The organism is Bosea vestrisii, assembly GCF_030144325.1.
GTDB lineage: Bacteria > Pseudomonadota > Alphaproteobacteria > Rhizobiales > Beijerinckiaceae > Allobosea > Allobosea vestrisii_A.
This window is the reverse complement of record NZ_CP126307.1, coordinates 3651665-3705598: the sequence shown is the minus strand read 5'-3', so window position 1 is coordinate 3705598 and position 53934 is coordinate 3651665. Positions and strand designations below refer to the sequence as shown.

The following is a 53934-nucleotide window of genomic DNA, read 5'->3' as shown; positions in this document are numbered from 1 at the left end:
GGTTGACGTAGAATCCGTCCTTCAGCTCCTCGGCGGCGCGAGCGGCGATCTGTTCACGGGTCCAGGCCATGTGCTGATCTCTTTCTCAAACCGTTTCGCGCTTGCGCACGGTGCGCTGCTCGATGCGCTTTGCCGGATTGGCGACGTGCACGATGCGCTTCACGAAGATGCCGGGCGTATGGATCTGGTCGGGGTCGATCTCGCCGGCGGGGACGAGATGCTCGACCTGGGCGACGGTGAGGCGCGAGGCCGAGGCCATCATCGGATTGAAGTTCCGCGCCGTCTTCCGGTAGACGAGGTTGCCCTCGGTATCGCCCTTCCAGGCGTGGACAATCGAGATGTCAGCGAAGAGGCCGCGCTCCATGATGTAGCGCTCGCCGTCGAATTGGCGCTCCTCCTTGCCCTCGGCGATTAGCGTGCCGACGCCGGTCTTGGTGAAGAAGGCCGGGATGCCGGCGCCGCCGGCGCGGATACGCTCGGCCAGGGTGCCCTGCGGGTTGAATTCGAGCTCGAGCTGGCCGGAAAGGTACTGCTCGGCGAAGAGCTTGTTCTCGCCGACATAGGAACTGATCATCTTACGGATCTGGCGTGTCTCGAGCAGGACGCCGAGGCCGGCGCCGTCGACGCCGGCATTGTTCGAGATGAAGGTCAGGTCCCTGGCGCCGGATTCGCGGATCGCCTCGATCAGCGTATCGGGAATGCCGCAGAGGCCGAAACCGCCGGCCATGATGGTCATGCCGTCCTTGACGGCGCCGGCGAGTGCCGCCTTGGCGTCGGGATAAACCTTCTTCATCGGGATGCCTTCATCGCTGGGTGGGGAGGCTCGAAAACAACTAGCCGAGCGCGTGGTGCGGTTGCAACATGCAGCGCTGACGCGCCCCTCGTGTGATCATGCGCCGCCAAGAGCCTCCCGGGCGGCACATGACAGCCCGGCCCGGCCGATGCTACCAAACTGCGCGTCCCGCCTTCCGGAGCCAAGCCCTTGCCCGCCTCCCGCTCCATCCTGCTGATCATTGGCGGCGGCATCGCCGCCTATAAGTGCCTGGAGTTGATCCGGCGCCTGAAGGATCACGGCATCGCCTGCCGCTGCATCCTGACCAGAGCGGGCGAGCAGTTCGTCACGCCGCTCGCGGTCTCCTCACTCGCCGGCGAAAAATGCTTCACCGACCTGTTCTCGCTAACCGACGAGGCCGATATCGGCCATATCGCGCTGTCGCGCTCGACCGACCTCTTGGTCGTCGCGCCCGCAACCGCCGATCTGCTCGCCAAGATGGCGAACGGCCATGCCGATGACCTTGCCTCCACCGCGCTCCTCGCCACCGATAAGCGCATCCTGGTCGCCCCGGCGATGAATCCGCGGATGTGGGAGCACCCGGCGACGCGGCGCAACATGGCGACACTGCAGAAGGATGGCGTCCTCGTGGTCGGGCCGAATTCCGGCGCCATGGCCGAGCGTGGCGAGAGCGGGCCCGGCCGCATGGCCGAGCCGCACGAGCTGCTGGCGGCGATCGAACTGGCGCTCGCTGGCGATACCCGCCATCCGCCCTCGATCGGCTTCCTCGGCCGTTTGCCGGGTGGCGCGCCTGCGGGCCCGAAGCCGCTGGCGGGCAAGCGCGTGCTTGTCACCTCCGGGCCGACGCATGAGCCGATCGACCCGGTGCGCTACATCGCCAACCGCTCCTCAGGGAAGCAGGGCCATGCCATCGCGGCAGCGGCGGCAGCAGCTGGTGCGGAGGTGACGCTGATCTCCGGCCCGGTGACCATTGCCGATCCCGCCGGGGTCACCACCGTGCATGTCGAGAGCGCCCGCGACATGCTGGCGGCTACGGAAGCGGCGCTGCCGGCGGATCTTGCGATCTTCGCCGCCGCCGTCGCCGACTGGCGTACCGCCGACTCCGCCGGCCAGAAGATGAAGAAGGACGGCAGCAAGCCGCCGAGCCTCGCTCTGGTCGAGAATCCCGACATCCTCGCCACCATCGCAGCGCGCGAAATCGACCGTCCTGCTCTCGTCGTCGGCTTCGCGGCCGAGACGCAGAACGTCGTCGATTATGCCCGCGCCAAGCTGGCCAGGAAGGGCTGCGACCTGATCGTCGCCAATGATGTCGGCGGCACCGGCGTGATGGGCGGCGACGCCAACACCGTCCATTTGGTCAGCGCCGACAGCGTCGAGACCTGGCCGACGCTGCCCAAGGCTGAAGTCGCGACGCGCCTCGTCGCCCATTTCGCCGACCTTCTGACGAAAAAGGGCTGAACCCGATGGCGACGCTCCACATAAGGCGCCTGCCGCACGCGCATGACCTGCCGTTACCAGCCTACGAGACCGCCGGCGCCGCCGGGCTCGATCTGCGCGCCGCCCTGCCCGACGGGCCGCTTCGGCTGGAGCCGGGCACGCGCCTGCTTGTGCCGACCGGGCTCGTGCTCGAATTGCCAGCAGGAACCGAAGGCCAGGTCAGGCCCCGCTCGGGTCTGGCCCTGCGCCATGGCGTCACCCTGCTCAACACGCCGGGGACGATCGACGCGGACTATCGCGGCGAGGTCAAGGTCATCCTGATCAATCACGGCCAGGAAGCCTTCATCGTCGCGCATGGCGACCGCATCGCCCAGCTCGTCATCGCTGCCGTACTTCAGGCCGAGATCGTCGAGGTCGAGGAGCTAAGCGAAACCACGCGCGGCAGGGGGGCTTCGGCTCGACCGGGGTGAACGACACCGCGCCACGACAGGCGGCCGGAGCCAAGGCATGATCCAGCTCTCGCGCCGCAGCCTGCTCGCCGTCACCGCCGTGGTCGATATCGCCCTGCATGCCCGCCCCACCCCGGTCGCGGCCAAGGCGCTCGCAGCCCGGCACGAATTGCCGCCGCGCCATCTCGAGACCGTCCTGCAGGCGCTGGTCCGGGTCGGGATCCTCAAGGGCGTGCGCGGCCCGCGCGGCGGCTACGAGCTCGCCAGGGAACGCCGCCGCATCACCGCCGGCGAGATCGTGCGCGCCGCGATGCAGGCCAATGCCGACGAAACCCTGCCGCCGCTGCCGCGTTCCGCCCTGGTGGACGCCGTGGTCGACCCGATGATGCAGCAGGCCATGGATGCCTGGCTCGCCAAGCTAGACGCGATCAGCGTCGCCGACCTCTGCCGCGAGGCCGAGGAGCGCTCTGCGACCGGAAAACCTCCGGTCGACACGGATTTCACGATTTGATCTGTTAAATTACTCATTCCTCGACAGATTCTGTGATTTGATGCTAGCGTGAGCTCCAGTTCACAAGCCTAGATCAGTAAGGGAGGCCGCCATGGCCGATGCAGCGCAGAAGCCCGCCCATGTCCCCGGCCGCGGCCGCGTCTACGATTCGATCACCGACACGATCGGCGACACCCCGCTGGTACGCCTGAACCGCCTGCCGGCCGAGCGCGGCGTTCAGGCGACGATCCTGGCCAAGCTCGAATTCTTCAACCCGATCTCCAGCGTCAAGGACCGCATCGGCGTCTCGATGATCGACGCGCTCGAAGCCTCGGGCGCGCTCAAGCCGGGCGGTACGCTGATCGAGCCGACCTCGGGCAATACCGGCATCGCGCTCGCCTTCGTCGCCGCCGCGCGCGGCTATCGGCTGATCTTGGTCATGCCCGAGACGATGTCGCTGGAACGCCGCAAGATGCTGGCCTTCCTCGGCGCCGAGCTCGTGCTGACGCCCGGCCCTGGCGGCATGCGCGGCGCCGTCGCCAAGGCCGAGGAGCTCAAGAACGAGATTCCGGGCTCGCTCATCCCGCAGCAGTTCGAGAACCCGTCGAATCCGGCGATCCATCGCAAGACCACGGCCGAGGAGATCTGGAACGACACCAATGGCGCGGTCGACATCGTCATCTCCGGCGTCGGCACCGGCGGCACCATCACCGGCGTCGGCCAGGTGCTGAAGGCGAAGAAGTCCTCGGTGAAGATGGTGGCGGTCGAGCCGGAGGATTCGCCGGTCCTGTCGGGCGGCCAGCCCGGCCCGCACAAGATCCAGGGCATCGGCGCCGGCTTCGTGCCGGGCATCCTCGACCGGAGCGTCATCGACGAGGTCGTCACCGTCGGCAACCAGACCGCCTTCGAGACCGCCCGCGCGCTCGCCAAGGCCGAGGGCATCCCGGCCGGTATCTCCTCGGGCGCGGCGGTCGCGGCGGCGCTGGAGGTCGGCGCCCGCCCGGAGAACGCCGGCAAGACGATCGTGGTGATCATCCCCTCCTTCGCCGAGCGCTACATCTCCAGCGCGCTGTTCGAGGGTCTGTGACACCAGCGAACCTGCAGATCGTCCGGCTGAGCGAAGCCCTGCCGGACGAGCTGCCTGCCTTACAGGCCGAGGCGGCAGCCGAGGGCTACCGCTTCGTGGAAGGCATTCTGGAAGAGTGGGATGCCGGCCGCTATCTGGCCGGAGACGACCGCAACGCGCTCTTCGCGCTCTATTGCGGCGGCGCCTTGGCGGCGATCGGAGCGGTGACGCCCGATCCCTATGACCCGGCGCCCGATCTGCTGCGCATCCGCCATGTCTATGTCCGGCCGGGCGACCGGCGCGCGGGCGTCGGCCGTTCACTCGCCAGCGCGCTGATCCAGCAGGGGTTGGCGCTGGCGCCGCGCCTGTCGCTCAACGCCGCCGATGCCGGCGCCGCCGCCTTCTGGGAAGCGATGGGCTTCCAGCCGGATGCCGGTGGGACGCGCCGGACCCATCTACTGATGCGCTGAGCCTCTCAGGGCCGGAGCGTGATCCGGTTACCCCAGGGATCGACGACCGATCCGGCATCGCCACCAGCGGCCGCCATGCGCCGGCTCAGCGCGGCATGAGCTTCCGCATCGCGCGCGACCAACTCGAAGCTCGACAAGCCCGCCTCATTGTCCCGGCGAGGGCCGGCGCCGCGGCTGTGCCAGGTATTAGCGGCGATGTGGTGGTGATAGCCGCCGGTCGCCATGAAGCTCGCGCCGGGATAATGCACCGTCACCTCGAAGCCGAGCGCATCGCGATAGAAGCCCTCGGCCTGCGCGACGTCACCGACGCGCAGATGGACATGGCCCATCACGGTACCTTCAGGCATGCCGGAATAGGCGCGCCCGTCTGCATCCCGCAGGAGCGCGTCAAGATCGAGCCGCTCGGTCGCCATCTTGAGCCGGCCGCCGTCGAGACGCGGCCATTCGGGACGGCTGCGGTCGCGATAGATCTCGATGCCGTTGCCCTCGGGGTCGGAGAGATAGAGCGCCTCGCTGACGAGGTGGTTCGAGGCACCTTCGAGCGGCACGGATGTCTGCGCGGCATGCTGCAGCCAGTTGCCGAGATCGCGGCGCGAGGGCAGCAGGATCGCCATATGGAACAGCCCTGCGGCCGAAGACGGATGCTGCGCGCCGGCTTCGAGCTTCACAAGCGGCTCACCGCCGGCGCCGAGCATGGCGCGCTCTGCGTCCTGCTCGATGACCGAAAGCCCGATCGCATCGCGATAGAAGGCCGTCAGCCCGGCAAGGTCGCGTACACGCAGGCTCACCGCGCCGATATGGACGGGAGCGTCGAGCGCCTCGTTCCGGATAGGGTGGGCCAAAGCCTCAGTGGCTGCGGACATGGGACTGCTCCAAACTTGCGGGCGGCAACGCCGCCTAAGAGCAAGATGGGGCTTTCAGCCGCGCTTGTCGTCCCCTCGCCGGGCAAATCCGATATTGCGCTGCCGCAATCTAACCGAGCCGGCGCTGCGAAGAGAGAAGCGACGAAGCAATGACGGCCAAGCCGTCAGGCGCGCTCCGCCAGCGCCCGCGCGATCGCGGCGCGGAATTCGGGGATGCCGAGCCCCTTCTCACTGGAGGTCAGCAGCACCTCGGGGAAGGCGGCCGGACGGCGCTTGATCTCGTCATGGGTCGCCTCGGCCATGAAAGTCTGGTCGGCCTGCTTCAGCGCATCGCCCTTGGTCAGCACGACCTGATAGCTGACGGCGGCCTTGTCGAGCGTCTCCAGCACGGCGCCGTCGACATCCTTGATGCCGTGACGGGCGTCGATCAGCACATAGACCCGCATCAGGTTGGCGCGGCCGCGCAGATAATCGTGGATCAACCGCGTCCAGGCTGCGACCTTCTCCTTGCCGACGGCGGCATAGCCATAGCCCGGCATGTCGACGATGGTCAGGCGCTCGTCATGGTCGACCTGGCGGAAGAAGTTGAGCTGCTGGGTGCGGCCCGGCGTATGCGATGTCCGCGCCAGGGCGTTGCGGCGGGTCAGCGCGTTGATCAGGCTCGACTTGCCGACATTGGAGCGGCCGGCGAAGGCGATCTCGTGGCCGACCATGGGCGGCAGGTCGTCGATCTTGGTCGAGGCCCAGACGAAGTCCCACGGCCCCTCGAACAATTTTCGGGCGGATTCGAGTTCTTCGGCGCTGAACGGCGTGGTCTGATCTGAGGTCATGGCCCCTGCCTACACGGCCGAGCGCAGCGCGTCGATGTCCGCACCGGCGATCAATGGCAGGTTGCGGGCGATCTTCTCGGGCTCCCAGTCCCACCAGCGGATCTCGAGCAGCGCCGCGACCACCTCCGGCGGGAAGCGCATCTTCACGACGCGGCCGGGATTGCCGACGACGACCGCATAAGGCGGCACGTCGCGCGCGACCTGGGCCCGCGTGCCGATGATCGCGCCGTCGCCGACCGTGACGCCCGGCATGATCACCGCCTCGCGGCCGATCCAGACATCGTTGCCGATCACCGTATCGCCGCGCAGGGCCAGGCCGTCACGGGTGAAATCAGGCACGTTCTCGAAGCCGAACATGCCGAACGGATAGGTCGAGAAGCCGCCCATCGGGTGGTTGGCGCCGTTCATGATGAACTGCGCCGCCTGGGCGATGGCGACGAACTTGCCGATGATCAACCGGTCGCCGATGAAGTCGAAATGATAGCGCACGCAGCGGGCGAGAAAATGCTCGGGACCGCGCGAGTCATCGTAATAGGAGTAGTCGCCGACTTCGACGAGCGGGTGGTCGACGACGGCCTTGAGGAAGGCCGTGCCCTTCCAGCCGGCGATCGGATGGCGGGTTTTCGGATCTGGAAGAGGCATGGCGCGGCACTAAGCACATCGCCACCATCAGGGACAAGCCGCGAAGCGGCGCAAATCCGGCAGCAAACGCAAAACGCCGGAGCCTCGAGGGGCATCCGGCGTTCAAAGTCGTTGCAGTCGGGGCTCTCGCCCCGCCACTTCACTTCTTGTTGCTGTTCGCCGGCTTGGGCGCGGTTACCGCGCCAGCCGCGGCAGGTTTCTTGCTGAACATGCCCTTGATATTGTCCCAGAGTTCGATCTTGACGCCGTGCTTCCTCATGATGAAGCCCTGCTGCGTCACCGAGAGCAGGTTGTTCCAGGTCCAGTAGATCACCAGGCCGGCCGGGAACGAGCCGAGCAGGAAGGTGAAGAACACCGGCATCCAGGTGAACATCATCTTCTGGACCGGATCCGGCGGCTCCGGGTTCATCTTCATCTGCACGAACATCGTCACGCCCATCAGGATCGGCCAGATGCCGAGATGCAGCATGGCGGGCGGCGTGAACGGCAGGGCGCCGAACAGGTTGAAGAGATTGGTCGGGTCCGGCGCGGCAAGGTCGCGGATCCAGCCATAGAACGGCGCGTGCCGCATCTCGATGGTGATGAACAGGATCTTGTAGAGCGCGAAGAAGACCGGGATCTGCACCAGCACCGGCCAGCAGCCGGCGAGCGGATTGATCTTCTGCGTCTTGTACAGCTCCATCAACGCCTGCTGCTGCTTCATCTTGTCGTCAGCATAGCGTTCGCGGATCGCCACCATCTCGGGCTGGACCGCCTTCATCTTCGCCATCGAGGCGTAGGACTTGCTGGCGAGCGGGAAGAATAGGCCCTTCAGCAGGACGGTCACGACCAGGATCGCGATGCCGAAATTGCCGACATGCTTGTAGACCCAGTCCATCACGTAAAACATCGGCTTCGTGATGAAATAGAACCAGCCCCAGTCAATCATCAGCTCGAAGCGCTTGATGCCCTGGTTCTTTTCATAGCCGTCGATCGCCGCGACTTCCTTGGCGCCAGCGAACAGACGCGATGAAGCGCTCACCGAAGCACCCGGCGCGACACTGACCGCTTCGCCGAGGAAATCGGCCTGGTAGGTGCGCACCGACCCGGTCTGCACCGAGGAGTAGCGACCTTCGTACTTCTTGCTCTGGTCCGGGATCGCGGCCGCGGCCCAGTACTTGTCGGTGATGCCGACGAAGCCACCAACGACGTCCTTCCAGGCCTTGCCATGCGTCGCCGAGCCGAGCGCCGGCTCCTTGTCGATGGTGTCGTAGGTGTATTCCTGCAGGCCCTGCTCGCCGAGCGAGCCGATCATGCCCTCGTGCAGCACGTAGTAGCCTAGCGTCGCCGGCTTGCCGACGCGTACGACCTGACCATAGGGGTAGAGCGAAACGGCATTTGCACCCTTGTTTTCGACCTCGTCGCGGATCGAGAACATCGCATTGTCGTCGACCGCGATGGTACGCTTGAAGAGCAGGCCCTGGCCGTTGTCCCAGGTCAGCGTCACCGGCTTGGCCGAGGTCAGGACCTCGCTGTCGGCGCTCCAGACCGTGGTGGCGTTCGGTAGCGGGACGGCAGCGCCCGGCCCCGCGACCCAGCCGAAATCGGAATAATAGGCGTTCGGCCCACCGGCCGGCGAGAGCAGCACGATGATCGGGCTTTTCGGGTCGACCGTCTCGCGATAAGCCTTGAGCGAGATGTCGTCGATGCGCGCGCCTGTCAGCGAGAGCGAGCCGGCGATCTTGGGCGTGTCGATCCTGAGGCGCGGGCCGGCGGCGAGCGCCGCCTCGCGGGTCGCAGCGGCCGGCGCGGCCGTGACTGGCGCCTGGCCGGGCTGCGCGGGCGCTGTACCCGGGACAGTGCCGGGAGCAGCCGGAGTGCCAGGAGGCTGGGCCGCCTGCTGGCCAGGCGCTTGCTGGCTCTGCGTCTGCTGGTTCTGCTGCGCGATCTGCTTCTGCTTCTCGGCCTGCGGCATGCCGTAGAAATATTGCCAGCCGAGCAGCACGACGACCGAGAGGGTGATCGCCAGCAGCAGGTTGCGGTTGTCTTCTTTCATGATCATCGTCTGAAAACGGTCTCGCTGGCTGCCCTGGCGGGCGTCTATGAGGCGGGGCGCGAAGGGGAGCGCCGATCGGGACGGCGCTTGCCGCCGCTCGGGCGGGCGCGGTCGAGCGCGACCGCGATATCATCGACCATGGCCCTGAACGCGGCGTTCACGGTTTCGGGTCGGGCGACGATCACAAGATCGTAGGGCTTGCCGGTCTGCTCCGCCAGAGCAAGCGCAGCGGCGGCGCGCAGGCGGCGGCGGATGCGGTTGCGCACCACGGCGTTGCCGGTCTTGCGCGAGGCGGTCAGCCCGAGGCGCAGGCCCTCCTGGGCCGGCTTGTCGAGCACCTGCGCGGTGAAGGCGGACGAACGAAAACGGCGGCCGTGCTCGGCCGCCGCGAGAAAGTCCTTGCGTTGCGTCAGACGGGCGAGGCGCATGGCGATTGGCCAGTCTTCCGGAACGGGCGCGCCAGACCCGCGCGCCTTGAGCTCATCAGGCCGACAGGCGCTTGCGGCCGTGGGCGCGACGGGCGGCAATGACCTTGCGGCCGCCCTTGGTCGCCATACGGGCGCGGTAGCCGTGGCGACGCTTACGCACCAGCTTGCTGGGTTGATAGGTTCTCTTCACGGTCCGTCTCCGGGGCCTTGATCGGCAGGGCGAGCGCAGCCTTCAGAGAAAGCCGATGCCAGCCAGGCCTGTCGTGCAAAAAAAGGGTCCGCGCCGCCCGGTAGGCAGCGCAGGTGGCGGGCTTATGGCGGATGGGACTGCCCGAGTCAATGCCGAAACGCCTGTGCCGGACCGTCGCAGCGGCGCCTTCCATCGCGGACTTGCGCTCGCGCGCCAAAGCAACGATATAGCCGGCGGGAGGTTGGCGAGGGACGTCTCACTCGCCAACCCGGTCAGGTCCGGAAGGAAGCAGCCGTAACGAGACCGAACGGGTCTTCGTCCAACCTCCTACTTCTGCGCAAATCTGTCTTCGCGCATGTGCGCGAGCCGCGCCTCCCTCATATTCCTGACGCATTCGCGCCCGCCCATGACAGAGTGGCGTTGACCGGCGCGCCGCGATTGGCGAAAGCAGGGGCATGACCGACGAGACCGTCCCCGCCGACGAGCCGGGTTTTCCCGGCATGGCTCCAGCGCCTGCCCCGGCCGCAGCGCCCGCGGGCTACCGCGTTCTGGCGCGGAAGTACCGACCCGCGCATTTCGGCGACCTGATCGGCCAGGACGCCATGGTCAGGACGTTGACCAATGCCTTCGCGGCGGGCCGCATTCCGCAGGCCTGGATGCTGACCGGCGTGCGCGGTGTCGGCAAGACCACGACGGCACGCATCCTGGCCCGCGCCCTGAACTACCAGAACGCCGACGGCAGCGGCGCCCCGACCACCGATCTCACGCAGTTCGGCGTACATTGTCAGGCGATCGTCGAGGGCCGGCACATCGACGTAATGGAGATCGACGCCGCCTCGAACAATGGCGTCGACAATGTCCGCCAGATCAACGACGCCGTGCGCTACGCCCCGACCAGCGCGCGCTACAAGGTCTACATCATCGACGAGGTCCACATGCTCTCGGGAGGCGCCTTCAACGCCTTCCTGAAGACGCTGGAGGAGCCGCCGCCGCACGCCAAGTTCATCTTCGCCACCACCGAGATCCGCAAGGTTCCGGTCACGGTGCTGTCGCGCTGCCAGCGCTTCGACCTGCGCCGCGTCGATGCGGCATTGCTGGTCGGGCATCTCGACAAGATCTGCCGGGCCGAGGGCATCGAGGCCGAGGAAGAGGCGCTCGCCGCCGTGGCGCGGGCCGCAGAGGGCTCGGTGCGCGATTCGCTCTCGATCCTCGACCAGGCCATCGCCCATGCCGGCGGCAGGATCACGCTCGACGAGGTCCGCAGCATGCTCGGTCTCTCCGACCGGGCGCGCGTCATCGACCTGTTCGAGCTCGTGATGAAGGGCGACATCGCCGCAGCGCTGACCGAGCTTCGGGCGCAGTACGACGCCGGTGCCGACCCTGCGGTCGTGCTCTCCGACCTCGCCGAATTCAGTCATCTGGTCACCCGCCTCAAACTCGTGCCGGATGCCGCCAAGGACAACAGCCTCTCCCAGGCCGAACGGGTGCGCGGCGCCGATTTCGCCCAGCGCCTGTCGATCCGCGTGCTGGCGCGAGCCTGGCAGATGCTGCTGAAGGCGATCGGCGAAGTCCGCCAGGCCGACCGGCCGGTGCTGGCGGCCGAGATGGCGCTGGTACGCCTTGCCCATGCCGCCGACCTGCCGACGCCGGACGAAGCACTCAGGATGCTCCGCGACGGCGGCGGCAGCCTGGGCGGCAACGGCTCCCCCGCTCCGCGCCCGCCCTCTGGTGGTGGTGCAACCGCGCTCGCGGCCCGCCCGGTGCTCGCCAGTGCCAATCCCATGCCTGTCGCGCAGCCGCGCGCCAGCGCCCTGCCACAGCCGCAGAACCTGGAAGATCTGGTCGCGCTCGCCTCGCGCCAGCGCGACATCACCATGAAGCTCGCACTGGAGCGCGACATCAGGCTGGTGCGCTTCGAACAGGGCCGGATCGAGTTCGCGCTGGCCGAGAGCGGCAACCGCCTTCTCGCCAATGATCTGTCGAAGCGGCTGAAGGAATGGACCGGCCAGACCTGGCTGGTCGCCGTCGTCAACGCCGAGGGAACGGCGACCTTGCGCGAGCAGGCGGCGGCCGCGCGTGACAAGCGCGAGAACGATGCGGCCAGCCACCCCGCCGTGCGCGCCGTGCTGGAACGCTTCCCGGGCGCGCGCATCGTCGATGTCCGCGACCCCCGCGAACCGGAGGCGGAGACACCGGCCACGGCAGCGGGCGGCGACGAGGATTTGCCCGAGGCCGAGCCGCTCTTCGACGACAGCGAGCCCGATTTCGAGGGCGTCGAGTTCTGGGCCGACAATTGAACACGAAGGGAGCGCCGCCATGCGCGACATGATGGGCCTGATGAAGCAGGCGCAGGACATGCAGAAGAAGATGGCCGACATGCAGGCCGAGCTCGAGACGCTCGAATTCGAGGGCTCGGCCGGCGGCGGCCTGGTCAAGGTGGTGATGACCGCCAAGAACGTGCTGAAATCGGTGAAGATCGACCCGAGCCTGATGGTACAGGGCGAAGAGGAGATCCTCGAGGATCTCGTCCTCTCCGCCAGCAACGATGCCCGCAACAAGGCCGAACGTTCGGTGCAGGAGCGAATGGCCGAGGTCACCCGCGGCCTGCCGATCCCGCCCGGCATGAAGCTGTTCTGAGCTGGCTCTAGTGTCATGCTCGGGCTTGGCCCGAGTATCCCCCACAGCCCTCTTCGTTCCGAGATGGTCGGCTCGAGGCCGGCCATGACGCCCAGAGACCCATGTCCCGCACCATTGCCGGCCCCGAGATCGAGCGCCTGATCCAGCTCCTGGCCAAGCTGCCGGGCCTTGGCCCGCGCTCGGCAAGGCGCGCTGCGCTCCATCTCGTCAAGAAGCGGGAGCAGTTGCTCGGCCCGCTGGCAGAAGCGATGGCGGTGGCGCGCGAGCGCATCGTCGTTTGCTCGACCTGCGGCAATGTCGACACCAGCGATCCCTGCGGGCTCTGCCGTGATCCGCGCCGCGACGACAGCCTGATCGTCGTCGTCGCCGATATCGCCGATCTCTGGGCGCTGGAGCGCTCGGGCGCGGTCGGCGGACGCTACCACGTGCTCGGCGGCGTGCTCTCGGCGCTCGACGGTATCCGGCCAGAAAACCTCTCGCTCGATGCGCTGGTGGCGCGGGCCTCGGATCCAGCGGTGAAGGAAGTGATCCTCGCGTTAAATGCCACGGTCGAGGGCCAGACCACAGCGCATTTCATCACCGACCTGCTGGCGCATCTTGAGGTCAAGGTGACCAAGCTCGCCCATGGCGTGCCTGTTGGCGGCGAACTCGACTATCTCGACGACGGCACGCTGGCGGCAGCGATCCGCCAACGGACGGGCTTTTAAGATCGTCTCAATCGTCCCAGGGGGAGGCGCTCTTGCAGCGGTAGCCTACGAAGCATTGCGGCGTATCGCGAGCGGGCACCCAGGCTGGATAGGTGGTCTCGTCGAACTGGCAGAAGCCTCGGTGAGCCACGAAGCGGTCATAGGTGTAGCCGCCGGTGCCAAGCACGATCGCGCCATTGGCGATGACGCTCTGGCGGTTGGCAGCGCAACTGCGCTCCAGGGATTGCGGCCGCCCCTGGGCGAACGCCGCGCCAGTGAGGCCGAGGGCGAAAAGAGTGATCAGGACCCGGGTCATCTTTCGCCTCCGCTGCGTTAAGCCTGTTCCCATTGTAACATGCCTGCGCCGCTCGCGTTCCCGCTTTGCCTTGACGCCGCCGCGGGCTTCCGCCATCGCTCACCCCGTCGTGCTCGGGCTTGTCCCGAGCATCCACGTCTTCCCCTTTTCATCCACGTCACAAGACGTGGATGGTCGGCACGAGGCCGACCATGACGAGAGAGAGCCGCTCCATGTCCCTGACCGATCTCGCCGCCACCATCGACGCCGCCTGGGAGAACCGGGCCGAGATCGGCATCAACACCAAGGGCGCGGTCCGCGATGCGGTCGGGCAGGCAATCGAGCTGCTCGATTCCGGACAAGCCCGCGTCGCCGAGAAGGTCGGCGGGGAGTGGGTCACGAATCAGTGGCTGAAGAAAGCGGTGCTGCTCTCCTTCCGCCTCGCCGACAATGAGGTGATGGCGCACGGCCCCGGCGAAGGCGTGTTCTGGGACAAGGTACCATCGAAGTTCGCCGGCTGGGGTGAGAACCGCTTCCGCGCCGCCGGCTTCCGCATCGTACCGCCAGCCGCCGCCCGCAAGGGCTCCTATCTCGGGCCGAACGTCATCCTGATGCCGTCCTTCGTGAACATCGGCGCCTATGTCGATTCCGGCACGATGGTCGACACCTGGGCGACTGTCGGCTCCTGTGCCCAGATCGGCAAGAACGTGCATTTGTCGGGCGGCGTCGGCATCGGCGGCGTGCTCGAGCCGCTGCAGGCCAACCCGACCATCATCGAGGACAACTGCTTCATCGGCGCCCGCTCCGAGGTGGTCGAGGGCGTCGTCGTTGGCGAGGGCTCGGTGCTCGCCATGGGCGTCTTCATCTCGGCGACCACCAAGATCGTCGACCGCGCCACCGGCCAGGTCCATGTCGGCAAGGTGCCGCCCTATTCGGTCGTCGTCGCCGGCTCGCTGCCGGGCAAGCCGCTGAACGACGGCACGCCCGGCCCCTCGCTCTACTGCGCTGTGATCGTCAAGACGGTCGATGCCCAGACCCGCGCCAAGACCGGCATCAACGAATTGTTGCGCGACTGAACCCAACGAGGCGGAGCCCATGAAGGCCCTCCTGAGCGCCGCTGCCCTCTCGATCTTCACCCTTTCCGCGCAGCAGGTGCGTGCCGAGCCGGTCAACCTGACGCTGAAGCTCGTCGACGAAGCCGGCAAGCCGATCACCGGCCAAGCGCTCCGGGTCGTGCTCGGTTCGGAGGCCGAGGCCAGCGCGCCGGGAGCAGGCCAAAATCTGTCGACCGACATGAGCGGTGTCGTGCGCCTGACCGCCGAGGCGACGATCGACCGCCGCAGCGTCTCCTCGACAAGCGCCTTCGCCCGTCATCCCGCAGAGCATCTTGTGATCGGCGTCGAGCTCGATCTGATCGGCCGGCGCGCGCTCTATCGCGTCAGGCTCGACCAGACCAAAGCGGGCACGGTCGGCCAGATCAACGCCTTCCTGCCCGGCGCCGGCGGCCGCTTCGACCAGCCGTTGACCTTCCACGCGGACACGCAGAGCTGGAGCCTGCCCGACGATCCGGCCGGACTGCGCCTGACTGGTATCGGCGCCGAACTCAAGGCGCACAGCATGGAAGGCTCGACCGAAACTGGTCGCAGGGTCGCGCTCACCATCGCCAAGCAGGCCTTCAAGCGGCGGTAGCTGGCGCCAGAACGGCACCAGCATCCGGGCTATGCCTGCACTTATACGCCAGGGATCGGGTTCGGCGTCGGCTCGGTCGAGGCCGGCGCCAGTTCCGGCCGCTGCGCTGCCGGCGAGGCGGCGAGCGCGTCGCGCAGCTTCTGCTCCTGCGAATGGTCGAGCGAGGTCTTCAGCACGACACCGCCGGTGCCCTTCAAGGCTTCGAGCACTTTGTCGCCGGTCATCTTCTGGATCAGCACGAAGAGCGCGGCATTGCCCGGCTGCAGATTGGTGGCGAGCTCCTTCATGAAGCCGTCATTGACGCCGTAATCGGTGAGCGCCCCGCCGAGCGCCCCGGAGGCGGCGCCGATCGCCGCGCCGAAGACCGGCATCAGGAAGATCGCGCCGATCAGCAGGCCCCAGAAGCCGCCCGAGGCGGCGCCAAGCGCGGTGGTGTTGAGCAGCTGGTTGAGCTTGATCTTGCCGCCGTCGTGCATCACCGCGATCGCGGCATCGCTGATCTGGATCAGGTATTCCTTTTGCAGGCCGATGATCTTCTGCCGCATTTCCTCGGCCTTGGCCTCAGTCGGATAGACGATGACGACGAGATCGGACATGGCGCACTCCTTTGGCATGACAGCTCAAGCTGCCGCCGCTCTGTGACGGGCTTGCGGCAAACGCGCGACGAACCGGCGCGTTCCGCTAATCGCCAGCCACCTCCTTCGCGGCGGCGAGCGCCGAGCCGCGCAGCGGCAGCTCCTGCATGCGTATCAGGAAGAGGAGCGCGAGGGCGAATCCAGCGAAGCTCGCGGCAAAGACATAACGGAACAGCCCCACCATCGTCGCCCGGTCGACAGCGCCGGCCTTGAGCGTCTCGGCCGAGAGCCCGGCGCCGCTGGCGCCCAGGCCGCCGAGCACGATCGCACCGAAGATGGCGACGATCAGCGCCCCGCCGATCTGGCGGAAGAAATTCGCCGTGCCGGTCGCCGTGCCGAGCTGGTGCATAGGCACCGCGTTCTGGATCGAGACCGTCGCGACAGGCAACAGCGTGCCGAAGCCGACACTGATAAAGGCCAGCACCAGCCCGAAGCCCCACAGCGGCATCCGGTCGCCATAGGCGATCAGCACCGCGGTGCCAGCGAGCGCGACCACGAGGCCTGCGACCGGCACGCGCTTGTAATGCGTAAGCTTGCCCAAAGCCCGGCCCGAGGACGTCGCGCCAAGGACCGTGCCACAGGTCAGCGGAATCAGGCCGAGCCCAGAATTGGCGGCGGACAGGCCCGCCACCGTCTCGAAATAGAGCGGCAGATAGATGGTCAGGCCGATGAAGGTGCCCATGCCGAAGCCGGCGGCGATGGTGCCGTTGCGGACCACCGGATTGGCGAGTACCGTGAGTGGGATCAGTGGCTCCTCCGCGCTGCGCAAGCGCCAGGCAAAACAGAGCCAAAGCAGGGCAGAGCCGGCAACGAGGCCAAGGATCGGCGCAGAGACCCACGGGTAATGCGTGCCGCCCCAGGACAGTGCCAGCAGCAGGGTCATCGTCGCGGTGGTCATCAGCAGCGCGCCGAGCACGTCAAGTTTATGCGGCCGCTCATGCCGCGGCAGGCGCTGCAAGGCCTTGTCGGTCATCCAGTAGGCGCCGAGCCCGAGCGGCAGGTTGATCCAGAAGATCACCGACCAGTGCAGTGCCTCGGATATCAGGCCTCCAAGTACCGGCCCGAGCAGCGAGGAGGTGAAGAAGACGGTGGCGAAATAGACCTGGTACTTGCCGCGCTCCCGGGGCGGGACCATGTCGCCGACGATGGTCTGCGCCATGGCGATCAAGCCGCCGCCGCCGAGCCCCTGAACGAAGCGGGCGGCCACCAGCAGCCAGAGCGAGGGGGCCAGCGCGCAAGCGATCGAGCCGATCACGAAGATCACAATGCCACCGAGCATGGTGACGCGCCGGCCGTGGATGTCGGCGAACTTGCCGTAGAGCGGCGTCACCGCGGTCGAGGCCAGCAGATAGGCCGTCACGACCCAGGGCAGGTGCGCAACGTCGCCAAGCTCGCGGCCGATCGTCGGCATCGCGGTGGCGACGATGGTCTGGTCCAGCGCCGCCAGGAACATGGCGAGCATGGTCCCGATCAGGATCGACCGGATATCGGCATGGGAAAGCGCCGCCTGCGCTGGCGGCGTCTCGACCCGCTTGTCCATCGGCACATGCCCGTCCTGTGTGCAGGGAATACCGCAGGATAGAGCCAGGGCTCGCCATGCGCCAGAGTCGGTGACGCAAGGCCGTCGCGAAGTGGGCGCAGGCCGATGCCGGCTTCGGCTCAGCCGGTCTCGAGTACCTTCAGGATCACAGCTTCGTCCGCGCCGATCGGCCGGCCGTCCTCGGTCTGCACGGTCAGCGTGACCTTGCGGCCGCTGTCGCGCTCGATCAGCGAGGAATGCTGCTCGCCCGGCGCGAACAGATGCTGCTCGCCCCATTGCCTGAGCGCCACCATCACCGGGAAGAGGTCGCGGCCCTTGGCGGTCAGTCGGTATTCCTGGCGCACGCCGCCGGCTGCGGCCGGAACAGTTTCCAGGATACCGCGCGCCGTCAGCGTCCGCAGCCGCTCGGAAAGGATGTTGCGGGCGATGCCAAGGCTCTTCTGGAACTCGCTGAAGCGGGCCATGCCGTCGAAGGCGTCGCGCACGATCAGCAGCGACCACCAGTCGCCGATCGCGTCGAGCGCCCGCGCGCTCGGGCAATAATCGCTCACCAGGCTGCGGCGCTTCACCATCGTCTGCGAGGCTCTCCTCAAGGCTCCGTGAACAGCAACAAGTTGCAAGATAAAACTTACACCGTTACACCGCAATGAGTTTCATTATGAAACCCATCTAGCGGAGATCTGCCCATGCGACTGGACCTTGAGGCGGCGCCGGCCCGCGCCGCGAGCGCCGACGCACGCCCATCGCCTCCCCCTGCAACGGCGCCGCTCTCGGCCGGCATGATCTTGCTCTTTGCGTTGGCGAGCGGACTTGCCGTCGCCAACGCCTATTTCGCTCATCCGCTGCTCGACATCATCGCCGATGACCTCAAGCTGTCGCGAGCGACGGTCGGCCTGATCGTCGGCGCGACGCAGCTCGGCTACGGGCTCGGGCTCATCCTTTTGGTGCCGCTCGGCGATCTCGTCGACCGCCGCAAGCTCGTCGTCCTGCAATCCCTGCTCTCGGTCGCAGCGCTGATTGCCGTCGCGCTTTCGACTTCGGGCGCGATGCTGCTTGCGGCGATGGCGGCGATGGGCTTCCTCGCCGTGGTGACGCAGGCCTTCGTCGCCTATGCGGCAAGCCTGGCGCGGCCGGAGGAACGCGGCCAGGTCGTCGGCTCTGTCACCAGCGGGATCGTGCTCGGCATCCTGCTGGCTCGCGCCATCGCCGGCGCGATGGCTGATCTCTCGGGGTGGCGGGCGGTCTATCTGCTTTCTGCCGGAGCGACGCTCATCATCGCCATCGTCCTGTTCAGGGCGCTGCCGCCCGAACACAAGTCGCCGGCGCAGCTCTCCTATCCGCGCCTGATCGTCTCGCTCTTCGTGCTGTTCCGGCAGGAGAAGGTGCTGCGCATTCGCGCGATCATCGCCATGCTGATCTTCGCCGATGTCACTATGCTGTTGACGCCCTTGGTGCTGCCGCTCGCCGCCCCGCCCTTCTCGCTGTCGCATACGGCGATCGGGCTGTTCGGGCTCGCCGGCGCAGCGGGTGCACTCGGCGCATCACGGGCCGGCGCCTGGACCGATCGCGGCCACGGCCAGCGTGTCACCGGCATTGCGCTGGCGCTGATGCTGCTGGCATGGTTGCCGATCGGATTGCTGCCGCAGTCGATCCTGTTCCTGATCGCCGGCGTGCTGATCCTCGATTTCGGTCTGCAGGCGGTGCACGTCACCAATCAGGCGATGGTCTACCGGGTCCGGCCGGACGCGCAGAGCCGGCTGACTGCCGGCTACATGGTGTTCTATTCGATCGGCAGCGCGTTCGGCTCATCGACCTCGACACTGGTCTACGCGCATGCAGGCTGGACCGGTGTCAGCCTGATCGGCGCGGCGATCGCTGCGGTCGCGCTGATCTTCTGGGCTGCGACGCTGAAGGCGATGCCGATCCAGGCGACGCGGGCCGTGACGGCAAAACGCACCGCCTGAACGATCAGGGCCGCAGCCTTTCGGCAGCGGCCCTGTCTCAGATTACTTCAGCTTGGCAGCGATCGTCTGCAGGCCGGCATTGGCGCACTCCTCGTCGAGATGGCCGCCGGGCGCACCGCCGACGCCGACCGCAGCAATGACCTCATCGCCGACCTTCACCGGCACGCCGCCGCCGAGCAGCAGGAAGCCGGGGATGTGGACGAGATTGCGCGCGCCAGCATTCTCAGCCGCGGCCGCCGCCATGGCGCCGGTGTTGTTCTTGGCCGAGACCGAGGTGAAGGCCTTGGCGCGGCTGGCGTCGATGGTGTGCGGGCCAGCGCGATCGGCGCGGATGGTGGCGAGCACGACGCCGCCACGGTCGACCACGGTCGCGGCGACGTTGAAGTTCTTGGCGGCGCAGGCGGCGACGGTGGCCTGGGCAAGCTCGACGGCGAGCGCTGTCGGCAAAGCGCGGACCTGCACGACCTGAGCCTCAGCGAGCGTCGGCAGGGCGATGGCGGCGGACATGATGGCGAGGCGGACAAACGACATGGCAATCCCTCTGGTGACCACCGTTTTGGTGTGAGGGGACAATGCCAAAGCCGGCGTCGCGCTTGCATCCGGGCGATAAGCGCAAAGCCTAGGTAGTTCTACCGATCGGCGCCGACCAAATGCAGTCGGACCATCTCGGCGACGGAGGTCGTTTCCAGCTTCTCGGCGAGATGGGCGCGGTGCGTGTCGACAGTGCGCGGCGAAATGGCGAGACCGCGCGCGATCTCCTTGGTCGAGCGCCCCTCCGCGATCAAAGCGAGGATCTCGGCCTCGCGCTGCGACAGTCGCTCGAGCTTGATGCGGAGTGAAGCCGTTCCGCTCTCGGCCGCGAGCAAGCCGTCGAGCGTCGCCAGCGCCGCCTGGACGGTATCGATCAGCACCTGCTCGTCGACCGGCTTGGTCAGGAAATCGGCGGCGCCATTGCGGAAGGCGGCACGACAGGCCTCGACATCGCCATGGCCGGTGATGACCACGACTGGCCAGCGGCAGCGGGCGGCGGCTAACCGCTCCTGCAGCTTCAACCCGGTCAGCCGCGGCATGCGGATATCGGTGACGATGCAGCCAGGCGCCAGACGCGGCAGCGCCTCCCAGGAAGGCCGCGCCGTCGGCATGCGGCTGGACCTCGAGCCCGACGGTGCGCAGCAGAAAGCCGAGCGCCTCGCGCACCTCCCAGTCATCGTCGATCAGATGGACGAGCTGCCGGCTCATTCGGCCGCCTCCTGCCGAGCCTCGCTGGCAACGCGCGGCAGGCGGACACTGAAGATCGCGCCGCCGCCCGCGGCATTCTCGCCGGTGATGACGCCGTCGAAGCGTTCTACCAGCCGCGCGCAAAGCGCGAGACCGAGGCCGAGCCCCGCCGGCTTGGTGGTGAAGAACGGCTCGAACAGGCGCGCTTGCGCCTCGGGCGAGAGACCCGGACCGCTGTCACTGACCGCGAGCACCGCGTCCCTGCCCTGCGTGCCGATCTCGATCGTGACCGCACGCTCGCCATTGCGGCCCTCGACCGCCTCCAATCCGTTGCGGGCGAGATTGAAGACGACCTGTTCGAGCTGGACCCGGTCGGCCTGGACCAGCGGCCGACTGCCGTCGCCGCCGACCCGCAATGTTGCGCCGATGCCTTGAGCGTTGGCCGAGAGAAGCTGGACGACCTCGTTGGCGAGTTCGGTCAGGTCAACCGTCTCGACGACGGGTTCGGATTTGCTGATCCAGGCGCGCAGCCGCCCCAGGATATCGCCGGCGCGGCGGGCATTGCGCGCGATCGCCTCGAAGGCACCGGCCAGCGTCGCCGGGTCGGGCTCCGGCTGCGCCAGTACACGCCGTCCGGCCTGGGCCTGGCCGAGGATCGCGGTCAAAGGCTGTGTCAATTCATGGGCGATGCCGGAGGCGAGCTCGCCCATGGCATTGACGCGCCCGGCATGCGCAAGGCGCGCATCCTGCTCGGCCAGAACGGCCTTCCGCGCCGCCTCCCGCGCCGCAATGCGGGCTTCGAGCAAGCGATCGACCAGCAACGCGGCCAACGCTACGAGCACAACTGCCAGGGCCAGGAAGGCCGGAGGCGGCAGCGGCCAGTCCGGCGCGCTGGTCGCCAGCGTCAAGCGCAGCGGCTGGGTGCGGCTGGCGATCTCGGCACTGAAGGCGCTTTCCGGCTCGCTGGCGGTGCGGCCTTGCTCGATCAGCCGCAGCTGGGCCTGCGTTCCGTCCGGCAGGGGCGTATCGCTCGCCGAGAGTCGGGCCATGTCGATGACGAGGGCGAGCGCATAATGCCCGACGCCATCGGTCAGGGCCCGCTTGACCAGGAGCAGCCTGTTGCCGCCGTCGAGGGCACGCGTTCGCAGATTCGATCCGACCGCCTGCCCTGCCTCCGCCGCGACCATCGCGGGATCGGCAGCGTTCAGCAGCGAGCGTGGCGGGCTCAGCGCTAGATCGACCACATCGATGCCAACGATGCGCGGATAGAAGCGGATGATGCTGGCGGCCACCTGCTCGACCGTCGCGACCGGGGCGGGATCAGCCGCCTGAACCAGGGCCGAGAGGCTGGTCAGATGCGCATCGTGCTGGTCGACCCGCTGCGAAATCAGCCGGTGCAGCGTCCGCCCGGCCTCTTCCAGCTCCGCAGCGGCGTGGCTGCGCCGGTTCAGCGAATAGGCGGCGCAGGCGAGCCCGAACGCAACGAAGCCCGCTACGAGGATGGCAGCGCGGCGCGACCTCATCATGCCCGTGTCGATCTCCTGCAGGAATCCGGCGACGAGACTAGCCGGTTTCCTGCCGCGATACACCGGCTTGCGGACGTGTCCCTACCCTTCAGCCAGGGCTGCGGTCGTCGTGTCGAGGGCGAGCACGATCCCGTCCGGGGCGAAGTCGATCCGTGCGGTGCCGCCGAGATAGCCGCCGAGTACCTTCTCGATCATCTGCGAACCGAAGCCGCGTCGCTGCGGCGCCGTCACGCGAGGTCCACCGCTTTCCTGCCAGCGGAAGTGGAATTCGCCGCCCTCGTTGCGCCAGGACACGTCGACATGCCCGCCATCTTGCGAAAGCGCGCCGTATTTCACCGCATTGGTCCCGAGTTCGTGCAAAGCAAGCGCCATCGCCAGCGCGCATTTCGAGGACAGCGTCACCGATGGACCGTCGAAGGCGATACGCTCGCCGGAGCGATGCGGCGCCAGAACGACTTCGACCAGCTGCCTGAGATCGGCGCCATGGCGGCTCGCCATCATCAGCACATCCTGTGCCGCGGCCAGCGCCTGCAGCCGGTCTGACAGGCGTCGTTTCACCGCATCGAGCGGCTCGTCCTGGCCACGCAGCGACTGGTTGACGATGCCCGAGACCATGGCGAGCAGGTTCTTGATGCGATGATTCAGCTCGGCGGCGAGCAGCTGGTAGCGCTCCTCGCCGGCCCGCAATGCGGTGATGTCGCGCGAAACCGAGAGAATGGCTTCGGGCTTGCCGTCGGATGCGATGATCGGCGAGACCTGCACATCCCAATAGCGCATATTGCCCGCAGCGGTACTGGCCGGGCCCTGGAACCGGTAGCTCTTGCCGGCCCGCGCCGCCGCCAAGGCCGCCTGGGCATCCGCGTTGCCGGCGCCATCCCAGAACTGCAGCCAGGGAGAACCACGGATCGCCTCGAAATCCTGAACCTCCATCACGCGCTGGCCGCCTTCGCTCATGAATTCGAGCGCTCCGTCGAGACTGATGACCTTGATGCAGTCGTCCGAGGCCGTGAGCACGGCGCGCAGGAAGCGGACATCCTTGTCGAGCGGTGTCGGCACGGGCAGGCTTTCGAGTTGGGAGTGAGGCTTCATAATTCGACCGCTAGCGCAGCCTCTGTCAAATACACATGTCTTTTGACAGGTCGTGCGACCCGCGAGACGCCACAATCCTTAGCCGCCGAACGATGCATGGTTGACGCTGCCGGCCGGCGCGGTCAGCTTGGCGCCACGTCACGAGGAGCCGGATATGGAGACCATCACGCCACGCCAGCGCGAGATCGTGGCGCTGGCCCGGGCGCAGGGGCGCGTCAATGTCGAGGAGCTGGCGGCGCGCTACGAGGTCAGTCCCCAGACGATCCGCAAGGACCTGAACCAGCTCTGCGATCAGCGCATCATGTCGCGCATCCATGGCGGGGCGGTGGTGGCGTCCGGCGTCGAGAACCTCGCCTATGAGGCGCGCCGCTTCATCGCTCGCGACGAGAAGGCGGCGATCGGCCGGGCCGCGGCAGCGCTGATCCCGAACGACGCATCGCTCTTCATCAATATCGGCACGACGACCGAGGAGGTGGCGCGCGCGCTCACCGACCATCACGGCCTATTGGTCATCACCAACAACCTGCATGTCGCGACGCTGCTCTACCCGCATGAGAATATCGAGGTCATCGTTGCTGGCGGACCGGTCCGGCGATCGGATGGTGGCGTCATCGGCGCCGCCGCGGTCGATCTGATCCGCCAGTTCAAGGTCGACTATGCCGTGATCGGCACCTCTGCCATCGATGAGGAGGGGGCGCTGCTCGATTTCGATTATCGCGAGGTCCGGGTCTCGCAGGCGATCATCGAGAACGCCAGGCAATGCCTGCTCGTTGCCGACAGCACCAAGTTCGAGCGCTCCGCCCCGGTGCGCATCGGCCATCTGCGAGACGTCGACGTCTTCGTCACGGACAGGCTCGGCCCGCCCGCGTTGCGCGAACTCTGCCAGAGCGAGGGCATCAGCGTGGTCGAAACCGAAACGCTGGCCGACCCTTCCCTGCGCATCGCAAGTGAAAGCTAGAATTTTCGCTTTCGCTTTCGTTTTGCCGTTGCACGCAATAAAATCACGCTCTACCGTACGTTGAAGAGGCGCCCCATGGGCCGCCTGCGGGAGGAATGCGTGACGGCTCCGGTGTTCGACATCGCCATTATCGGCGGCGGCGTGAACGGCTGCGGCATCGCGCGTGACGCTGCCGGCCGCGGCGCCTCGGTCGTGCTGTTCGAACAGGGCGACCTCGCCAGCGCGACCTCCTCGGCCTCGACCAAGCTGATCCATGGCGGGCTGCGCTATCTCGAGCACTATGAATTCCGGCTGGTGCGCGAGGCATTGACCGAACGCGAGGTGATGTGGCGCGCCGCACCGCACATCATCCGCCCGCTGCGCTTCGTGCTGCCGCATCATGCGGGCCTGCGGCCCTGGTGGATGCTGCGGCTCGGGCTGTTCCTCTACGACCATCTCGGCGGCCGCAAGCTGCTACCGGCGACACGCTCGCTCGACCTCCGGCGCGACGCTGCCGGCGAGCCCCTGCAGCCGCGCTTCGACCGTGCTTTCGAATACTCCGACTGCTGGGTCGAGGATGCTCGTCTCGTCGTGCTCAATGCGCGCGACGCGGCCGAGCGCGGCGCTTCCATCCTGCCGCGGACCAAGGTGGTTGGCGCGCGTCGGCAGAACGACCATTGGGTCGTCTCGACCGAGAGCAGCGACGGCGGCCGCGCCGAGACCAGCGCGCGCGTACTCGTCAACGCCGCCGGCCCCTGGGTCGCCGACGTGCTGAACGGCATCGTCGCCAGCAACCGCCCGGCTGCGGTGCGCCTCGTCCAGGGCAGCCATATCGTCGTGCCGCGCCTGTTCGAGCACGAGCGCTGCTACATCTTCCAGAACGCCGACGGCCGCATCATCTTCGCCATCCCCTATGAGGGCGACCTCACTTTGATCGGCACCACCGACAAGGACTATGACGGCGATCCGGCCAAGGTCGCCGCCAGCGAGGACGAGATCGCTTATCTCTGCGCGGCGGCGAGCGAATATTTCCGCAAGCCGATCAAGCGCGAGGACGTGGTCTGGACCTATTCCGGTGTGCGCCCGCTCTATGACGACGGCGCCAGCAAGGCGCAGGAGGCGACGCGCGACTACGTGCTGACGCTGGACGAACCGGCAGGTTCCGCCCCTCTGCTCTCGGTCTTCGGCGGCAAGATCACCACGGCGCGCCGGCTCGCCGAAGCGGCGGTCGAAAAACTTGCCGCCGCCGTGCCGGCGCTGCGGGCTGCCCCTTGGACGGCTGGAGCGCATCTGCCCGGCGGCGATTTCCCGGTCGAAGGTTTCGAGGGGCTGGTCGAGCGCATCTGCACCGCCCGCCCCTGGCTCGAGCGCAAGCTGGCGCGCCGTCTCGCCCGCGCCTATGGCACCCGTACCGAGGCGCTGCTCGAGAGCGCCAAGGCGATGGCCGATCTCGGCCGCGCCTTCGGCGCTGATCTCACCGAGCGCGAGGTCGCCTGGCTGATGAGCCAGGAATGGGCCGGGAGCGCCGAGGACGTGCTGTTCCGGCGCAGCAAGCTCGGCCTGCGCTTTTCGCCCGAGCAGCGCCGGGCGCTCGACGACTACATGGCCGCGAAAGCCGCGCCGGCCATACCCCACCAGGCGGAGGCACGGGGATGAGCTTGACCCTCGATCGTCTCGGCCTGACACGCGGCGCGCAAACCCTGCTCGCCGACATCTCGCTGACGCTGGAGAGGGGCTCGCTCAATGTGCTGCTCGGCGCGACGCTCGCCGGCAAGACCTCGCTGATGCGGCTGATGGCCGGGCTCGATGCGCCGAGCAGCGGCAAGGTCCTGGTCGAGGGCCGCGACGTCACCGGGCTGCCGGTGCAGAAGCGCAATGTCGCGATGGTCTACCAGCAGTTCATCAACTACCCCGCGCTGTCGGTCTACGAGAACATCGCCTCGCCGCTGAGGGTCGCGCGACTGCCCGCGAGCGAGATCGACGCCCGGGTGAAAAGCGCCGCCGCGCTGCTGCGGCTCGAGCCCTATCTCCAGCGCAAGCCGCTCGAGCTCTCCGGCGGCCAGCAGCAGCGCACCGCCATCGCCCGCGCGCTGGTGAAGCGCGCCGAGCTCGTGCTGCTCGACGAGCCGCTCGCCAATCTCGACTACAAGCTGCGCGAGGAATTGCGCGAAGAATTGCCGCGCATCTTCGCCGAATCCGGCGCGATCTTCGTCTATGCCACCACCGAGCCGAGTGAGGCGCTGCTGCTCGGCGGTAATACCGCGACGCTCTTCCAGGGCAAGGTCACCCAGTTCGGCCCGACCGCGCAGGTCTATCGCCAACCGCATGACCTTGTGACCGCGCAGGTCTTCTCCGACCCGCCGCTCAACACGCTCTCCGGGGTCAAGCAGGGCGGCGAGGTCAAGCTTTCGACAGGTCAGAGCATTCCAGCCACAGGAGCTTTCGCGAGCGTGCCTGATGGCGCCTACACGATCGGCTTCCGCGCCCATCACCTCGCGCTCGACGCGCTGCCGGCGCCGGCGATCGCCTTGCAGGCGAGCGTCTCCGTCTCCGAGATCACCGGCTCGGAATCCTTCGTCCATCTCGATGTCGGCGCGCACCGCCTGATCGCGCTGGTGCCGGGTGTGCGCCGGCTGGAGCCGGGCACAGCTGTCACCGCCTGGCTCGATCCCTCCCGCATTTTCCTGTTCGATGCCGCCGGCGGGCTCGCCGCGGCAGCTCCGGCAAAGGCGGCGTGAGATGGCCAGGATCACGCTCGACAAACTGGCCCACGCCTACAAGCCCAACCCGCAGGGACCGCAGGACTATGCCCTGCGCGAGGTCGACCATGTCTGGCGCCAGGGCGGCGCCTATGCGCTGCTCGGCCCCTCCGGCTGCGGCAAGACCACGCTGCTCAACATCATCTCCGGTCTCGTCGTGCCGACGCGCGGGCGCATCCTGTTCGACGACAAGGACGTAACGCAGCTCCCGACCGAGGCGCGCAACATCGCCCAGGTCTTCCAGTTCCCGGTCGTCTACGACACGATGACGGTGCGCGAGAACCTCGCCTTCCCGCTGAAGAATCGCGGCGTCGCGCGGGCCGAGATCGAGGCGCGCGTCGCCGAGATCGCCGGCCTGCTCGACCTGACCTCGGCGCTCGACCGCAAGGCGAGCCGGCTCGGGGCCGACGCCAAGCAGAAGATCTCGCTCGGGCGCGGGTTGGTTAGACCGGACGTCGCCGCGATCCTGTTCGACGAGCCGCTGACCGTGATCGACCCGCACCTGAAATGGCAGCTGCGCTCGATGCTGAAAGAGCTGCACCGCAAGCTCGACCTCACCATGATCTACGTCACCCACGACCAGACCGAGGCGCTGACCTTCGCCGACACGGTGGTGGTGATGCATGATGGCGGCGTGGTCCAGACCGGCACGCCCGAGGAGCTGTTCCAGCACCCGGCCCACACCTTCGTCGGCCATTTCATCGGCTCGCCCGGCATGAACGTGCTGCCCTGCGCCGTCGAGGGCGCGCGTGCCAGCCTCGCCGGGCAGGAGATCGCGCTGGCGCGGCACTATCCTTCGCTCGCCGGCAAGATCGAGCTCGGCATCCGACCGGAATACGCGACCTTGAGCCCGCGCGGCGAAGGCCTGCCGGTCAGGATTACCAGGATCGACGATATCGGCCGGGCCCGCATTGCCCGCGTCGAGCTCGGCGGCCTCAAGCTCGCCGCGAGCGTGCCGGAGGATGCGCGCTTCGATGGCGATCAGGCTGCGCTCGCACTGCAGGCAGGCCAGATCCACATCTACAGCGACGGCCATCTCGTCAAAGGCGAAGCGCTTCCCGGCACAGCGGAGGAGCGCAGATGAGCGTCTGGGCCTTTTATCCTGATGCGCGAGGCACTGCGCTGAACCCCTCCCCCTTGTGGGGAGGGGCAGGGGTGGGGGCGGGAAGCAGAGCTCTTCGCTTCTCACAATTGGCAAGAAGGCCAGTGCAATAACCCCATTGGAGAGCTCTGCTTTCCGCCCCCACCCCCAACCCCTCCCCACAAGGGGGAGGGGAGTCAGCGCACTACGGGAGGCCAGCCATGAAGCCGGTCAACCAGAAGGCTTGGCTGCTCGTCCTGCCGGTGCTGCTGATCGTCGCCTTCTCGGCGGTGATCCCGCTGATGACGGTGGTGAACTATTCGGCCCAGGATTCCTTCGGCAACAACCAGTTCTTCTGGAACGGCGTCGGCTGGTTCGCCGAACTGCTCGATCCCAAGAGCGATCTCGGCTCGCGCTTCTACGACTCGCTCTGGCGCAACCTCGCCTTCTCGGGAATCATCCTCGCCATCGAAATCCCGCTCGGCATCCTGGTGGCGCTGTCGATGCCGCGCCAGGGCTGGACGGTCTCGGCGACGCTGGTCCTGATGGCGCTGCCGCTCCTGATCCCGTGGAACGTCGTCGGCACGATCTGGCAGATCTTTGCGCGCGGCGACATCGGCCTGTTCGGGGCCGCGATCAACGGGCTCGGCATCCGCTACAACTATGTCTCCGACCCGGTCGCCGCCTGGATCACCATCATCGTGATGGATGTCTGGCACTGGACCTCGCTGGTCGCGCTGCTCTGCTATGCCGGCCTGAAGTCGATCCCCGACGCCTATTACCAGGCGGCGCGTATCGACGGCGCCTCGCGCTGGGCCGTGTTCCGCACCATCCAGCTGCCGAAGATGAGCCGCGTGCTTTTGATCGCCGTGCTGCTGCGCTTCATGGACTCGTTCATGATCTACACCGAGCCCTTCGTCGTCACCGGCGGCGGCCCCGGCAATTCGACGACCTTCCTGTCGATCGAATTGGTCAAGCTCGCCCTCGGTCAGTTCGACCTCGGCAAGGCGGCTGCGCTCTCGATCGTCTACAACCTGATCATCCTCGCCGTCTGCTGGGTGTTCTACACGGTGATGACCGCAGCCGATGCGCGGGCCGACGTTGACGCGGGGAGGGCCTGATGCGCGGCGGCAGGCTGATCCTCTCGCTCTATCTCATCGCGCTGATGTTGCCGATCTACTGGCTCGTCAACATGAGCTTCAAGACCAACACCGAGATCACCAACGCGCTGACGCTCTGGCCGCGGACCTTCACCTTCGACAACTACGCCAAGATCTTCACCGATCCGAGCTGGTACAACGGCTACATCAACTCGCTGCAATATGTGGCGCTGAACACCCTGCTCTCGCTGGCATTTGCGCTGCCGGCGGCCTACGCCTTTTCGCGCTACCGCTTCCTCGGCGACAAGCATTTGTTCTTCTGGCTGCTCTCGAACCGGATGGCGCCGCCGGCGGTCTTCGCCCTGCCCTTCTTCAATCTCTATTCGGCGATCGGCCTGTTCGATACGCCCTGGGCGGTGGCGCTGGCGCACTGCCTGTTCAATGTGCCGCTGGCGGTCTGGATCCTCGAAGGCTTCATGTCCGGCGTGCCGCGCGAGATCGACGAGACGGCGGCAATCGACGGCTATTCCTTCCCGCGCTTCTTCGTGAAGATCTTCATGCCGCTGATCGCGTCCGGCATCGGCGTCGCCGCCTTCTTCTGCTTCATGTTCTCGTGGGTCGAATTGCTGCTGGCACGCACGCTGACCAGCGTCAGCGCCAAGCCGATCGCCGCGACCATGACCCGCACCGTCTCGGCCGCCGGCATGGACTGGGGCGTGCTCGCCGCTGCCGGCGTGCTGACCCTGATCCCCGGTGCGCTCGTGATCTGGTTCGTCCGCAACTACATCGCCAAGGGCTTCGCCCTGGGGAGGGTGTGATGGAACTTAACTGGATGGCCTGGACCTGGCAGACCGGCCTCTTCTTCGCCGGGATCGCCAGCCTGCTCCTGATCCTGACGCTGCTTGCAGTCTTCCGGCCCGAGACCGAGCGGGTCGGCGTGCTCGGCATCGCCACCACCCGCGGCGACCGGCTCTTCATCTCGCTGCTCGGCAGCGCCTTCATTCACCTCGCCTGGCTCGGGATCGTCGGCCAGCCGCTGTGGTGGGCTTCCGGCCTCGCGCTCCTCTATGCCGCAGCGGTGTTCCGCTTCGTCTGAGGAGTTCGAGCCCAAGAACAAGAAACGACCGGCCCCGCAGAAGGGGCGGCATTCCAAAGGGAACATCGGAGGACAACGATGACGACGCTCAAGACGAATCTCTCTTGCCTCGCCGGCGCCAGCCTGTTCGCGCTGGTTGCCGCCGCTGGATCGGCCCTCGCCGGTCCCGAGGAGGCGCGCAAATGGATCGACAGCGAATTCCAGCCCTCGACGCTCTCCAAGGAGGAGCAGCAGAAGGAGATGGAGTGGTTCATCAATGCGGCGAAGCCCTTCGCCGGCATGGAGATCAACATCGTCTCGGAGACGATCACCACGCATGAATACGAGGCCAAGACCCTGGCCAAGGCCTTCAGCGAGATCACCGGCATCAAGCTGACGCACGACCTGATCCAGGAAGGCGACGTGGTCGAGAAGATCCAGACGCAGATGCAGTCCGGCAAGAACATCTATGATGGCTGGATCAACGATTCCGACCTGATCGGCACGCATTTTCGCTACAAGCAGGCGACCAACCTGACCGACTGGATGGCCGGGCCGGGCAAGGACGTCACCAATCCGCAGCTCGATATCGACGACTTCATCGGCAAGTCCTTCGGCACCGGGCCGGACGGCAAGCTCTACCAGCTGCCGGTGCAGCAGTTCGCGAACCTCTACTGGTTCCGCTACGACTGGTTCCAGCGCGCCGACCTGAAGGAGAAGTTCAAGGCCAAGTACGGCTACGATCTCGGTGTGCCTGTGAACTGGTCGGCCTATGAGGACATCGCCGAGTTCTTCACCAACGACGTCAAGGAAATCGACGGCACCAAGATTTTCGGCCATATGGACTATGGCAAGAAGGACCCCTCTCTCGGCTGGCGCTTCACCGACGCTTGGCTCTCCATGGCAGGGAATGGCGACAAGGGCATCCCGAACGGGCTGCCGGTCGATGAATGGGGCATCCGCATGGAGGGTTGCCGCCCGGTCGGCTCAGCAGTCGAGCGCGGCGGCGACACCAACGGCCCGGCGGCGGTCTACTCGATCGTCAAATATGTCGACTGGCTGAAGAAATACGCTCCGCCGCAGGCGCAAGGCATGACCTTCGGCGAGTCCGGCCCGGTGCCGGCGCAGGGCACGATCGCCCAGCAGATCTTCTGGTACACCGCCTTCACCGCCGACATGGTCAAGCCCGGCCTGCCGGTGATGAGCTCGGACGGCAAGCCGAAATGGCGGATGGCGCCCTCGCCCAAGGGGGCCTACTGGAAGGATGGGATGAAGCTCGGCTACCAGGACGCCGGCTCGGCGACCCTGCTGAACTCGACCCCGGTCGAGCGCCGCAAGGCGGCCTGGCTCTATCTGCAGTTCATCGTCTCCAAGACGGTCAGCCTGAAGAAGAGCCATGTCGGCCTGACCTTCATCCGCGAGAGCGACATCTGGGACAAGAGCTTCACCGAGCGCGCTCCGCAGCTCGGCGGGCTGATCGAGTTCTACCGCTCGCCGGCGCGCGTGCAGTGGACACCGACCGGCAACAACGTCCCGGATTATCCGCGCCTCGCCCAGCTCTGGTGGCAGAACATCGGCGACGCCTCCTCCGGCGCCAAGACGCCGCAGGCGGCGATGGACGCGCTGGCGGCAGCGCAGGATTCGGTGATGGAACGGCTCGAGCGCTCCGGCGTGCAGGGCGATTGCGGGCCGAAACTGAATCCGCGGACCACGGCGGAGGAGTGGTTTGCCAAGGCCGAGAAGGCCGGCACGCTCGCGCCGCAGCGCAAGCTCGCGAATGAAAAGCCGAAGGGCGAAACCATCGACTACGACACGCTGATCAAGAGCTGGCCAGCGTCTCCCCCGAAGCGCGGCTGAGCCCCCTCCTCCCGGCTCGGATGCGCGAAAGGGGCGCGGCAGCAATGCCGCGCCCCCGAATTTTTCCAGACCCCTCGCCGGCTGGCGGCTACGACTGCACCGCTGCAGGGTCCATCCACATCACCCCCAGGCATGGCCGTCGAGATCCAGGAAGCCGTGGTCGTACATGAAGCCGTAATCCTTCGGCTCGTCGACGGTCGTCCCGCCGGCGGCGAGCGCAGCCGCGACGATCGCGTCGACCGCCTCGCGGCTGTCGCGCGAGAGCGTGAGCAGGACTTGCAGCGACTGGCTGGTGTCCGTGATCGGCTTCGGCGAGAAGCTGGCGAACTTCTCATGGGTCAGCAGCATGGCGAAGATGGCGTCGCTGATCACCATGCAGGCGGCGGTGTCGTCGGTGAATTGCGGGTTGAAGGAGAAGCCGAGCGCCTCGAAGAAGGCGATCGATTTCGGCAGGTCCTTCACCGGCAGGTTGACGAAGATCATCTGGGGCATTGCGTGCTCCTTGGCAGTGTGATTCCGGGGCCGACATCGTCTGTCGGATGCATCAGCGAGTGGCCGGGGCGATGTGACGGCTATGACATGGCAAGCAACGCCTGCCTGAGTTTGGCCGGTTCGACGACGTCGACGAGTTGGGCATCGACCGCGTCATGCGTGCGATGCCAGATCGGCAGGGCACGGGCGAGCAGGGCAATTCCCTCAGGCGTAATTGCCAGGAGCCGGCTGCGACGGTCTTTCTCACCCGCGGCCACGATGACGAGGCCGCGGCGTTCGAGCGGCTTCAGTGCTGCGGTCAACGTGGTGCGATCCATGCCGAGCAGGTTCGCAACCGGGCCGATCGGCGGCGGCTCCGGCCGGTTCAGGGACATCAGGAGCGAGAATTGCTGATTGGTGAGATCGACCGGGCGCAAGGCCTCGTCGAACAGTCGCGCCAGCGCCCGTGCCGCGCGCTGGACATGCAGGCACAGGCAATGATCGCGTACATGCAGCGTCGTGGCGAAGGGGACGAGGGCTTCGAGCGGTGCTTCCGGTGATTTTGACATCGTTCAGATATGTTGATATCAACGCAGTAAGTTAAGCTGAAGGGCTGGGGGCTGCAAGGAGGCGATGATGGAACATCATGTGGTTCCCCGATCCGAATGGCTGGACGCGCGCAGGGCCCTGCTCAGCCGCGAAAAAGAGTTCACCCGTCTGCGCGATGAGATCAATGCCGAGCGGCTCGCGTTGCCATGGGTCAAGGTCGACAAGGACTACGTCTTCGATACGCCTGCGGGCAAGAAGACGCTCGCCGAGCTGTTCGACGATCGCAGCCAGCTGGTGATCTACCATTTCATGTTCGGACCGGACTGGGAGGCAGGCTGCCCCGGCTGCTCCTTCATGGCCGACCATTTCGACGGCACGCTGGCGCATCTCAACAACCATGACGTCACCCTGGTGACCGTCTCGCGCGCGCCGCTCGCCAAGATCGAGGCCTACAAGCAGCGCATGGGCTGGAGCTTCCCGTGGGTCTCGTCCTTCGGCAGCGATTTCAACTTCGACTACCATGTCTCCTTCAGCAGGGAGGAGCTCGCCAACGGCCCGGTGCTCTACAATTTCACCCAGACGCCGGCCGAGCAGGCCCATGACGAGCTGCCGGGCACGAGCGCGTTCATCCGCAACGAGGCCGGCGAGGTCTTCCATACCTACTCGTCCTATGCCCGTGGCGGCGAGGAGATGCTGGGTACGCTGATGATCCTCGACCGGGCGCCGAAGGGCCGCAACGAGAGTTCGACGCTGAGTTTCATCAAGCGTCATGACGAATACGAGGACCAGCCGAAAGCCCATGCCTGCTGCGCCGCCTGAGGCGCAGCGAGCCAGACCACGCGCATAGGGTTGGTGGGATGCCCGCTCCCGGAAGGGATTGGGCTTGGGGCGCGTGTTTTTCTTGAAGATGCCGTGGCTGGAGCTCAGCCACGCGCCACCGTTGCCCGCCGTACGATCCCGGCCAGCTCCGGCGAGGGGTCGAGCGTGCCGAAGACATAGCCCCAGTCGGCATCGAGCCGCGAGCGGCAGAAGCTCTCGAACACCGCCTCGTCGGCGTGCTTCCTGAGCTCGGAGGCCTGCAGCGCATAGGCCATCAGATTGGCGAGCCGGCGGCCATGGCCGTCATCATTGCGCGGTTTGGCAGCCTCGTCGCCGAGCCGGTCGAGCCAGCGGTCGAGGGCGCGGTTGGCGCCGCGCGCCTGCCCGACCTCGGTCATGAAGGCCTCCTTGGTGCGCGGCTCGCGGTTGAAGGCGCGCAGCACGTCCATGCACATCATGTTCGAGGTACCCTCCCAGATCGCGTTGAGCGGTGCCTCGCGATAGAGCCGCGCCATCGGGTTCTCCTCGATGAAGCCGTTGCCGCCATGGCACTCCAGCGCCTCGACGACGAAGGCGGCGACACGCTTGCAGTTCCAGAACTTCGCCAGCGGGGTGGTGACGCGGGCGAGGTGGCGCTCTTCCTCCGACGTCTCCATGGCATCGGTCGCGGTGGCGACCCTGAAGGCCATCAGCGTCGAGGCCTCGGAATCGATCGCGAGATCGGCGAGGATGTTGGTCATCATCGGCTGCTCGGCCAGCGACGACCCGAAACCCTTGCGCGATTGGGTGTGGTTCAGCGCCAGTGTCAGCGCCTGGCGCATCAACCCCGCCGAGCCGACAGCGAAATCGAGCCGGGTGAGATGGGCGTGGGAGAGGATCTCCTTGATGCCGGCGCCCTCCTCGCCGACAAGCCAGCCGAGGCATTCGCGGAATTCGACCTCCGAGGAGGCGTTCGAGCGGTTGCCGGCCTTGTCCTTGAGGCGCTGGATCTGCAGCCGGTTACGGCTGCCGTCGGGCAGGAAGCCCGGGCAGAACAGGCAGGAGACGCCGCTTTGCGTCTGCGCCAGCGTAAAGAATCCGTCCGATTGCGGCACCGAGAAGAACCATTTGTGGCCGGTGATCAGATAAACCCGGCCCTCGGGCGTGTCCTCGAGGAAGCGGGCCGTGGTCTGGGTCTGGCGCAGGTCGGAGCCGCCCTGCTTCTCGGTCATCGCGTAGCCGACGCTGGCCCCTAGCTTCCGCGCCACCGGCAGCGGGCGCTTGTCGTAGCGGGCCGAGGTGATCTTCTGGCGCCAGAGCGCGAACTCCGGCTGGGCGAGGCCGGGAAAGGCGGCATAGGTCATGCCTGTCGGGCACCCCGTCCCGTGCTCGATCTGGTTCCAGAGATAGGACAGGACGGCGCGGCCGAGATGGCCGTTCGGCTCCTTCGTCGTCCAGGCGAGCGAAGGCACCTCATGGGCGAAGGCGAGCGCCATCAGCTCGTGCCAGGCCGGATGGAAGTCGATCCAGTCGGCGCGATTGCCGTAACGGTCATGGCTCCGAAGCTCCGGACCATGGCGATTGGCAAGGCGCGCGAGCTCCTGCACCTCGGCGTCGCCGGCATGGGCTCCGAGTGCCGCCGCCTTGTCCGCGACCCAGGGCGCGCCGCGGGCGACGATGCCCTGCAGCACCGCGTCGCCGGTGAAGGCGTTCCAGCCAATAGCCGGCCGGGCCTGGTTGAGGACCTGATGGGTGGCGCCCGCGTGGATGTTCATTCCGCCGCCTCCTCTATCGTCACGCGCTCGGGCACTTCGCAGCCGGTCACGCAGCAGCGGCCGGGCTGCTTGCTGACGCGCGAGCCGTCGGCCAGCACGCCGCGATCGAGCAGGCTCTCGACCAGCGCGACCTTTTCCATGACGGGATAGTTGCGCCAGATCTCGCGCTTCATCGCCTCGGGCGAGCCGCCGCCATGCAGCGAGATCACCGAATACCAGCCGGCCTCCTTGGAGACGGTGAGGTCCTCGATGAAACGGGCGACCTCGGCGCGCTGCGCGTAGGGGATGTCCGGCCGCCCGGTCAGCACGGCCGAGAGCGACGCTGACGTCTCGGGGTTGTGGTCCTCGTCCGGGCCGGGCAGCGCCACGATCAAGCCTCCCGAGACATAGTGTGCGATCCTGTGCATGTCGTAGATCTTGGTAGCGAGCAGCAGCTTGCCGATATTGGCGAAAACTGCGTCCGGCATCGCCACGCCCGACGCGTCCTTGCTGCAATAGACCGAGGCCGCGACGCCGCAGGCGAAGAAGCTCTCGGTGATGGTGATCAATTCGACCAGCTGCTCGCGGACATGGGAATGCCTGTCGGCATCGAGCCCGTTGGCCTCGACCATCAGCGCGCCGGCGCCGATCAGCAGGTCGCCGAAGCCGGCCCGCGCCGCGATACAGCTATGGCGATGGTGGGTGGCGTAGCCGGTGGTGAGATAGCCGGCCTCCTCGATCTCGCCGGCAAGGAAGACGCGTTCCCATGGCACGAAGACGTCGTCGAACATCACCGCGCCGGTCGACTGGCCATACTTCGCCGAGAACTTCGCGGCGGGGTCGCCGGGCCGCCCGGCCGGGCGCGCGACGATGGTGACGCCCTCGGCATCGCAGGGCACGGCACAGCAGACGGCGAAATCCTCGTCACCCTTGGCATGGGTGCGGCAGGGCATCACCAGGAATTCGTGGACATAGGGCGCGCCGGTGACGATCGCCTTGGTGCCGCGGATGACGATACCGTCCACCCGGCGTTCCTTGATGTGAACGTAGGAATCGCGATTGGCCTGCGCGCCCGGCCGCAGCAAGCGGTCACCCTTGGCGTCGGTCATGGCGATGCCGAGGGTGAGATCGCGCTCCTGCACCTCGTGCAGATAGGCCTGGAAGCGCTGGGTATAGTCGGTACCGTGATTGGCGTCGGCCCGGACCGTCGCCTGGCGCAAGCCATTGAAAGCGTCATGGGTCAGATAGCGCACGGCACAGCCGGCGATCTTGCACATCAGCCGGACCGCCTCGAGCTTGGCGAGAAGATCGCTGGAGCTCTGGTTGAGATGGATCATCCGGTTGACCGTCTTGCCAGAACTCGCATCGACCGCCGTCATGATCGGGGCGTAGGCCGGGTCATGCGCGAGGTCGTAGCCGACGCCGATGCCGTTGATGCCCGGCAGCAGCATGGGCTCGTCGGCGACGTTCTCGACCCTGCGGCCGTTGACGAAGAGGCGCGGCGAATAGGCCCGCAGGGATTCACGATAGCCGGCGGCGTCCATCAGCATGCTAGCCTCCTCCCGAAAAGCTTGTTGCCGCTAAAATTGAACGACGTTAGATTTTCGTCAAGAGGGTTGGAGGCGTTCCAGAGTGAGCGAGGGAATGGCGGGTCGAAAGCGCGGCCGCTATGCCGCGACGGACACAAAGCGCGCGGGCATCGTCACCGCCGCGCGCGCCGTGTTCGAACGCGAGGGGCTGGACGGTGCATCGCTGCGAGCGATCGCCGCCGAGGCCGGCTACACGCCGGCGGCGCTCTATTTCCATTTCGACTCGAAGGAGGCGCTCTATGCCGAGGTGCTCGGCCGCTCGATCAAGACGCTGCAGGAGGCGGTCGATGCGGCGGTTGCGACTGCCGGCACCCCTTCGGAGTGCTTCTCAGCCGCCGCGCTCGCCTTCTTCGATTTCTATGCCGAGAACCCGCGCGATCTCGATCTCGGCTTCTATCTGTTTCGCGGCGGCATGCGCCCGCACGGTCTCGGCCGCGAGCGCGACCGGGCATTGAACGAGGCGCTGGAAGCGACTTTGGCGCCGATCCGCGCGGCGGCGCTGGCGCTCGGCGCCGATGCCGCGCAAGCCGAGTTGATCATGGCCGACGCCTTCGCCCATGCTTCAGGCGTGCTGCTCCTGGCGCATACGCGGCGCATCCGCATGTTCGGCACCTCGCCGCGCGCGCTGATGGAGCGCCATGTCGAAACCGAGCTCGACCGGCTCCTGCGGAGATGACGCCCGATGCACCTGATGAACGTCAAACGGTCCCGCCTCGTCGTCATCGATTTCCAGGCGCGATTGATGCCGGCGATCCATGACGGGCCGCGCCTCCTGGCCAATGCTGGCAGGCTGGTCGCAGCGGCGAAGCTCCTGGACGTGCCGATCGTGATGACCGAGCAGAACCCGGCCGGGCTCGGCGCGACGGTTCCAGACCTCGCCGAGGCCGCGCCCGCAATCAGCAAGATGAGCTTCGATGCCTGTGCCGCGCCGGCCTTCATCGACGCCATCGCCGGCGATGACGATCTGATCCTCTGTGGTTGCGAGGCGCATGTCTGCTTCGGCCAGACCGCGCTCTCTCTGCTCGAACACAAGCGCCGTGTCTTCGTGGTGCAGGACGCTGTCGGCTCGCGCGTGCCGGAAAGCAAGGAGGTAAGCTTACGCCGGCTGGAGCGAAACGGCGCCGAGATCGTCACCACGGAGGCGGTCGTATTCGAGTGGCTGCGCACAGCCGAGCACCCACAGTTCCGCGCCGCTCTTGCGCTGGTCAAGTGAGCCCACCCGTGCCTCAACCCGCCTTCTGGTACTTCGACATCATCTCGCCCTTCGCGCATCTGGCGTTGACGCGGCTGGGCGCGATCCGGGCTCTGCGGCCGGTCGTGCTGAAGCCGATCGTCTTCGGCGGCGTCCTCAAGGCCTGGGGCCAGCTCGGCCCGGCCGAGATCGCCTCCAAGCGCGTCCACACCTACAGGCTCGCGACGCACACCGCACAGGCGATGGGCGTGCCCTTCCGCTTCCCACCGGCCCACCCCTTCAACCCGCTCGCCATGCTGCGCCTGCTGACCGCGCTCAACGGCAATGAGGCGGCGGTGACGGCCGCCTTCCGCCTCGTCTGGGGCGAGGGCCGCGACGCCAATGATCCGGCAGTCCTGGCGGCAGTGGCGGAAGCTGCCGGCCGGCCCGATGCCCTGGCGCTGATCGGGGAGCAGGAGGTCAAGGACCGCCTGCGCCAGGCGACCGAGGAAGCGGTTGCCGCCGGCGTCTTCGGCGTGCCAAGCCTGGTGATCGATGGCGAGGTCTTCTGGGGTGCCGACGCGATGGCGATGGCGCAGGACTATCTCACCGATCCGACGGCTTTCCGCAGCGGCGAGATGGCGCGCGTCTCGACCTTGCCCGAAGGCATCCAGCGCCAGCGCTGAACACGAGAAGAGGGAACCGTCCGGCCGCAGCCACAGTTTCACGATGTTGTCGGTTTACGCCTGTCCTGGATAGGCAGATCATTCGCCGGCCGACAACGAAAGGGAGACGCCCATGCTGCGCCGTTCGTTCCTGAAATTCGGCATCGCCGGCCTGGCCGCGCCGAATCTGATCCTGCGCAGCGCCGAGGCGACCGGACAGCCCCAGCCCGGCAGCCCGTTCATCGTCACCTATTTCGAGGTGCCGGAGATCAAGGGCTCGCGCGATGTCACCGATGCCGGCGACGGCACGCTCTGGGTCTGCGGCCAGCGCAACGGCGTGCTCGGCCGTTTCGATCCACGCACCGGCCAGATCAAGGTGATTCCGCTCGGCGATGGCGCTGCGCCGCACGGCGTGGTGCGCGGCCCTGATGGGGCCGCCTGGGTCACCGAAGGCGGCCAGAACGCCATCGCCCGTGTCGACGACAAGACGCACAAGGTCGACCTGTTCAAACTCCCGGCCGAGCGCGAGCGCGCCAATCTCAACACGCCGGTCTTCGACAAGACCGGTATGCTCTGGTTCACCGGCCAGAACGGCATCGTCGGCCGTCTCGATCCGAAATCCGGCAAGATGGAGATCTTCGACGCGCCGCGCGGCGCCGGCCCCTATGGCATGACGCGCACGCCGGCTGGCGAAATCTGGTTCGCCTCGCTCGCCGGCAACTACATCGCCAGGATCAACACGCAGAGCGGCGCCTTCACCGTGGTCGATCCGCCGACCGAGGGCCAGGGCGCGCGCCGGGTCTGGTCGGATTCGAAGAACCGGATCTGGGTCAGCGAGTGGAATTCCGGGCAGGTCTCATCGTTCGACCCCGAAAGCGGCAGCTGGAAGGGCTGGAAGCTGCCCGGTCACAAGCCGCGGACCTACTCGGTCTATGTCGACGACGCCGACAAGGTCTGGCTCACCGACTTCGCCCTCAACAGCATCGTTCGCTTCGACCCGCTCAACGAGGAATTCAACAGCTTCCCGAGCGACAAGCCCGGCGCCAATGTCCGCCAGATGGACGGGCGGAGCGGCGAGGCCTGGGGCGGCGAGAGCGGCACCAACCGGCTGGTGCGCATCCAGACGGTGAAGCCGGCGTGAGAACGGGGCTCGCGGCGCTCCTGGCGCTCCCGGCGCTCGCGCTACCCTTGACCGGCCCGCTCCGGGCACAGGAACCGGCGGGAGCTGCCATCTTCAAGGCCTGCCAGTCCTGCCATAGTCTAGATCCGGCCAAGACCGGCATGTCCGGGCCGCATCTTGCCGGATTGAAGGGACGCGTGCTCGGTTCGGCTGATGGCTTCGATTATTCGCCGGCGTTCAGGGCCGCGAAGGCGCAAGGGCTCAACTGGGACGAGGAGAAGCTGAAGGCCTACCTCTCCGACCCCGACGCGCTCGTACCCGGTGGCTGGATGAGTCCGCCCGCCGGCCTCAGCATGGCGGACCGCGCGGCCGTGGCGGATTACCTGCTCAGCAGGTAGCCGCTGCTCAGAGCGGCTTCTTGATCCATTTTGAGATCATGCCGACGATGCCTTCGCGGAAGAGCAGGACGCAGATCACGAAAACAATGCCCTGCACGACCGTGACCCAGGCACCGAGCGTCGCCAGGAAATTTTGCATGGAGACGATGACGATTGCGCCGACGATCGGGCCGAAGACCGTGCCGAGCCCGCCGACCAGCGTCATCAGCACGACCTCGCCCGACATCGACCAATGCACGTCGGTGAGCGACGCCAGCTGGAAGACGATCGCCTTGGTGGCGCCGGCAAGCCCGGCGATCCCGGCCGAAAGCACGAAGACGGCGAGCTTGTACTGGCTGGCGCGGTAGCCGAGCGAGATGGCGCGCGGCTCGTTGTCACGGATCGCCTTGCAGACCTGGCCGAAGGGCGAGTGGATGACGCGGTAGATCAGCAGCAGCCCGCCCATGAAGACCGCGGCGACCAGCCAATAAAGCGCCCGGTCGTCGGCGAGGCTGAACAGGCCCAGCAGCTTGCCGCGCGGCACTGCCTGGATGCCGTCCTCGCCACCGGTGAAGCGCGGCGTCTGCAGCGAGAAAAAGAACGCCATCTGCGCCAGCGCCAGCGTGATCATGGCAAAGTAGATGCCCTGGCGGCGGATGGCGAGTGCGCCGAAGGCGAGGCCAAGCAGAGCGGCGATCCCCGTGCCGGCGAGGATGGCGAGCTCCGGCGTCAGCCCCCAGTGCTTGGCGGTGTAGGCGCTGACATAGCTCGCCATGCCGAAATAGGCGGCGTGGCCGAAGGAGAGCAGGCCGCCATAGCCGAGCAGAAGATTGAAGGCGAGCGCGAACAGCGCAAAGCACAGCACCTTCATCACGAAGACCGGATAGGCGACGAAGGGCGCGATCACGAGCGCGGCCGCGATGCCGATCATCAGGTTGCGGTGCAGCCGCGCGGTGCTGTCGTCAACCTCGCCAATGGCGAGGCTGGCGGCGGAAGCGTCGGTGGAAGCGATGTCTGCCATCTCAATTCCTCACGAGGCGGCGGCGCTCGGGCCGCGCGCCCGAACAGGCCGGCGGGCTTCACCAGAAGCACGATCGCCATAATGATGAAGATCACGGTCGCCGAGGCTTCCGGATAGAACACCTTGGTCAGTCCTTCGACCAGGCCGAGCGAGAAGCCGGTGACGATCGCGCCCATGATCGAGCCCATGCCTCCGATCACTACCACCGCGAAGACGACGATGATCAGATCGGCGCCCATGTTCGGGTTGACCGAATAGATCGGCGCCGCCAGCACCCCGGCAAAGGCGGCGAGCGCGACGCCAAAACCATAGGTCAGCGTCACCAGCAACGGCACGTTGATGCCGAAGGCCTGGGTCAGGGTCGGGTTCTCAGTCGCAGCACGCAAATAGGAGCCGAGCTTGGTCTTCTCGATCATGAACCAGGTGGCGAGGCAGACGACGAGCGAGGCGATCACGACCCAGCCGCGATAGGTCGGCAGGAACATGAAGCCGAGATTATAGCCGCCGCGCAGCTCCGCCGGGATCGAGTAAGGCAGGCCGGAGGAGCCATAATTGTTGCGGAACAGGCCCTGGATGATCAGCGCCAGGCCGAAGGTCAGCAGCAGCCCGTAGAGATGGTCGACATGGGCGATGCGCTTCAGCAGGAAGCGCTCGATCACCACGCCGGTGATGCCGACGGCGATCGGCGCCAGCAGCAGCGCCGCCCAATAGTTGATGCCGAGATAGTTCAGGCACATCAAGCGACGAAGGCGCCCATCATGTACTGGGCGCCATGGGTGAAGTTGATGATGTTGAGCAGGCCGAAGATCACGGCCAGGCCGAGGCTGAGGATCGCATAGAACGAGCCGTTGATCAGCCCGAGCAGAAGCTGGCCGAACAATGCCTGTGGCGGGACACCCAAGAGCTCGAACATGCGATCGACCATTCCGTGGAAGCTGATCCGGGGGCCTGGAGCCGGATCCGATCAGGTTGGAAACAACCTGATCGGTAAATCCGTCTCCAACTTAGAGGTAGAGACCGTTTTTCCGATCAGCTTGCGATGCAAGCTGATCGGAACGGGCTCTACCGGCCCCGGCAGAGCGTGTCGTGCGGGCTGTTTCAGCCCATCACTTCTTGACGAGCGGGCACTCGCTCTCGGCCAGCGGCTTGAAGGCCTCGTCCGCCTTCAGCACCGCGATCTGCTTGTAGTAGTCCCACGGCGCCTTCGATTCCGACGGCTTCTTGACCTCGAACAGATACATGTCGTGCATCTTGCGTCCGTCGACGCGGACCGAGCCCTTGCCGAACAGCGGATCGTCGGTCGGCAATTCCTTCATCTTGGCCATGACGACAGCCGAATCCTTGCTCTTGGCCGCCTCGACCGCCTTCAGATAGTGCAGCATGCCGGAATAGACGCCGGCCTGGACCATGGAGGGCTTCTTGCCGCCGTTGAGCTTGGCGAAACGCTCGGACCAGGCGCGGGTCTGGTCGTTCATGTCCCAGTAGAAGGACTCGGTCAGCACCAGCCCCTGCGCGGTTTGTAGGCCGAGCGCATGCACGTCCGTAGCGAAGACGAGCAAACCGGCCAGCTTCTGGCCGCCGGCGACGATGCCGAACTCACCCGCCTGCTTGATCGAGTTGATGGTGTCGCCACCGGCATTGGCGAGGCCGATCACCTTGGCCTTCGACGCCTGCGCCTGCAGCAGGAAGGACGAGAAGTCCGTGCCCGGGAACGGCGTGCGGACGGCGCCGAGCACCTTGCCACCGGCCTTGGTCACCACCGCCGAGGTGTCGCGCTCGAGCGCATGGCCGAAGGCGTAGTCCGCGGTGAGGAAGAACCAGCTGTCGCCGCCGGCCTTGGTCATGGCGCCGCCGGTGCCCTGGGCCAGCGCGTAGGTGTCATAGGTCCAGTGGACGGTGTTCGGCGAGCACGCCTTGCCGGTCAGGTCCGAGGAGGCCGCGCCGGAGTTGATGTGGACCTTGTTCTTCTCGCGGGTGATCTGGTTGACCGCAAGGGCGACCGAGGAGGTCGGCACGTCGAGGATCAGGTCGACGCCGTCCTGATCGTACCATTGCCGGGCGATGGTCGAGCCGACGTCCGGCTTGTTCTGATGGTCGGCCGAGACGATCTCGACCTTGATGCCCTTCTCGGCTGCCTTGAAGTCCTCGACTGCCAGGCGCGCGGCGATCACCGAGCCCTCGCCCGAGAGGTCGGCATAGAGGCCGGAGCGGTCGTTGAGCACGCCGGCCTTGACCGAGATCTGCTGCGCCAGCGCGGGCGAAGCCATCAGCGCGCCGAGCGCCGTGGCCGCGAGCAATGTCTTGAGCTGCATATTCTCTCTCCCTGAGATGTCTGGTGTTCGTAAGGTTCTTGTTGGACGCCCTGCGTCAGACCCCGAGATAGCTGTGGAGCTTGTCGATATTGGCGTCGAGTTCCGGATTGGGGATCATGTCGACGACCCTGCCCTGCTCGACGACGTAGTGGCGGTCGGCGACGGTCTGGGCGAAGCGGAAATTCTGCTCGACCAGGACGATGGTGAAGCCCTTTTGCTTGAGCATGCGGATCGTGGCGCCGATCTGGTCGATGATGACCGGCGCGAGCCCCTCGGTCGGCTCGTCGAGCAGGAGCAGATTGGCGCCGGTGCGCAGGATGCGGCCGATCGCCAGCATCTGCTGTTCGCCACCCGAAAGCTTGGTACCCTGGCTCTTCAGCCGCTCCTTGAGGTTGGGGAAGAGCGTGAAGATCTGCTCGACCGGGAGCCCGCCCGGCTTCACCTGCGGCGGCAGCAGCAGGTTCTCCTCGACCGAGAGCGTCGAGTAGATGCCGCGTTCCTCCGGCACATAACCGAGGCCGAGCCGGGCGATGGCGCGCGACGGCAGCCCGATCGTCTCCTGCCCGGCGAAGGTGACCGAGCCCTTGCGCTTGCCGATCACGCCCATGATCGACTTCAGCGTCGTGGTCTTGCCGGCGCCGTTGCGGCCGAGCAGAGTCACCACCTCGCCCTCGCCGACATCGAGCTCGATGCCATGAAGGACATGGCTCTCGCCATACCAGGCCTCGAGCCCGCGCACCGCCAGCAGCGGCTTGGCGCCCGCCGCAGCCGGACGCTCCAGCACCGCCTCAGTGGCCATGGCCGACTCCCGATCCGATATAGGCTTCGACCACGCGCGGATCCTTCGAGACGGTGGCATAGTCGCCCTCGGCCAGGACCTGGCCGCGCGCGAGCACGGTGATGCGGTCGCAAAGCGAGGCGACCACCGAGAGATTGTGCTCGACCATCAGGATGGTTCGGTCCTTCGAGACCTTGCGGATCAGCGCCTCGATGCGCTCGATGTCCTCGCGGCCCATGCCGGCCATCGGCTCGTCCAGCAGCAGCATCTCGGGCTCGAGCGCGAGCGTCGTCGCGATCTCAAGCGCGCGCTTGCGGCCGTAAGAGAGCTCGCCGGCCGGCAGGTCGGCGAAGGCCGACAGGCCGACCGCGTCGACGAGGCGCAGTGCTTCGGCATCGAGCGGGGAGAGCACCTTTTCCGAGCGCCAGAAATCGAAGGAATCGCCGCGTTTTCTCTGAAGCGCGACGCGGACATTGGTCTTGACCGAGAGCTGCGGGAACACCGCCGAGATCTGGAAAGAGCGCACCAGCCCGAGCCTGGCGATCTCGGCCGGCTTCTCGCGCGAGATATCGCGGCCATTATAGACGATCTGGCCCCGCGTCAGCGGCAGGAACTTGGTCAGCAGGTTGAAGCAGGTCGTCTTGCCCGCACCGTTCGGGCCGATCAGCGCATGGATCGACCCGCGCCTGACCTTCAGATCAACGCCATTGACGGCTGTAAAGCCAGCGAATTCTTTCGTGAGGCCTGAGGTCGATAGAATAATATCCTCAGACATCCGCCCTTAACCTTAGTCATTGCTGGATTGTTCGTTTCCCCGGGCGGCATGCTGCACCGCGCATATCGCCCATGTCAACGGCGCGGGTGTGCGCAAAAGCCCATGCCGGGCAGGCGACGCTCTCGCTTCTAGACGAAAGACTTACACAGAAGGACTAGCTTGCGCTGGGATCAGGCCCGGAGCGCCCGATCGTTGGTAACCGCGGCCGCAAAGACCGCGGCGATCTCGCGCAGGCGGAGCAGATAGTCCTCGCACGATGGCAACTCGCCATATTTCGCGCCGGCGGCAGCGCGCATGATCGTTGCGATCAAGGTATCCAACGGAAGGCCGCTGCGTTCGATCGCAATCTCGCCCTGCGCGGCAGCATCCTCGAACAATTGGCGGGCGAGGTCGATGAAGATCGCCTCGAAGGCGACGAGCTCGGCTCCGGCGATGCTGACCATCACCGCCTTGAGCTCGCCGAGATGCTCGCCGGCACTGAAGGCAATGAAGGCAGTGCCGTGATGGGCCGCCATCAGTGCGGCGAGTCGCTGCGCGAACGGGCCGGGCGCCGCCAGCGCCTCGCGGCAACGTGTCTCGACTTGGCTGCCGAGGCCCGCGAGCATGGCCCTGAAGACGTCGTCCTTGCCTTTGAAATGGAGGTAGAGCGTGGCGCGGGCAACGCCGGCCTCGCGTGCGATGTCGTCCATCGAGGTGCGCTTGTAGCCATAGCGGGCGAAGAGACGCAGGGCAGCCTCCGCGATCTGCTCGATGCGGCCCTTGCCGTCCTCGCCGGACGCTATGGAACTTTCGCTGCGGTCGCTCATTTGCAGTCTTGACAGAATCCAAACTGTCGGCGACTATTCTAGTTAGACGCAAAACGTCTAACTCGTCTAGTCGCACGACCCCAGACGACGGATCATTTGCCCGCCTCTGATATGTCAGAACGGGCCTTCGAGCGAGCCTCGATCCGGCTGCCATGGTGCCGTGCTGCGCATGACCGCGATCCCCGCGAGGCAGCCATGGTCCACTCAATCAATATCAATGGAACGACGCATCGCGTCGATGTCGACGACGACACACCCCTGCTCTGGGTGTTGCGTGACAATCTCGGCCTGACCGGCACCAAGTTCGGCTGCGGCGTCGCCCAATGCGGCGCCTGCACCGTCTACATGGACGGCCAGCCGCTGCGCTCCTGCTCGATGCCCGTCTCCGCCATAGGCGAGGCCAAGATCACCACGATCGAGGCGCTCGCCGGCAAGGAGGCGCAGGCCGTGCAGGCGGCCTGGGTCAAGCATGACGTACCGCAATGCGGCTATTGCCAGTCCGGCCAGGTGATGAGCGCGATCGCGCTGCTCACCGAGATTCGCAAGCCGACCGACCGCGACATCGACCTCGCCATGAACGGCAATCTTTGCCGCTGCGCAACTTACGTCCGCATCCGCGCCGCGATCCACGACGCCGCACGCACGCTGGAGGGCTGAGCCATGACCGCGCACGACATCTCCCTCTCGCGCCGCAACCTGCTGAAGGGCGCCGGCGCGCTCGTCATCGGCGTCAGCCTGCCACAGGCCGGCCGGGCGCAATCGGGCGCCGCTCAGGCTTTCCGACCGGGCGGTGCCGCGACGTTCGCGCCGAACGCCTTCGTCAGGATCGCCGCGGACGACACGGTGACCGTCCTCGTCAAGCACATCGAGTTCGGCCAGGGCCCGTTCACCGGCCTCGCCACCCTCGTTGCCGAGGAACTCGACGCCGATTGGGGCCAGATGCGAGCCGAGCACGCGCCGGCCGACGTCAAGCTCTACGCCAACCTCGCCTTCGGCGTGCAGGGCACCGGCGGTTCGACGGCGATCGCCAATTCCTTCGAGCAGATGCGCAAGGCCGGCGCGACGGCTCGCGCCATGCTGGTGCAGGCCGCTGCCGAGGCCTGGAAGGTTCCCGCGGCGGAAATCAGCATCGAGAAGGGCGTGCTGAAGCACACCTCCGGCAAGCAGGGCCGCTTCGGCGAGTTCGCCGAGGCTGCCTCCAAGCTCCAGGCTCCGGCCGAGGTCAAGCTCAAGGACCCCGCGCAGTTCAGGCTGATCGGCAAGGAAGGGGCGGTCAAGCGCCTCGACAGTGCCGGCAAATCGACCGGCAAGACGCAGTTCACCATCGACATCCGCACGCCCGAGATGCTGACGGTCGTCGTCGCCCGGCCGCCACGTTTTGGCGGCAAGGTCGCCTCCTTCGATGCGACCGAGGCGAAGAAGATCAAGGGCGTGGTGGACGTCCTTGAGATCGGCTCGGGCGTCGCCGTGTATGGCACCGGCATGTGGCCGGCGCTCAAGGGGCGCGAGGCGTTGAAGGTGACCTGGGACGAGATCGGCGCCGAAAAGCGCGGCAGCCGCGAGCTGATCGCCGAGTACCGGGCGCTCGCCCGGACACCGGGTACGGTCGCCGGCAAGCATGGCGATGCCGATGCGGTGCTCGGCAAGGCCGACAAAGTGATCGAGGCGGAATACGTTTTCCCCTATCTGGCGCATGCGCCGATGGAGCCGCTCGACGGCTATCTCGAATGGAATGCGCAGGGGGCGCTCGCCCGCTTCGGCAGCCAGTTCCAGACCACCGAGCACCAGACCATCGCGACGATCCTGGAATTGCCACCGGAGAAGGTGCAGCTCGAGACCATGCTCGCCGGCGGTTCATTTGGCCGGCGCGCCCAGGTCAGCCAGCATCTGGCGGCGGAACTCGCCATGGTCGGCAAGGCGATCGGCCCGAACCGGCCGGTCAAGCTGGTCTGGACGCGCGAGGACGACCTCGCCGGCGGCTACTACCGGCCGCTCTTCGTGCACCGCATGCGCGGCGCGGTGAAGGACGGCAAGATCACCGCCTGGACCAACTCGATCGTCGGCCAGTCCTTTTTCCTCGGCACGCCCTTCGAGGCGATGACGGTGAAGAACGGCATCGACGCCACCATGGTCGAGGGCGCAGCGGAGCTGCCCTACGAGGTCGCCGATTTCCGCTGCGAGGTGCACGCGACCAAGGTCGGCGTACCGACGCTGTGGTGGCGCTCGGTCGGCCACACCCACACCGGCTATGCGGTCGAGTGCTTCATCGACCAGCTCCTGCAGGAAGCAGGGCAGGACCCGGTCGCCGGGCGGCTAGCGCTGATGAACAAGCATCCGCGCCTTGTCGGCGTGCTGAAGGCGGTGGCCGAAATGGCGAAGTGGAACGGCCCGGGCCCGGTCGACGGCCGCGCCCGCGGCGTCGCCGTGGTCGAGAGCTTCTCGTCTTACGTCGCGCAGATCGCCGAGGTCTCGCTCGGCGTTGGCGGCGAGCCCAAGGTGCACAAGGTCTGGTGCGCGGTCGATTGCGGCATCGCGGTCAATCCCGACATCATCCGCGCGCAGATGGAGGGTGGCATCGGCTTCGGGCTCGGGCACATCCTCTATGGCGAACTGACGCTCGATCAGGGCCGGCCGGTCCAGACCAATTTCGACAGCTATCGCTCGCTGCGCATCCACGAGATGCCCGAGGTCGAGGTCAGGATCATAGCCTCGGCCGAGAAGCCGACCGGCGTCGGCGAGCCCGGCGTGCCGCCGATCGGACCGGCGGTCGCCAACGCGCTGGCGCGTCTCGGCAGCGGACGGCCGCTCTCGCTGCCGATCGTCGGAGGGACGGTGTGATGCGGTCTTTCGCTCTCGCTGCTACTGCCGCCGCCGTCACTCTGCTGCTCGGCAGCGCATTCACACTAGCGCAGACCGCGCCAGCGCCGCAACCGGGCGGCGCCAGCTTACGCCCGGCTGCGAGCTTCGCCGGCATCGCCAATCAGCGCGACCGCTCGGTCGCGCTGTTCAACGAAATCGGCAAGGTCCTGCAGCATCCGCGTTGCATGAACTGCCATCCGGCGACAGAACGGCCGCGTCAGACCGACACGAGGCAGCTGCACCAGCCGATGGTGGTGCGCGGCAAGGACGGGCATGGCGCGCCCGGCCTCGCCTGCACCACCTGCCACGGCAAGCAGAACTTCGACCCGGCTGGCGTTCCCGGGGATGGTCACTGGGCGCTGGCCCCGGCCTCGATGGCTTGGGAGGGCAAGACGCTCGGCCAGATCTGCGAGCAGCTGAAGGATCAGAACCGCAACGGCAGCCGCGACCTCGCCGCGATCATCAAGCATGTCACCAGCGACACGCTGGTTCTCTGGGGCTGGAATCCCGGCAAGGGCCGCCAGCCGGCGCCGGGCTCGAGCGCCGAGTTCGGGGCGCTGATGCAGGCCTGGGCCGATAGTGGGGCGGCCTGCCCGGCGGCGTAGAATCTAGCGGAACGGCGGCTCATCAAAACTCCTGAGCTTGCGCGAATGGATCTGTGAGCCGGCTTCCTTGAGCTTCTCGAGCGCGGCGAGGCCGATCTTGAGATGCTCGCCGACGGCGCGCTCATAGAAGGCGTTGGCGGCGCCGGGCAGCTTGATCTCGCCGTGCAGCGGCTTGTCGGAGACGCAGAGCAAGGTGCCGTAGGGCACCCGCAAGCGATAGCCCTGCGCCGCGATGGTGCCCGATTCCATGTCGACCGCGATGGCGCGCGACAGATTGATGCGCTTGCGCTCCTTGGTCCAGCGCAGCTCCCAGTTGCGATCGTCCTGCGTCACGACAGTGCCGGTGCGCAGGCGCTGCTTTAGGCGGTCGCCCTTCTCGCCGGTGACTTCGGCCGCCGCCTCCTGCAAGGCGACCTGGACCTCGGCCAGGGCCGGAACCGGCACGTCGGGCGGCACCAATTCGTCCAGAATGCCGTCCTGCCGGAGATAGGCGTGGGCGAGGACGTAGTCGCCGATGATCTGCGTCTGACGCAGGCCGCCGCAATGGCCGACCATCAGCCAGCAATTGGGCCTCAGCACCGCGAGATGGTCGGTGATGTTCTTGGCGTTGGAGGGCCCGACCCCGATATTGACGAGAGTGACGCCCTCGCCGCTCTCGCGGATCAGGTGATAGGCCGGCATCTGGAAGCGATGCCAGGGCGCCGACATCACCCGCTCGGCGGCGCTGACATCGATGCCGTCGCGGTCGATGCGGATGCCGCCTGGCGTCACCAACGCCAGCGCCGTGCCGGCCTCGATCTCGGCCAGAGCAAGCCGGACGAACTGATCGACATAGCGGTGGTAGTTGGTCAGCAGCACCCAGGGCTGCACGGCGCGCCAGTCGGTGCCGGTGTAGTGAACGAGGCGCCGCAGCGAATAGTCGACCCGGACCGCATCGAAGAGCGAGAGCGGGCGCGGCTCGCCCTCGACGATCTCGAAGGTGCCGTCGGCAATCTCGTCGCCGACCAGCGCCAATAGCGGCGTCGGGAAATGTCGGGCAAGCTCGGCGGCAGTGACCGCGCCCCGGCCGAGCTCGTCGCCACCGTCGAGCGCGTAGGGGTAAGGAATTTCCTGGCTGCTGATGCCGGTCTCGATCGTCGCGCCGTATTCATCCACCAGCGGCTGGAGCTGGTCGAGCAGATAGGCGCGGAACTCGGCCGGCTGCGTCACCGTGGTCGAGTAGATGCCGGGGGCGGCGAATTTGGCGTAGCCGCGCCGCGTCGCCGCCGGCAGCTTCGACGGCTCGTAGGTGACGCGGAGCATCGGGTAGCGATAGAGCGCCCGTTCATCCAGCGTCGGAGGCTGCGCCGTCTCGAAGAAGCGCTGCAGGTCGTTTCGCAGCGCCGTCCGCGCCTGCTCGTAAAGCAGTTCCAGCCGGTCGACAGCCTCCTGCGGCGTGGCGGCGATCTCGAATGTCATGCGCGAACGACCTCTCGTTCGGCGTGCTTGTAGCTGGCCCGGCGAGCCCCTGACAACAGCACCGCATCGGCTCTGCTTGCAGTCGATCAAAATTTGGATACAATTATCCCATGACAACCCTTCGCCTCGCCGCTGCTACGACCGCGTCCGCCCTCGCCCAGCGCCTGCGCGAGGCGATCGATGCCGGGCACTGGCAGCCGGGCGATTTGTTGCGCCAGGAGCAGCTCGCGGCCGAGTACGGCGTCAGCCGCATCCCGGTGCGTGAAGCGCTGGCCCAGCTCCAGGCCGAAGGATTGCTCGACGTCGCGCATTATCGCGGCGCGCGCGTGAGCCGGCCGCAGGCGCAGGAGATCGACGAACTCTTCGATCTCAGGCTGCTGGTCGAGGGTGATCTGCTGGCGCGGGCGCTCGGCCAGCACGACCAGCGCTTGCTGCGCGAGCTCAAGCGGCTGCAGAACGCTCTGGAGGACGCCGACGACCGGCTTGGCTGGATCTCCGGCGACATTGCCTTCCACGAAGCGCTCTACCAGCCGGCGGGGCGACCCCGCAGCCTTGCTCTGTTCCGGCAGCTGCGCGCGCCGATCGACCGGTTCAGCGCCCAGGCGCTCGGCCCAGGCGCGCGCAAGCAGGGATGGGCGGATGAGCACCGCCAGTTGATCGCCGCCGTCGCAGCCAGCGACGGGACGGCGGCCCAGAACATCCTCAATCAGCATCTGCAGGCGACGCGCGCGGTCGTGCTCGCGGCCTGCTCCGGACAGGGAGAGAGTTGATGGCGACACATGGCGCGACGGTCACTTGGCAACGCGGCGAAGAAGTCTTCCTCGACCGCCGCTACAGCCGCGCCCATCTCTGGCGCTTCGATGGCGGGCTCGAAGTGCCGGCCTCGAGCTCACCGCATGTTGTGCGCGTACCGTTCTCGAACCCGGCTAATGTCGATCCCGAGGAGGCCTATGTCGCGGCGCTGTCGAGCTGCCACATGCTCTGGTTCCTAGACCTGACCTCGCGACGTGGCTTCCGGATCGACAGCTATGCCGACGCCGCCGAAGGCGCGATGCTGAAGAATGCCGAGGGGCAGGATTGGATCGCCACGGTGACGCTCAAGCCGCATGTCGTCTTCAGCGGGCCGCTGGCGCCGGACCAGGCCGCCGTCGAGGCGCTGCACCACCAAGCTCACGCGAACTGCTTCCTGGCCAATTCGGTGCGCTCGACGATCGAGACCCGGGGCAGCTGGGCCTATCGGGGCGCAGCCTGAGATCGGTACGGCTGTACGGGGCCGTCACTGCGCCGCGAGCAGGCCATCCTCGGCGACGAGCCGGCCAATGAAGCCGAGTTGGCGATCGACGCAAGCGTCGCGCTCATAGCGCGCGACGATCGTCTGGCGTGCAGCCGCACGCAGCGGCATCAGCTCGGCACCCCTGTCGAGCGCGGCGATGACGGTCTTCGCCAGGCGCGCCTCGTCGAAGAAGGGCGCGATCAGGCCGTTGGCGCCATGGCGAACGACCTCCTGGACCGGCGGCGTGGCCGAGCCGACGATCAAGGCACCGCAGGCCATCGCCTCCAGCATCGACCAGGACAGGACGAAGGGAACGCTCAGATAGACATGGGCGGCCGAGACCTGGAACAACCTGACAAGATCGGCATGTGCGAGCCAGGGTACATGGACAATCCGCTCGGCGAGCCCGGTTTCCGCCAGCATTACCTCGCGCCAGAGCCGCCCGTCCGGACGCGGCCGGCCATAGCCCGGCCCGTCGCCGCCGACCGCGACAAAGAGCGCGTCAGGTCGTTCCTGTGCGATGCGGGCGGCCGCCCGCATGAATTGCGGATAGCCGCGATAGGGATCGAGGTCGCGCGCGGCGAAGGTGACGACCGGGTCGCCTGGGCGCAGCACGCGCCCATCGGGCAATGTGAACACCGCCTGCGCATCCGGCCGACAGGCGTTGACGTCGATGCCGTCATGGCAGACTGCGATACGCGGCTGCAGGGCGCGCGGGTATTGCTGCTGCTGCCAGCGCGTCGGCGCATAGGCGAAGTCGAGCGTCTGCAGCGTCACCAACTGCGCGGCGTTGCGCATCCGGATACGCCGCCGCTCGGCCTCCGGCACGGTGAAGGCCGGATCAAAGTCGAGATCCGAACCGGTGGCGTTGTAGAAATACTCGCAGTAGCCGATCAGCGGCACGCCCGGCATCGCATCCTTGGCGAAGAGCATGCCACCCCAGCCAACATGGCCGAGGATCGCATCCGGCCTGTCGTGCCGATGCAGCCGCGCCAGCTCGGCCGCAACCGCCTCGCCGGTGCGGACATGGTAGTCGGTCGCCGCCAGCGTCGCATGCGCAGTCGCGGGCTCGCCTACCGAATAGGCGATCTGCCTGATCCCCGGGCGGTCCGGCTCCGGCTTCTCCGTCACCAGCGTGACCTCGCCGCCCTCGGCGACGAGGCGCTGGATCAGGTGAGCGAACTGACCAGATCCTGAACGATGAACGAATAGGACGTGCATGAGGCCAGCAGGATCCCGCCATAGCGCAGTGCGTCGCCCCACCATTGTTCGAGGCGCCGCAAGGTGTCGTGGGTAGTCTGGAGGTCGGCTTCGAGATCGATGTCGAGACCCTGGCCGAACTGGCTGGTCTCATCGACGAGTTTCAACCGCTCGACGAGAAGCTGTCCTTTCGGCGAGAGCGAGATCCGGGCGAGGCGGCGGTCTCGCGGCGAGGCGCCGCGTTCAAGATAGCCGCTCTCGACCAGTTGCTTGAGATTGTAGGAGGCGTTCGAGCCGACATAGTGGCCGCGGTCGAGCAAATCGCGCACCGCGATCTCGCCAGAGCCGATGGTGAACAGCACCATTACCTGCGAGGGCGAGATGTCGTCGACGCCGAGCTTGGTGAGCTCGAGCCTGAGATAATCGAGGAAGCGCCGGCTCGCCCGCTCGATCATGCGCGCGAGATCGAGCTGCGACACCGGCGCCCGCGCGGGCGCCGATTCGGGCTCCGCGCGACGAGGGTCGCCGCGATGATCTCCGTTGAAGCCATTGCCTAGGAATCGAGCGCCGTC

At 66.8% G+C, this 53934-nt stretch carries 57 protein-coding genes, 1 other RNA gene and 2 pseudogenes (1 of these 60 running past the window's edge); 31 read left to right on the top strand and 29 right to left on the bottom strand.

What is annotated here, in order from left to right:
* Together QO058_RS18335 and QO058_RS18330 are read right to left on the bottom strand one after the other, a co-directional pair.
* Window positions 1–70, bottom strand: partial view of a 3-oxoacid CoA-transferase subunit B gene (locus QO058_RS18335; RefSeq protein ID WP_284167702.1) — the 5' end (the start) only. Its footprint begins 584 nt before the window's first position; the window shows 70 of its 654 coding nt (coding positions 1–70); its start codon is at window positions 68–70; its stop codon lies beyond the left edge, outside the window.
* A 15-nt stretch (window positions 71–85) separates the two neighbouring features.
* Window positions 86–793, bottom strand: coding sequence for a CoA transferase subunit A (locus tag QO058_RS18330; protein WP_284167701.1), 708 nt, complete (start codon window positions 791–793; stop codon window positions 86–88).
* A gap of 189 nt (window positions 794–982) precedes the next feature.
* Between QO058_RS18330 and QO058_RS18325 the strand changes: the two genes are divergently transcribed.
* From QO058_RS18325 to QO058_RS18305, 5 genes and pseudogenes are all read left to right on the top strand, one after another.
* Window positions 983–2251 carry a phosphopantothenoylcysteine decarboxylase domain-containing protein gene (locus QO058_RS18325; protein WP_284167700.1) on the top strand — a complete coding sequence of 423 codons (1269 nt, stop codon included), beginning with the start codon at window positions 983–985 and terminating at the stop codon, window positions 2249–2251.
* Window positions 2252–2256: 5 nt separating this feature from the next.
* Window positions 2257–2741: pseudogene (dut, locus tag QO058_RS18320) on the top strand (dUTP diphosphatase).
* Complete coding sequence (locus QO058_RS18315) at window positions 2738–3190, top strand: RrF2 family transcriptional regulator (protein ID WP_284167699.1); 453 nt, start codon at window positions 2738–2740, stop codon at window positions 3188–3190. Before dut ends, QO058_RS18315 begins: the two are co-directional and overlap by 4 nt.
* 91 nt (window positions 3191–3281) lie before the next feature.
* Complete coding sequence (gene cysK, locus QO058_RS18310) at window positions 3282–4256, top strand: cysteine synthase A (RefSeq protein WP_284167698.1); 975 nt, start codon at window positions 3282–3284, stop codon at window positions 4254–4256.
* Window positions 4253–4705, top strand: a complete 453-nt coding sequence (locus QO058_RS18305; RefSeq protein ID WP_284167696.1) for a GNAT family N-acetyltransferase — start codon at window positions 4253–4255, stop codon at window positions 4703–4705. The genes cysK and QO058_RS18305 overlap by 4 nt, the downstream gene beginning before the upstream one ends.
* 5 nt (window positions 4706–4710) lie before the next feature.
* Here QO058_RS18305 and QO058_RS18300 read toward each other — a convergent pair whose 3' ends face one another.
* The 6 genes from QO058_RS18300 to rpmH all read right to left on the bottom strand — a co-directional run bounded on the left by QO058_RS18300 (window position 4711) and on the right by rpmH (window position 9693).
* Window positions 4711–5568, bottom strand: coding sequence for a VOC family protein (locus QO058_RS18300; protein ID WP_284167695.1), 858 nt, complete (start codon window positions 5566–5568; stop codon window positions 4711–4713).
* Window positions 5569–5732: 164 nt separating this feature from the next.
* On the bottom strand, window positions 5733–6398 hold the full coding sequence (yihA, locus tag QO058_RS18295; RefSeq protein ID WP_284167694.1) for a ribosome biogenesis GTP-binding protein YihA/YsxC: 666 nt from the start codon (window positions 6396–6398) through the stop codon (window positions 5733–5735).
* Window positions 6399–6407: 9 nt separating this feature from the next.
* Window positions 6408–7040 carry a CatB-related O-acetyltransferase gene (locus tag QO058_RS18290; RefSeq protein ID WP_284167693.1) on the bottom strand — a complete coding sequence of 211 codons (633 nt, stop codon included), beginning with the start codon at window positions 7038–7040 and terminating at the stop codon, window positions 6408–6410.
* 139 nt (window positions 7041–7179) lie between these two features.
* Window positions 7180–9075 carry a membrane protein insertase YidC gene (yidC, locus tag QO058_RS18285; protein ID WP_284167692.1) on the bottom strand — a complete coding sequence of 632 codons (1896 nt, stop codon included), beginning with the start codon at window positions 9073–9075 and terminating at the stop codon, window positions 7180–7182.
* A 44-nt stretch (window positions 9076–9119) separates the two neighbouring features.
* The gene (rnpA, locus tag QO058_RS18280) at window positions 9120–9503 is read right to left on the bottom strand and encodes a ribonuclease P protein component (protein ID WP_284167691.1); all 384 of its coding nucleotides are present in this window, start codon (window positions 9501–9503) and stop codon (window positions 9120–9122) included.
* Between the two features lie 55 nt (window positions 9504–9558).
* On the bottom strand, window positions 9559–9693 hold the full coding sequence (gene rpmH, locus QO058_RS18275) for a 50S ribosomal protein L34 (RefSeq protein WP_038364779.1): 135 nt from the start codon (window positions 9691–9693) through the stop codon (window positions 9559–9561).
* A 235-nt stretch (window positions 9694–9928) separates the two neighbouring features.
* Here rpmH and ffs point away from each other — a divergent pair.
* From ffs to recR, 4 genes are all read left to right on the top strand, one after another.
* Window positions 9929–10025, top strand: an RNA gene (gene ffs, locus QO058_RS18270) — signal recognition particle sRNA small type.
* Between the two features lie 123 nt (window positions 10026–10148).
* Window positions 10149–11990 (top strand): DNA polymerase III subunit gamma/tau, encoded by a 1842-nt coding sequence (locus tag QO058_RS18265; protein ID WP_284167690.1) that lies wholly within the window; start codon window positions 10149–10151, stop codon window positions 11988–11990.
* A 19-nt stretch (window positions 11991–12009) separates the two neighbouring features.
* Window positions 12010–12330: a YbaB/EbfC family nucleoid-associated protein gene (locus QO058_RS18260; protein ID WP_284167689.1), complete on the top strand. Its 321-nt coding sequence runs from the start codon at window positions 12010–12012 to the stop codon at window positions 12328–12330.
* Window positions 12331–12431: 101 nt separating this feature from the next.
* Complete coding sequence (recR, locus tag QO058_RS18255; RefSeq protein ID WP_284167688.1) at window positions 12432–13037, top strand: recombination mediator RecR; 606 nt, start codon at window positions 12432–12434, stop codon at window positions 13035–13037.
* 7 nt (window positions 13038–13044) lie between these two features.
* Here recR and QO058_RS18250 read toward each other — a convergent pair whose 3' ends face one another.
* Window positions 13045–13332 carry a hypothetical protein gene (locus QO058_RS18250; RefSeq protein WP_284167687.1) on the bottom strand — a complete coding sequence of 96 codons (288 nt, stop codon included), beginning with the start codon at window positions 13330–13332 and terminating at the stop codon, window positions 13045–13047.
* Between the two features lie 212 nt (window positions 13333–13544).
* On the opposite strand from QO058_RS18250, the gene dapD reads away from it, so the two are divergent.
* Both dapD and QO058_RS18240 read left to right on the top strand, forming a co-directional pair.
* Window positions 13545–14387, top strand: coding sequence for a 2,3,4,5-tetrahydropyridine-2,6-dicarboxylate N-succinyltransferase (gene dapD / locus QO058_RS18245; protein ID WP_284167686.1), 843 nt, complete (start codon window positions 13545–13547; stop codon window positions 14385–14387).
* 19 nt (window positions 14388–14406) lie between these two features.
* Window positions 14407–15000 carry a hypothetical protein gene (locus QO058_RS18240; protein WP_284167685.1) on the top strand — a complete coding sequence of 198 codons (594 nt, stop codon included), beginning with the start codon at window positions 14407–14409 and terminating at the stop codon, window positions 14998–15000.
* A 41-nt stretch (window positions 15001–15041) separates the two neighbouring features.
* On the opposite strand, the gene QO058_RS18235 is transcribed toward QO058_RS18240, so the two are convergent.
* The 3 genes from QO058_RS18235 to QO058_RS18225 all read right to left on the bottom strand — a co-directional run bounded on the left by QO058_RS18235 (window position 15042) and on the right by QO058_RS18225 (window position 17747).
* Window positions 15042–15596, bottom strand: coding sequence for a DUF1269 domain-containing protein (locus QO058_RS18235; RefSeq protein ID WP_284167684.1), 555 nt, complete (start codon window positions 15594–15596; stop codon window positions 15042–15044).
* Between the two features lie 85 nt (window positions 15597–15681).
* Window positions 15682–17175, bottom strand: a complete 1494-nt coding sequence (locus QO058_RS18230) for an MDR family MFS transporter (RefSeq protein WP_284172944.1) — start codon at window positions 17173–17175, stop codon at window positions 15682–15684.
* A 119-nt stretch (window positions 17176–17294) separates the two neighbouring features.
* Window positions 17295–17747, bottom strand: a complete 453-nt coding sequence (locus QO058_RS18225) for a winged helix-turn-helix transcriptional regulator (protein ID WP_284167683.1) — start codon at window positions 17745–17747, stop codon at window positions 17295–17297.
* A 114-nt stretch (window positions 17748–17861) separates the two neighbouring features.
* Between QO058_RS18225 and QO058_RS18220 the strand changes: the two genes are divergently transcribed.
* Window positions 17862–19139 (top strand): MFS transporter, encoded by a 1278-nt coding sequence (locus QO058_RS18220; RefSeq protein ID WP_284167682.1) that lies wholly within the window; start codon window positions 17862–17864, stop codon window positions 19137–19139.
* A gap of 42 nt (window positions 19140–19181) precedes the next feature.
* Here the strand turns inward: QO058_RS18220 and QO058_RS18215 are convergent, their stop codons facing one another.
* The 4 genes from QO058_RS18215 to QO058_RS18200 form a co-directional block, all read right to left on the bottom strand.
* Entirely contained in the window at window positions 19182–19670 is a 489-nt protein-coding gene (locus QO058_RS18215) for a GlcG/HbpS family heme-binding protein (protein WP_284167681.1), read from the bottom strand.
* A gap of 98 nt (window positions 19671–19768) precedes the next feature.
* Complete coding sequence (locus QO058_RS18210; protein ID WP_347975413.1) at window positions 19769–20281, bottom strand: response regulator transcription factor; 513 nt, start codon at window positions 20279–20281, stop codon at window positions 19769–19771.
* Between the two features lie 93 nt (window positions 20282–20374).
* Window positions 20375–21883, bottom strand: a complete 1509-nt coding sequence (locus tag QO058_RS18205; RefSeq protein ID WP_284167680.1) for a sensor histidine kinase — start codon at window positions 21881–21883, stop codon at window positions 20375–20377.
* 81 nt (window positions 21884–21964) lie between these two features.
* On the bottom strand, window positions 21965–22972 hold the full coding sequence (locus QO058_RS18200) for an HWE histidine kinase domain-containing protein (RefSeq protein WP_284167679.1): 1008 nt from the start codon (window positions 22970–22972) through the stop codon (window positions 21965–21967).
* A gap of 154 nt (window positions 22973–23126) precedes the next feature.
* Here QO058_RS18200 and QO058_RS18195 point away from each other — a divergent pair, with 154 nt between their 5' ends.
* From QO058_RS18195 to QO058_RS18160, 8 genes are all read left to right on the top strand, one after another.
* Window positions 23127–23930 carry a DeoR/GlpR family DNA-binding transcription regulator gene (locus tag QO058_RS18195; RefSeq protein ID WP_284167678.1) on the top strand — a complete coding sequence of 268 codons (804 nt, stop codon included), beginning with the start codon at window positions 23127–23129 and terminating at the stop codon, window positions 23928–23930.
* A gap of 75 nt (window positions 23931–24005) precedes the next feature.
* Window positions 24006–25565 (top strand): glycerol-3-phosphate dehydrogenase, encoded by a 1560-nt coding sequence (gene glpD, locus QO058_RS18190; RefSeq protein WP_284167677.1) that lies wholly within the window; start codon window positions 24006–24008, stop codon window positions 25563–25565.
* On the top strand, window positions 25562–26647 hold the full coding sequence (locus QO058_RS18185; RefSeq protein ID WP_284167676.1) for an ABC transporter ATP-binding protein: 1086 nt from the start codon (window positions 25562–25564) through the stop codon (window positions 26645–26647). Before glpD ends, QO058_RS18185 begins: the two co-directional genes overlap by 4 nt.
* A 1-nt stretch (window position 26648) precedes the next feature.
* Window positions 26649–27752 carry an ABC transporter ATP-binding protein gene (locus QO058_RS18180; RefSeq protein ID WP_284167675.1) on the top strand — a complete coding sequence of 368 codons (1104 nt, stop codon included), beginning with the start codon at window positions 26649–26651 and terminating at the stop codon, window positions 27750–27752.
* 218 nt (window positions 27753–27970) lie between these two features.
* Window positions 27971–28870 carry a carbohydrate ABC transporter permease gene (locus QO058_RS18175; RefSeq protein WP_284167674.1) on the top strand — a complete coding sequence of 300 codons (900 nt, stop codon included), beginning with the start codon at window positions 27971–27973 and terminating at the stop codon, window positions 28868–28870.
* Window positions 28870–29667 (top strand): carbohydrate ABC transporter permease, encoded by a 798-nt coding sequence (locus QO058_RS18170; protein ID WP_284167673.1) that lies wholly within the window; start codon window positions 28870–28872, stop codon window positions 29665–29667. The genes QO058_RS18175 and QO058_RS18170 overlap by 1 nt, the downstream gene beginning before the upstream one ends.
* Window positions 29667–29945 carry a DUF2160 domain-containing protein gene (locus tag QO058_RS18165; protein ID WP_152015973.1) on the top strand — a complete coding sequence of 93 codons (279 nt, stop codon included), beginning with the start codon at window positions 29667–29669 and terminating at the stop codon, window positions 29943–29945. Before QO058_RS18170 ends, QO058_RS18165 begins: the two co-directional genes overlap by 1 nt.
* 78 nt (window positions 29946–30023) lie before the next feature.
* Window positions 30024–31781, top strand: coding sequence for an ABC transporter substrate-binding protein (locus QO058_RS18160; RefSeq protein ID WP_284167672.1), 1758 nt, complete (start codon window positions 30024–30026; stop codon window positions 31779–31781).
* 120 nt (window positions 31782–31901) lie between these two features.
* On the opposite strand, the gene QO058_RS18155 is transcribed toward QO058_RS18160, so the two are convergent.
* Together QO058_RS18155 and QO058_RS18150 are read right to left on the bottom strand one after the other, a co-directional pair.
* Window positions 31902–32273 (bottom strand): VOC family protein, encoded by a 372-nt coding sequence (locus QO058_RS18155; protein WP_284167671.1) that lies wholly within the window; start codon window positions 32271–32273, stop codon window positions 31902–31904.
* An 80-nt stretch (window positions 32274–32353) separates the two neighbouring features.
* Window positions 32354–32821 (bottom strand): MarR family winged helix-turn-helix transcriptional regulator, encoded by a 468-nt coding sequence (locus QO058_RS18150; RefSeq protein ID WP_284167670.1) that lies wholly within the window; start codon window positions 32819–32821, stop codon window positions 32354–32356.
* A gap of 67 nt (window positions 32822–32888) precedes the next feature.
* Between QO058_RS18150 and QO058_RS18145 the strand changes: the two genes are divergently transcribed.
* Window positions 32889–33620, top strand: coding sequence for a DUF899 domain-containing protein (locus QO058_RS18145; RefSeq protein WP_284167669.1), 732 nt, complete (start codon window positions 32889–32891; stop codon window positions 33618–33620).
* A gap of 104 nt (window positions 33621–33724) precedes the next feature.
* Here QO058_RS18145 and QO058_RS18140 read toward each other — a convergent pair whose 3' ends face one another.
* A complete protein-coding gene (locus QO058_RS18140; protein ID WP_284167668.1) occupies window positions 33725–35374 on the bottom strand; it encodes an acyl-CoA dehydrogenase family protein in 1650 nt (549 codons plus the stop codon).
* The gene (locus tag QO058_RS18135; RefSeq protein ID WP_284167667.1) at window positions 35371–36903 is read right to left on the bottom strand and encodes a 4-hydroxyphenylacetate 3-hydroxylase family protein; all 1533 of its coding nucleotides are present in this window, start codon (window positions 36901–36903) and stop codon (window positions 35371–35373) included. The genes QO058_RS18140 and QO058_RS18135 overlap by 4 nt, the downstream gene beginning before the upstream one ends.
* Window positions 36904–36997: 94 nt before the next feature.
* Here QO058_RS18135 and QO058_RS18130 point away from each other — a divergent pair, with 94 nt between their 5' ends.
* The 5 genes from QO058_RS18130 (at window position 36998) to QO058_RS18110 (ending at window position 40296) form a co-directional block, all read left to right on the top strand.
* Complete coding sequence (locus QO058_RS18130; RefSeq protein ID WP_284167666.1) at window positions 36998–37618, top strand: TetR/AcrR family transcriptional regulator; 621 nt, start codon at window positions 36998–37000, stop codon at window positions 37616–37618.
* A gap of 15 nt (window positions 37619–37633) precedes the next feature.
* A complete protein-coding gene (locus QO058_RS18125; RefSeq protein WP_347975410.1) occupies window positions 37634–38155 on the top strand; it encodes an isochorismatase family protein in 522 nt (173 codons plus the stop codon).
* An 8-nt stretch (window positions 38156–38163) separates the two neighbouring features.
* Entirely contained in the window at window positions 38164–38799 is a 636-nt protein-coding gene (locus QO058_RS18120; RefSeq protein WP_284167664.1) for a 2-hydroxychromene-2-carboxylate isomerase, read from the top strand.
* 112 nt (window positions 38800–38911) lie between these two features.
* Window positions 38912–39919 carry a Vgb family protein gene (locus tag QO058_RS18115; protein WP_284167663.1) on the top strand — a complete coding sequence of 336 codons (1008 nt, stop codon included), beginning with the start codon at window positions 38912–38914 and terminating at the stop codon, window positions 39917–39919.
* A complete protein-coding gene (locus tag QO058_RS18110; RefSeq protein ID WP_284167662.1) occupies window positions 39916–40296 on the top strand; it encodes a c-type cytochrome in 381 nt (126 codons plus the stop codon). Before QO058_RS18115 ends, QO058_RS18110 begins: the two co-directional genes overlap by 4 nt.
* Before the next feature lie 7 nt (window positions 40297–40303).
* Here the strand turns inward: QO058_RS18110 and QO058_RS18105 are convergent, their stop codons facing one another.
* From QO058_RS18105 to QO058_RS18080, 6 genes and pseudogenes are all read right to left on the bottom strand, one after another.
* Window positions 40304–41296 carry a branched-chain amino acid ABC transporter permease gene (locus QO058_RS18105; protein WP_284167661.1) on the bottom strand — a complete coding sequence of 331 codons (993 nt, stop codon included), beginning with the start codon at window positions 41294–41296 and terminating at the stop codon, window positions 40304–40306.
* A gap of 29 nt (window positions 41297–41325) precedes the next feature.
* Window positions 41326–42209: pseudogene (locus QO058_RS18100) on the bottom strand (branched-chain amino acid ABC transporter permease); the annotation flags it as partial.
* Between the two features lie 193 nt (window positions 42210–42402).
* Window positions 42403–43608 (bottom strand): ABC transporter substrate-binding protein, encoded by a 1206-nt coding sequence (locus QO058_RS18095; protein WP_284167660.1) that lies wholly within the window; start codon window positions 43606–43608, stop codon window positions 42403–42405.
* Between the two features lie 55 nt (window positions 43609–43663).
* Window positions 43664–44407, bottom strand: coding sequence for an ABC transporter ATP-binding protein (locus QO058_RS18090; protein ID WP_284167659.1), 744 nt, complete (start codon window positions 44405–44407; stop codon window positions 43664–43666).
* Window positions 44397–45161: an ABC transporter ATP-binding protein gene (locus QO058_RS18085; RefSeq protein ID WP_126114260.1), complete on the bottom strand. Its 765-nt coding sequence runs from the start codon at window positions 45159–45161 to the stop codon at window positions 44397–44399. Before QO058_RS18085 ends, QO058_RS18090 begins: the two co-directional genes overlap by 11 nt.
* A gap of 170 nt (window positions 45162–45331) precedes the next feature.
* A complete protein-coding gene (locus tag QO058_RS18080) occupies window positions 45332–45967 on the bottom strand; it encodes a TetR/AcrR family transcriptional regulator (protein WP_284167658.1) in 636 nt (211 codons plus the stop codon).
* A 195-nt stretch (window positions 45968–46162) separates the two neighbouring features.
* Between QO058_RS18080 and QO058_RS18075 the strand changes: the two genes are divergently transcribed.
* From QO058_RS18075 to QO058_RS18065, 3 genes are read left to right on the top strand one after another with little or no spacing between them, the layout of a single operon-like run.
* On the top strand, window positions 46163–46624 hold the full coding sequence (locus QO058_RS18075; protein ID WP_284167657.1) for a (2Fe-2S)-binding protein: 462 nt from the start codon (window positions 46163–46165) through the stop codon (window positions 46622–46624).
* Window positions 46625–46627: 3 nt separating this feature from the next.
* The gene (locus tag QO058_RS18070) at window positions 46628–48805 is read left to right on the top strand and encodes a xanthine dehydrogenase family protein molybdopterin-binding subunit (RefSeq protein ID WP_284167656.1); all 2178 of its coding nucleotides are present in this window, start codon (window positions 46628–46630) and stop codon (window positions 48803–48805) included.
* Window positions 48805–49431, top strand: coding sequence for an Isoquinoline 1-oxidoreductase subunit (locus QO058_RS18065; RefSeq protein WP_284167655.1), 627 nt, complete (start codon window positions 48805–48807; stop codon window positions 49429–49431). The genes QO058_RS18070 and QO058_RS18065 overlap by 1 nt, the downstream gene beginning before the upstream one ends.
* A 3-nt stretch (window positions 49432–49434) precedes the next feature.
* Here the strand turns inward: QO058_RS18065 and QO058_RS18060 are convergent, their stop codons facing one another.
* Window positions 49435–50889 carry an AMP nucleosidase gene (locus QO058_RS18060; protein WP_284167654.1) on the bottom strand — a complete coding sequence of 485 codons (1455 nt, stop codon included), beginning with the start codon at window positions 50887–50889 and terminating at the stop codon, window positions 49435–49437.
* A gap of 110 nt (window positions 50890–50999) precedes the next feature.
* Between QO058_RS18060 and QO058_RS18055 the strand changes: the two genes are divergently transcribed.
* The gene (locus QO058_RS18055) at window positions 51000–51659 is read left to right on the top strand and encodes a GntR family transcriptional regulator (protein WP_284167653.1); all 660 of its coding nucleotides are present in this window, start codon (window positions 51000–51002) and stop codon (window positions 51657–51659) included.
* Entirely contained in the window at window positions 51659–52141 is a 483-nt protein-coding gene (locus QO058_RS18050; RefSeq protein ID WP_284167652.1) for an OsmC family protein, read from the top strand. Before QO058_RS18055 ends, QO058_RS18050 begins: the two co-directional genes overlap by 1 nt.
* Window positions 52142–52165: 24 nt before the next feature.
* Here QO058_RS18050 and QO058_RS18045 read toward each other — a convergent pair whose 3' ends face one another.
* Window positions 52166–53383, bottom strand: coding sequence for a glycosyltransferase (locus QO058_RS18045; RefSeq protein WP_284167651.1), 1218 nt, complete (start codon window positions 53381–53383; stop codon window positions 52166–52168).
* Window positions 53332–53817, bottom strand: coding sequence for a MarR family winged helix-turn-helix transcriptional regulator (locus QO058_RS18040; protein ID WP_432212069.1), 486 nt, complete (start codon window positions 53815–53817; stop codon window positions 53332–53334). The genes QO058_RS18045 and QO058_RS18040 overlap by 52 nt, the downstream gene beginning before the upstream one ends.
* Window positions 53818–53934 lie beyond the last annotated feature (117 nt).

What these genes read in the sequence shown, in the direction of transcription:
- dapD (WP_284167686.1), top strand. Translation starts at nt 13,545, where the DNA reads ATGTCCCTGACCGATCTCGCCGCCACCATCGACGCCGCCTGGGAGAAC.
- QO058_RS18220 (WP_284167682.1), top strand. Translation starts at nt 17,862, where the DNA reads ATGCGACTGGACCTTGAGGCGGCGCCGGCCCGCGCCGCGAGCGCCGAC.
- QO058_RS18210 (WP_347975413.1), bottom strand. Translation starts at nt 20,281, where the DNA reads ATGCCGACGGCGCGGCCTTCCTGGGAGGCGCTGCCGCGTCTGGCGCCT.
- QO058_RS18205 (WP_284167680.1), bottom strand. Translation starts at nt 21,883, where the DNA reads ATGATGAGGTCGCGCCGCGCTGCCATCCTCGTAGCGGGCTTCGTTGCG.
- QO058_RS18235 (WP_284167684.1), bottom strand. Translation starts at nt 15,596, where the DNA reads ATGTCCGATCTCGTCGTCATCGTCTATCCGACTGAGGCCAAGGCCGAG.
- QO058_RS18170 (WP_284167673.1), top strand. Translation starts at nt 28,870, where the DNA reads ATGCGCGGCGGCAGGCTGATCCTCTCGCTCTATCTCATCGCGCTGATG.
- QO058_RS18115 (WP_284167663.1), top strand. Translation starts at nt 38,912, where the DNA reads ATGCTGCGCCGTTCGTTCCTGAAATTCGGCATCGCCGGCCTGGCCGCG.
- QO058_RS18075 (WP_284167657.1), top strand. Translation starts at nt 46,163, where the DNA reads ATGGTCCACTCAATCAATATCAATGGAACGACGCATCGCGTCGATGTC.
- QO058_RS18050 (WP_284167652.1), top strand. Translation starts at nt 51,659, where the DNA reads ATGGCGACACATGGCGCGACGGTCACTTGGCAACGCGGCGAAGAAGTC.
- rnpA (WP_284167691.1), bottom strand. Translation starts at nt 9,503, where the DNA reads ATGCGCCTCGCCCGTCTGACGCAACGCAAGGACTTTCTCGCGGCGGCC.
- QO058_RS18045 (WP_284167651.1), bottom strand. Translation starts at nt 53,383, where the DNA reads ATGCACGTCCTATTCGTTCATCGTTCAGGATCTGGTCAGTTCGCTCAC.
- QO058_RS18090 (WP_284167659.1), bottom strand. Translation starts at nt 44,407, where the DNA reads ATGGCCACTGAGGCGGTGCTGGAGCGTCCGGCTGCGGCGGGCGCCAAG.
- QO058_RS18185 (WP_284167676.1), top strand. Translation starts at nt 25,562, where the DNA reads ATGAGCTTGACCCTCGATCGTCTCGGCCTGACACGCGGCGCGCAAACC.
- QO058_RS18055 (WP_284167653.1), top strand. Translation starts at nt 51,000, where the DNA reads ATGACAACCCTTCGCCTCGCCGCTGCTACGACCGCGTCCGCCCTCGCC.
- QO058_RS18215 (WP_284167681.1), bottom strand. Translation starts at nt 19,670, where the DNA reads ATGTCGTTTGTCCGCCTCGCCATCATGTCCGCCGCCATCGCCCTGCCG.
- QO058_RS18240 (WP_284167685.1), top strand. Translation starts at nt 14,407, where the DNA reads ATGAAGGCCCTCCTGAGCGCCGCTGCCCTCTCGATCTTCACCCTTTCC.
- QO058_RS18180 (WP_284167675.1), top strand. Translation starts at nt 26,649, where the DNA reads ATGGCCAGGATCACGCTCGACAAACTGGCCCACGCCTACAAGCCCAAC.
- QO058_RS18315 (WP_284167699.1), top strand. Translation starts at nt 2,738, where the DNA reads ATGATCCAGCTCTCGCGCCGCAGCCTGCTCGCCGTCACCGCCGTGGTC.
- QO058_RS18065 (WP_284167655.1), top strand. Translation starts at nt 48,805, where the DNA reads ATGCGGTCTTTCGCTCTCGCTGCTACTGCCGCCGCCGTCACTCTGCTG.
- QO058_RS18290 (WP_284167693.1), bottom strand. Translation starts at nt 7,040, where the DNA reads ATGCCTCTTCCAGATCCGAAAACCCGCCATCCGATCGCCGGCTGGAAG.
- QO058_RS18135 (WP_284167667.1), bottom strand. Translation starts at nt 36,903, where the DNA reads ATGCTGATGGACGCCGCCGGCTATCGTGAATCCCTGCGGGCCTATTCG.
- QO058_RS18125 (WP_347975410.1), top strand. Translation starts at nt 37,634, where the DNA reads ATGAACGTCAAACGGTCCCGCCTCGTCGTCATCGATTTCCAGGCGCGA.
- QO058_RS18250 (WP_284167687.1), bottom strand. Translation starts at nt 13,332, where the DNA reads ATGACCCGGGTCCTGATCACTCTTTTCGCCCTCGGCCTCACTGGCGCG.
- QO058_RS18260 (WP_284167689.1), top strand. Translation starts at nt 12,010, where the DNA reads ATGCGCGACATGATGGGCCTGATGAAGCAGGCGCAGGACATGCAGAAG.
- QO058_RS18080 (WP_284167658.1), bottom strand. Translation starts at nt 45,967, where the DNA reads ATGAGCGACCGCAGCGAAAGTTCCATAGCGTCCGGCGAGGACGGCAAG.
- QO058_RS18040 (WP_432212069.1), bottom strand. Translation starts at nt 53,817, where the DNA reads ATGATCGAGCGGGCGAGCCGGCGCTTCCTCGATTATCTCAGGCTCGAG.
- recR (WP_284167688.1), top strand. Translation starts at nt 12,432, where the DNA reads ATGTCCCGCACCATTGCCGGCCCCGAGATCGAGCGCCTGATCCAGCTC.
- QO058_RS18330 (WP_284167701.1), bottom strand. Translation starts at nt 793, where the DNA reads ATGAAGAAGGTTTATCCCGACGCCAAGGCGGCACTCGCCGGCGCCGTC.
- QO058_RS18265 (WP_284167690.1), top strand. Translation starts at nt 10,149, where the DNA reads ATGACCGACGAGACCGTCCCCGCCGACGAGCCGGGTTTTCCCGGCATG.
- QO058_RS18300 (WP_284167695.1), bottom strand. Translation starts at nt 5,568, where the DNA reads ATGTCCGCAGCCACTGAGGCTTTGGCCCACCCTATCCGGAACGAGGCG.
- QO058_RS18150 (WP_284167670.1), bottom strand. Translation starts at nt 32,821, where the DNA reads ATGTCAAAATCACCGGAAGCACCGCTCGAAGCCCTCGTCCCCTTCGCC.
- cysK (WP_284167698.1), top strand. Translation starts at nt 3,282, where the DNA reads ATGGCCGATGCAGCGCAGAAGCCCGCCCATGTCCCCGGCCGCGGCCGC.
- QO058_RS18195 (WP_284167678.1), top strand. Translation starts at nt 23,127, where the DNA reads ATGGAGACCATCACGCCACGCCAGCGCGAGATCGTGGCGCTGGCCCGG.
- QO058_RS18095 (WP_284167660.1), bottom strand. Translation starts at nt 43,608, where the DNA reads ATGCAGCTCAAGACATTGCTCGCGGCCACGGCGCTCGGCGCGCTGATG.
- QO058_RS18230 (WP_284172944.1), bottom strand. Translation starts at nt 17,175, where the DNA reads ATGGACAAGCGGGTCGAGACGCCGCCAGCGCAGGCGGCGCTTTCCCAT.
- QO058_RS18105 (WP_284167661.1), bottom strand. Translation starts at nt 41,296, where the DNA reads ATGGCAGACATCGCTTCCACCGACGCTTCCGCCGCCAGCCTCGCCATT.
- glpD (WP_284167677.1), top strand. Translation starts at nt 24,006, where the DNA reads ATGGGCCGCCTGCGGGAGGAATGCGTGACGGCTCCGGTGTTCGACATC.
- QO058_RS18140 (WP_284167668.1), bottom strand. Translation starts at nt 35,374, where the DNA reads ATGAACATCCACGCGGGCGCCACCCATCAGGTCCTCAACCAGGCCCGG.
- yihA (WP_284167694.1), bottom strand. Translation starts at nt 6,398, where the DNA reads ATGACCTCAGATCAGACCACGCCGTTCAGCGCCGAAGAACTCGAATCC.
- QO058_RS18200 (WP_284167679.1), bottom strand. Translation starts at nt 22,972, where the DNA reads ATGAAGCCTCACTCCCAACTCGAAAGCCTGCCCGTGCCGACACCGCTC.
- QO058_RS18060 (WP_284167654.1), bottom strand. Translation starts at nt 50,889, where the DNA reads ATGACATTCGAGATCGCCGCCACGCCGCAGGAGGCTGTCGACCGGCTG.
- QO058_RS18145 (WP_284167669.1), top strand. Translation starts at nt 32,889, where the DNA reads ATGGAACATCATGTGGTTCCCCGATCCGAATGGCTGGACGCGCGCAGG.
- yidC (WP_284167692.1), bottom strand. Translation starts at nt 9,075, where the DNA reads ATGAAAGAAGACAACCGCAACCTGCTGCTGGCGATCACCCTCTCGGTC.
- QO058_RS18070 (WP_284167656.1), top strand. Translation starts at nt 46,628, where the DNA reads ATGACCGCGCACGACATCTCCCTCTCGCGCCGCAACCTGCTGAAGGGC.
- QO058_RS18165 (WP_152015973.1), top strand. Translation starts at nt 29,667, where the DNA reads ATGGAACTTAACTGGATGGCCTGGACCTGGCAGACCGGCCTCTTCTTC.
- QO058_RS18160 (WP_284167672.1), top strand. Translation starts at nt 30,024, where the DNA reads ATGACGACGCTCAAGACGAATCTCTCTTGCCTCGCCGGCGCCAGCCTG.
- QO058_RS18085 (WP_126114260.1), bottom strand. Translation starts at nt 45,161, where the DNA reads ATGTCTGAGGATATTATTCTATCGACCTCAGGCCTCACGAAAGAATTC.
- QO058_RS18175 (WP_284167674.1), top strand. Translation starts at nt 27,971, where the DNA reads ATGAAGCCGGTCAACCAGAAGGCTTGGCTGCTCGTCCTGCCGGTGCTG.
- QO058_RS18130 (WP_284167666.1), top strand. Translation starts at nt 36,998, where the DNA reads ATGGCGGGTCGAAAGCGCGGCCGCTATGCCGCGACGGACACAAAGCGC.
- QO058_RS18225 (WP_284167683.1), bottom strand. Translation starts at nt 17,747, where the DNA reads ATGGTGAAGCGCCGCAGCCTGGTGAGCGATTATTGCCCGAGCGCGCGG.
- QO058_RS18155 (WP_284167671.1), bottom strand. Translation starts at nt 32,273, where the DNA reads ATGCCCCAGATGATCTTCGTCAACCTGCCGGTGAAGGACCTGCCGAAA.